This window comes from Granulicella tundricola MP5ACTX9 (assembly GCF_000178975.2).
GTDB lineage: Bacteria > Acidobacteriota > Terriglobia > Terriglobales > Acidobacteriaceae > Edaphobacter > Edaphobacter tundricola.
This window is the reverse complement of record NC_015064.1, coordinates 1,604,890-1,660,893: the sequence shown is the minus strand read 5'-3', so window position 1 is coordinate 1,660,893 and position 56,004 is coordinate 1,604,890. Positions and strand designations below refer to the sequence as shown.

Here is a 56,004-nt window from a genome sequence, read left to right as displayed (position 1 = left end):
CGGACAAGGCGATCGACCTGATCGACGAGGCGGGGGCGCGGGTGAAGCTGCGTCAGACTTCCCTTCCCGAGGAGCTGACCGAGGTGCAGAAGCGCATCAAGTTCATCGTTCACCGGATGGAGAACGCCATCGCGAACCACGAGTTCGAGAAGGCGCGCTTCTACTCGGACGAAGAGCGGAAGGAGCGGGAGAACCTCCGTGCTCTGCGTGACAAGTATCACCTCGACGACTCCAGCGCGGGTATCGTGACGCGTGAGGATATTGAGGATGTTGTGAGCCGCTGGACTGGCGTGCCCATGACCTCCCTGAAGGAGGAGGAGACGGAGCGTCTGCTGCGGGTAGAGGAAGAGCTGCACAAGCGCGTGATCTCGCAAGACAAGGCGATCTCGGCGCTGGCGCGTGCGATTCGGCGGTCTCGTGCCGGTTTGAAGAATCCGGCTCGTCCGATTGGGAGCTTTTTGTTCCTGGGACCCACCGGCGTCGGTAAGACGGAGATGGCTCGTACGCTGGCGCAGTTCCTGTTCGGGTCGGAGAAGTCGCTTATCCGGTTCGATATGTCCGAGTTCATGGAGAAACATTCGGTCAGCAAGCTGATTGGGTCGCCTCCGGGGTATGTCGGGTACGAGGAGGGCGGTCAGTTGACCGAGCGCGTGAAGCGCAATCCATACTCCGTGGTGCTGCTGGATGAGATCGAAAAGGCTCACCCGGACGTCTACAACCTGCTGTTGCAGGTGTTTGAGGACGGACAGCTTACCGACGGTCTGGGCAATACCGTGGACTTCAAGAACACCATCATCGTCATGACCTCGAACATTGGGGCCAAGCACCTGCAGAAGCAGCAGGGACTGGGCTTCCAGGCGAGCGACGAGAATATGGTGCTCGACAAGATGGAAGAGCTGGTCCGGGGCGAGGTCAAGAAGACCTTCAACCCGGAGTTCCTGAACCGTCTGGACGAGATCATCATCTTCACCTCACTGGTGGAGTCTGACCTGATGCAGATTCTCGAGATCCTCGTGCAGCAGCTCAATACGAACCTGGTGCATAAGGCGATCACGATTTCTGTGAACGACGACGCCAAGAAGTACATTCTGCAGAAGACGGCGAGCGACCGGACTTACGGTGCTCGGCCGCTGCGCCGGGCCCTGCAGCGGTTCGTCGAGGACCCTCTGTCCGAGGCTCTGATCGCGGGCGGAATCAAGGAGCGGCCGGCGTTCCTGGAGGTCTACCTGGAGAACAACCAGCTCTTCTATCGTCCGATCCTGGCCGATACGGAAGAGAAGGCTGCCGGGTTGGCTTTGACTACCGTTTAGCCCTCCAGCATAAGGCAAGGCGTAACGAGGAAAAGACGGATAAAAGCGGGAGAAGGATGGAGCTTATAGCTCTGTTCTTGTTCCGCTTTTTTCTTCTTGAAGGTCCCCCCTCCCCCCTGTTTCTGCGTAAAGTCTTCCAAACATTGGACTTAAGGGTGGACTTCGGTTTATGAGGCTTTTGGGGTTGGCTGGCTGGTCACGACTGTGTTTCGTCCTGATTTGTCTGCTGCTTCTATTTTATCAAGTTGGGTGGGGTGAATACGCCATTTATTTTTTGGCCGTAAGCTGCTTATTTTGTGGGAGATAGCTAAAATTTTGGGCGGCTGGGGGCTTGACACGTGAGTTTTGGGCTGTTGTTGGTGAAAATAGTTGTAAGTTGTTGAAGAGTATGGGTTTGCGGTTTCTATTTTAATCGGGTTGCTGACGGTTGTGGTGGCGGACGTGTATGGTGTTGGGCGGAGGTACTACCACTAATGGATCGTCGGGAGTTCGCTGGGATGATGCCGGGTTTGCTGGCGCTGGGTGTGCTGGGTGGGGTTGAGGCCGAGGGGCAGGCGGCGACGACCGGCAAGGAACTGAAGGAGTTGAGCTCCGGGGTGTTCAAGGCGGGGCCGGAGAAGAAAGGGTCGCAGGCGAAGCATGTATCGCGGGCGTTTGGGTCCGGGCTGCTGAAGGCTGGAAATATCCGGCTGGAGATGCATGAATCGATGCAGGACGCGGGGGCGGAGCATGAGCCGGTGGGAACGCACCTGCATAACGAGATCTGGTTCGTCCAGAAAGGGACCGCTTCCCTGTTCATCAATGGAACGGAACACACGATGGAGGCCGGAGACGTGGGGCTGGTGTGCGCCGGGGATAAGCACTGGATCAAGAACGTTGGGGATGGGGAGCTGAGTTACTTTGTGCTGGCGGTTGGGCCGCCGGAATAGTTCTTTGGGACGCAAAAACGCCCCATGCCTTTTCGAGGCGATGGGGCGTTTTCGCGTTTAGCGGGATCTTAAACGAGCTTCTGAGCGGTTTTGAGGGCTCCGGCTACGATTCCGCCGGCCTGATCGATGGTGTCATCGACGGTGCTGCGGGCGCGTTTGACGAGCTTTTCCGCTTCGCTGGAGAAGCGTTCTGCCTGCTCCTTGAGGTATTCGGCGGTGTCTTCCAGGTAGTCCGACGCGTCTTCCGCGCTGCGCTTGAGTTTCTTGCGCGTGGAGGCACCGCTCTGAGGCGCGTACAGGAGAGCGACGCTGGCGCCGACTGTGAGTCCAATGCCGAAGGCGAAGATAAGATTTTTCGTGTTCATGCGCGTACCTCGAACTTGATTTGTGTTGCGTGGCATGGCTGAAAGCCCCACCTAGCCTACCTTCTGTGTGATTCCGGTGGGGAGGAATTGGTTGGACGTGGTGGATGCCCGGGGCTAAAGCCCGCGTTTTTGCGGGGGCCTTGGACGTGGGGCTAAAGCCCCACTCTAATCCGAACAGCAACAGCAACAGCAGCGGCAATGGCAACGACAGCGGCGGTTGTTAGAGGCCGGAGAGCTCGCGGGCTCGGACGAAGACGCGGGCGAACATGGTGGCGTTCAGGCGGCCGGTGTTGGTGTTGCGGAGGGATGGGTGGTAGCTGCCGAGGAGGTGAAGGCCGTTGGGGAGGATGTACTCGGCTTCATGGCCGAAGACGTATGGGCTGCGTCGCTGGAGGATGCCGGTGTTGACGAGGTGCGCGAGGTAGCCGTCCCAGGCGATCTTGCCGAGGCAGACGACGGTGCGGATACGCGGGAGGGCGGCGATCTCCGCGGCGAGGTGGCTGGAGCAGTTGCGGACCTCCTGGGGGGTGGGTTTGTCGCCGGGTGGGGCGCAGCGGACGACGGAGGCGATCCAGGCGTGGCGAAGTTTCAGGCCATCGTCCGCCGAGAGGGCGGTGGGCTGGCTGGCGAGGCCGAGGGAGTGGAGGACGGGGTACATGAAGAAGCCGGAGCCGTCGCCGGTGAAGGGGCGGCCGGTGCGGTTGGCTCCGTGGGCGCCCGGTGCGAGACCAAGGATGAGGATGCGGGCGCGGGGGTCGCCAAAGCCGGGGACGGGTTTGGCCCAGTAGACCTGGTCTATGTAGGCTCGGCGGCGGGCTGCGCCGATGGCTTCTCCATAGAGGCGGAGACGCTCGCAGCGGGTGCATTCCACGATGTTACGGCGGATGGACTGGAGGACAGGCGGCAGAGATGTTGGGGAAGAGGCCACTGGGTTCGATGATACGGGGAAGAGCGTGTCAGAATGGGAATCGCGCTCTGTTGGCGAGACAACTTCCAACGAGAGATCGGCTGGCGTAAGTTCCGGGTGCATCTGAAAGTCCGGCTGGTGCGTTTTCTGATCGCAGCCGTAAGGTAAGCGCCGCGGTAGCAAGTCCATCTGTTGAGTTGCATTTTTTGGAGGCGGGGAAATTGGAAGAGCAGAGAATCAGCAGGATGTACCTGAACATCATCAAGAAGCGGCTGGAAGATGTGTGGCATGGAGTGTTTGGAAGAGAAGGGCGGCGATCCGCGGCATTTCCCCTCCTGGTGATTCTTGTGGTGCTTGCGGGAACGGGCGCGATCTACCTGGCGCATCGGCATGCGAAGTTTCATGAGTTAGAGACGAAGATCCAGGGGGACACGAACCCGGCGGGCGGAGGCGAAGAACGACCGGGTGGACGCGATCCGATTGTGCTGACGCGGGCGCAGACGCTGGGCGGGTATGTGCCGGAGTTCCATTCCGCGACGCTGCTGCCGGGGCTGGGGCTGGGCGTGCTGCAGATTACGGCCTTCCTGCCGAACAAGGGCGAGCAGCCGCTGCTGGTGGCTCCGACGGTTCCGCAGATGACGGACGGCTCATGGCCGGTTCGGACCGGTTCGAACGACGTTCATGGGGCCCTGGAGGCACCTTGGAGCGGGTTGTTCGCGGGCGTGACCTCGCCTACGGGGCTGACGCTTTCTTCACAGTGGAACGATAAGATGTTGACGATCCCTGTCCAGCCGCAGCAGGCAGCGAGTCTGGCTGAAGGCGGGCTGTTACAGGGGCAGGATACGGATACGGCCGAGGTGACGAAGACCGACAAGGGCGCGGTGCTGTCCGGCACGTTCCGTGCGCGGGACTTCGACGGGCACTGGCCCTCAAGCTCCGACGTCTCGGTCCGCGCGGATCTGCAGGCGACGACGCTGGAGCTGACGGTGGATGCGAAGAACGCGGGCGATCAGCCGGAGCCGATGGGGCTCGGGTGGCATCCGCGGTTTTTGATCCAGAGCGGCGACCGGAGCAAGGTTGAGCTGAAGCTGCCGAATGGGGAGAAGCTGCTGATCGCCAGCAGCACGCCTGCGATCCCGACCGGGAAGACTGGGGCGCTGGGTGCGGCGCTGCAGGGCTTTGCGGGGCGTGGTGGGGCCTTGGGCGACGACAGCGTGGATGAGGCGATGGTGCATTTGAAGCCTTCAGCATCCGAACAGGGGCCGACGGCGGAGATGCGGGACCCGGCGGCGGGTTATGGGCTGCGGATCACGGCGGTTTCGGCGACGATCCGCGAGATGCGGGTTTATGCGCCGGCGCGGGGGAACTTTGTTTCGGTGGGGACGCAGACGAACTACGATGACCCGTTTGGGCATGAGTGGAACGCGGATGACAGCCCGATTGCCACGCTGCTGCCGGGCCAGACGATAGAGTGGAAGGTTCGGCTGGAGCTATTTCCGATTCCTGGGCGCTGATTTAGGTTCGCCTGCCGGTTTGTGGGACCCGGCGGGCGGTTTGGGCTGGTTGTGGGCTGGGTTTGACCCTCGGGGGATGCGCCCCGTACATTGGATGTGAGGCGATAGCCGCAGCTTCGTCCGGCATGGCTGGACGAGCGGCATTTTGACGCGCCCAAGAAGGTAGACTTTTGACCCCGACCGAGATGACAGAGACAGAGATCACGACTGCGACGCAGCCCGTGGAAGAGACGAACGCGCTTGCCGAGACGCATGAGCACACGCACGACCACAGCCACGAAGGCCACAACCATGAAGGCCACGTACACGAACAGCAGCCGACGATGAACCCGGAGCTGATGCGCGAGATCAACGTAGAAGTTGACGCGGATACGGTTTCGAAGTCGTTCCGGACCGTGGTGAAGAAGTACCAGAAGCTGGCTCGCATTCCTGGCTTCCGCGTGGGCAAGGTGCCGGAGTCGGTGATCAAGTCGCGCTTTGCGAAGGAGGTTCGCCAGGAGGTTCTGGATGAGCTGGTGAGCGAGCGCTTCCGTCTTGCGATCGTTGAGCAGAAGCTGAATCCGATCTCGCAGCCGCAACTGACGAACCTGATGCTGGTGGATGGGCAGCCTCTGCAGTTCAAGGCGGCGTTTGAGGTTTCGCCGGAGATCGATATCGCGGGCTACGACGCTGTCGCGGTCGAGAAGCCGAGCTCCGAGCTGACGGATGCGGAGTACAAGGCTGAGCTGGATCGTGTGCTCGACAGCCATGGCACGGTGGAGACGATCGATGAGGATCGCACGCTGGTGGACGGCGACTGGGCTGAGATCGAGTTCAAGGGTCAGATCCAGGATGTGGCGCAGACGGTTGGCGAAGAGGGCGCTGCGAACTCCGAGGAGACCGAGGAGATCACGGGCGAGGATGTGCTGATCGAGATCGGCGGATCGAACACGCTGCCAGCGTTCAGCGATGCGCTGCGTGGACAGAAGATCGGCCAGGAGATGACGTTTGAGGTCACCTATCCGGCGGACTTCGGCGAGCCCCGCCTTGCGGGACAGACGGTCAAGTACGACGTCACGCTGAAGACGATCAAGAAGAAGACGTTCCCGGAGCGCGACGAAGAGTTCGCCAAGCAGTTGGGCGACTACGAGACGTGGGATGAGTTCGAGACGAAGCTGCGTGAGCATGCGGCGGATCGCAAGAAGGTTGCGGTCGAGAACCAGGCGAAGGACAAGATGTTGTCCGAGATGATCGAGAAGTTCTCGTTCCCGGTTCCGGAGTCGTTTGTGCAGCAGCAGATCGACGCACGGCTGGACCGCGGGCTTCGCGCGCTGGCGCAGCAGGGTATGACGGCGGAGGACATGCGCAAGCTGGACTTTGGGCGTCTGCGGGCTGCTCAGCGTGACCAGGCCGTGGCCGAGGTGAAGGCTTCGTTGATCCTGGACCGGATGGCCGAGGCTGAGGGCGTGCAGGTTGAGGACGAGGAGCTGGAGCGCGAGATCATGATGGCTTCGCTACAGGCTCGTGAGCCGATGGAGACGATCCGCCAGCGGATGGTCGAGGATGGATCGCTGGAGCGGATGCGCGAGCAGATGCGGCGCGAGAAGACTGGCGCGGTTGTCTACGAGAAGCTGGCCAAGTAAAACAAGAGAAGCCGAGGCGGAGGATCAGCCTCGGCTTTGCTTTCAGGGTGACACCACGTACGCGCAACCACAACAGCCGATGGAACGATTCTTCGCCGGCTAAACCTTGAAAGGGAGAACGAAATGGGTTTGATTCCTTATGTAGTCGAGCAGACGAGCCGCGGCGAGCGGACGTACGACATTTACAGCCGCCTGCTGCGCGACAACATCATCTTCATGGGTACGCCCATCGACGATAACGTTGCGAACGTGATCATTGCGCAGCTCCTGTTTCTGAGCGGTGAGGACCCGGAGAAGGACATCCAGATGTACATCAACTCGCCGGGTGGTTCGATCACGGCGGGCCTGGCGATCTACGACACGATGCAGTACATCAAGAACGACGTGATGACGCTTTGCATTGGGCAGGCTGCCAGCATGGGCGCGTTTCTCTTGATGGCGGGCAAGCAGGGCAAGCGGTTCGCGCTGCCGAACTCGCGCATCCTGATCCACCAGCCGAGCATGGGCGGGTTGAGCGGGCAGGCGACGGATATCGACATTCACGCGCGCGAGATCCTGCGCATCCGCGAGATCACGAACACGCTGATGAGCAAGAGCACCGGGCAGCCGCTGGCGCAAATCGAGCGGGACGTGGAGCGCGACTTCATCATGACGGCACCGCAGGCGAAGGAGTACGGGATCATCGACGACATCATCGATCGGCCGCGTACGACGTAGTCTGGAGTTGAGGAAAAGGGGCCCCGATTCGCGTTGGTTTTTGCGGATCGGGGCTTTTTATTGCAAGAAACTAAAGGTACTCCGGCTGAGTCTTCCCTGCCCGGGCGTTTGCGCGGCGGGGAGGGATTCGGGTGTAAACTTGGAGTTGGAATTTAGTTAGGGCTTTACTGAAGGGGCTGCTGTTTCCTATGAAGACTTCCCGGGGCTCGGACGAATCACTTCGCTGCTCATTTTGCCACAAGGCTCAGGATGCCGTGGCCAAGCTGATCTCGTCTCCTTCCGACTATCCTCGTGCGTATATCTGCGACGAGTGCGTGGCTGTGTGCAACTCGATTCTTGAGGATGACCGTACCGAGGCCGCACCCGGCGCTGCACCGGCGCACCTGCCGAAGCCGCAGGAGGTTCGTGCGTCTCTGGATGAGTATGTCATCGGCCAGGATCAGACCAAGAAGAAGCTGGCGGTGGCGGTTTATAACCACTACAAGCGCATCCAGATGAACAAGACGCGCGGCAACGATGTGGAGCTGGCAAAGTCCAACATTCTGCTGGTGGGACCGACCGGTTCCGGCAAGACGCTGCTGGCTCAGACCCTGGCGAAGGTGCTGGATGTGCCGTTTGCGATTGTCGATGCGACGACCCTGACCGAAGCCGGTTATGTGGGCGAAGACGTTGAGAACATCATCCTCAAGCTCCTGCAGGCTGCCGAAGGCGACGTCACGCGCGCGCAGCAAGGCATCATTTACATCGATGAGATCGACAAGATTGGGCGCAAGGATGAGAACCCTTCGATCACCCGCGATGTCAGCGGCGAAGGCGTACAGCAGGCTCTCCTGAAGCTGCTGGAAGGCACGGTTGCCAACGTTCCGCCGCAGGGTGGACGCAAGCATCCGCACCAGGAGTTCACGGCTGTCGATACGACGAACATTCTCTTCATCTGCGGCGGCGCGTTCGTCGGGTTGGAGAAGGTGATTGGGCGGCGTGTGGGTAAGAAGGCGCTTGGCTTCAAGACGCTGACCGATGCCGAGAAGCTCGACGGCGATGTGACGCCGATCCGTGCACAGCGCGATGCCGAACTGCTGCGCCAGGCTGAGCCCCAGGATCTGCTGAAGTATGGCTTGATTCCTGAGTTCGTTGGACGTCTGCCGGTGATGGGCGTGCTGGATGAATTGGATGAGGTTGCGTTGATCGAGATCCTGACCAAGCCCAAGAACGCGATTCTGAAGCAGTACATCAAGCTGTTCGACTTTGAGGGCGTGAAGGTCACGTTCACCGACGATGCGGCTCGCGAGATTGCACGTGAAGCCCTGCAGCGTAAGGTGGGTGCGCGTGGTCTGCGGATGATCCTTGAAGAGCTGATGCTGGATCTGATGTACTACGTTCCGGGCAACAAGAAGGTCAAGGAGCTTTCGATCACGGCGGAGATGGTGAAGAAGCACTCACTGACGCTGCCGATGCTGCTGGAGAAGGCTGGCTAAGGCTTACCACGGACGAAAATTACAAAGGCGGATCAAGGCAGATGGACCCTCGGCGGGCTGTCTGCCTTTTCTGTTTGTGCCTGTTTTGATGAGGTAGCGAAAGCAGTTATGCGAGGTCTCAGTTCCCCGCCCCGCTGAGGCTCATCCGGCTTTACAATCGACGGAACGCAGACGAGGCATGTTGCATCGTTCACTGCGCTGTAACGTCTAACTCAGGAGACCTATGAAAACTTCCGAAGAACAGAAACTGAGCCGCGACGTACGCAAACTTCCGATGATGCCGATTCGGGAGATGGTGATTTTCCCGCATATGATGACGCCGTTTGTGGTGGGGCGTGAGTCCAGCGTGAGGGCGCTCGAAGAGGCGTTGACGGGCGACCGCAAGATCTTCCTGGCGACCCAGCACGATGCCTCCATGGATGAGCCGAATGCGGATGACATCTTTGAGGTGGGCACCATCGGCAACATCGTCCAGAGCGTGAAGATGCCGGACGGCAACATCAAGGTGCTGGTGGAAGGCGTGGAGCGTGCGCGCGCGGTGGAGATGAACGACGAGGATGGATTCTTCGTCGCGACGGTACGTACCGGGCCGACTCACCTGGAGATGACGCCGCAGGTCGAGGCCATGATGCAGCGGGTGCATACGCTGTTTGAGCAGTATGTGAAGCTTCAGCAGAGCCTGAACTACGAGACGATGGCTGCAAGCGTTCGTGGCGACGAGCCCTCCAAGCTGGCCGATACGATTGCCGCTAATCTGCAGCTCTCGATCGAGGAGAAGCAGGAGCTTCTCGAGGTGTTCGACCCTGAGGTTCGTCTGTCCAAGATTGCCGATGTGCTGGATGTTGCGATCGAGAAGCTTAACATCGACCGCACGGTTCAGTCCCGCGTGAAGCGGCAGATGGAGAAGGCGCAGAAGGAGTACTACCTCAACGAGAAGATCAAGGCCATCCAGAAGGAGCTTGGCCGCGGTGAGAAGAGCGAGTTCGATGAGCTGAAGAAGAAGATCGAAACCGCTGGGATGCCGAAGGATGTGCTCGAAAAGTCCATGCAGGAGTTGAAGAAGCTGGAGGCGATGCCGCCCATGTCGGCTGAGTCTACCGTGAGCCGCAACTACCTGGACTGGCTGCTGGCTGTGCCGTGGCGGAAGCGCTCCAAGGAGATCCGTTCGATCCAACTGGCCGAGGAGGTTCTGAACAAGGATCACTATGGGTTGGAGAAGATCAAGGAACGCATTCTTGAGTTTCTTGCTGTGCGTCAGTTGGTCAAGAATCCGAAGGGCTCGATTCTGTGCTTCGTCGGACCTCCGGGTGTGGGTAAGACCTCGCTGGGGCAGTCGATTGCGAAGGCGACGGGCCGCAAGTTTGTGCGGATGTCGCTGGGCGGCGTACGGGATGAGGCTGAGATTCGTGGGCACCGCAGGACGTACATCGGCGCGTTGCCCGGGCAGGTGATCCAGTCGATGAAGAAGGCCGGGACGAAGAATCCCGTGTTCATGCTGGATGAGATCGACAAGATGGCAAGCGACTTCCGGGGCGATCCTGCGAGTGCGCTGCTTGAGGTGCTTGACCCGGAGCAGAACAACAAGTTCCAGGATCACTATCTTGACGTCGAGTATGACCTCTCGCAGGTGCTCTTTGTCGCAACCGCGAACGTGCTGGATACGATTCCCGGCCCGTTGCAGGATCGTATGGAGATCATCCGGCTCTCCGGCTATACGGAGATCGAAAAGCTGGAGATTGCCAAGCAGTACCTGGTCAAGAAGCAGCGTGAAGGCAATGGCCTGACCGAGGAGCAGATCCAATTTGAGGACGGCGCTCTGAAGTCCTTGATCCGTGGCTATACGCGTGAGGCCGGCGTCCGTAATCTGGAACGCGAGATTGGCAATGTGGGCCGGAAGGTGGCTCGCAAGGTCGTTCAGGATGGGCCAGAGCATAAGGAGCTTGTCACTGCGGAGAATCTCGAGAGCCTGCTGGGTGTGGCGAAGTTCCGCGACTCAGAGGTTCACAAGAAGAGCGAGATTGGGCTTGTGACCGGACTGGCCTGGACTTCCGTCGGCGGAGTGATTTTGCAGACTGAGGTTCAGGTACTGGATGGTAAGGGCAAGCTTACGGCTACCGGGCAGCTTGGGGATGTGATGAAGGAGTCGGCTGAGGCTGCGTTGAGCTATACGCGGTCGCGGGCGGCGCACCTTGGACTCTCCAAGGAGTTCTACCGGCATGTCGATATCCATGTGCATGTGCCTGAGGGCGCTACGCCCAAGGATGGGCCTTCTGCCGGGATTACGATCGCTACGGGGCTCGCCAGTGCGCTGACGAAGATCAAGGTAAGGCGCGATATCGCCATGACCGGCGAGATCACGCTGCGGGGCAAGGTGCTGCCCATCGGCGGGCTGAAGGAGAAGCTGCTGGCGGCGCATCGTGCGGGTGTCTTTGAGGCGATTCTGCCGGCGGATAATCGCAAGGACCTCGCAGACCTGCCAGATCTGATCAAGAACACGATGAAGCTGCACTTCGTCGAGGAGATGGATGAGGTACTGCAGATTGCACTGGAGGAGAAGCTGAGGCCGCTGGAGGAGGAGACACCCGAGGCTTTGGCCGGGGTGATTCCGCCGGTGGTTGCAGGGCCGCAGTCTTCCGCTCACCAGTAAGATTCATGGCAAAACGGCAAGGGCCGGACTCTGAGAGTCCGGCCCTTGTTGCGTCTGAAGAGACTTATGCTGAGCGGCTGCCCGTGACGAAGTGCAGGATGATGGAGATCACTGCGAAGATCAGGAGCAGGTGGATGAGGAGGCCGGCGCTTTTGAACATGACGAAACCGCCGAGCCAGGCCACAACGAGTACGACTGCGAGAATGAGGAACATGAGACCTTCTTTCGGAGAGTAGGGTGTCGCGGTCTGCACCTCGCCGAGTCGATACGCGAACTCAACTCTGGAAGCAGCACACAAGCTTACTTGTACTCAGAGAGGAGTTTAGCGGGAATCGTTGCCTTGGGGGTTCCGAAATGGGCTAGAGAGTGCCTCCGGCGATGGAGGGGATGAGCATGACCTCGTCGCCGTCCTGGAAGCTGTAGGTCTCGCCGCCGAGGAAGCGGATGTCCTCATCGTTGACGTAGACGTTGATGAAACGGCGGAGCTTGCCGGTCTCGTCCTTGATCTGGGTGGAGAGGGCCGGGAAGTTCTGGTCGATGTCCGTGATGAGGGCGGGGAGGTTCGCGGCCTGGCTGGTGAGCTGTTTCTGGCCGTCTGTGTGGCGAATGAAGGCAGTGGGAAGAATGATCTTGATGCTGATGGCGGTGCTCCTTCTTGGTGCGACTACGGTGGTTGGTTCTGTGTTCTCAGTCGGCGGCTACGAGTTCGTTTTCGGTGACGCCGTCGAGTTCGCGGAGGTAGTCTGCGAAGTCGGAGAGGCGGGGGCGGACGGCGCGGGCGTCGAGGTGGTCGAAGCGGCCTACGAGGGCGTCGGTGGTCTTGAGGCCATTGCCGGTGATGCAGACGACGGTGGTCTCATCGGGCGAGATGCGGCCCTGGGCGTAGAGACGGGCGGTGACGGCTGTGGTGACGCCGCCTGCGGTCTCGGTGAAGATGCCTTCGCTCTCAGCGAGCTCCTGCATTCCGGAGACGACCTCAACGTCGGACACATCCTCTGCCCAGCCGCCGGTGGCGCGGATCATCTTGCTGGCGGCGGGGCCGTCAGCCGGGTTGCCGATGGCGAGCGAGCGGGCGATGGTGTTGGGGCGCTGCGGCTCAATGTAGTCCCAGCCCTGGCGGACGGACTGCGAGATGGGCGAGCAGCCGGTGGCCTGTGCGCCGAAGAAGCGGACGGGCTTGTCCTCAACCAGGCCGAGCGCGATCAGCTCGTTGAAGGCCTTGCGGATCTTGCGGATGAGCGAGCCGCCGGCCATGGGGCAGACGACGTTATCGGGCAGACGCCAGCCGAGCTGCTCGGCGATCTCGTAACCCTGGGTCTTGGAGCCCTCGGCATAGTAGGGCCGGAGGTTGACGTTGACGAAGCCCCAGGCGTATTCGTCGGCGATCTGGGTGCAGAGGCGGTTGACGTGGTCGTAGTTGCCGTCGATGCGGACGAGACGCGCACCGTAGACGAGGGTGTTGAGGATCTTGGCGGGCTCGAGGTCGGCCGGGACGAGGATGCAGGCGTCCAGGCCAAGGCGCGCGGCTTGAGCGGCCACGCTGTTCGCTAAGTTGCCGGTCGACGAGCAGCCGACGGTCTTGAAGCCGAACTTCTGCGCGTTGGCGAGGGCGACGGAGACGACGCGGTCCTTGAAGGAGAGCGTGGGGAAACAGACGGAGTCGTTCTTGACGTAGAGGTTGGAGGCGCCGATGCGCTTGCCGAGATTTTTGGCGCGGATGAGCGGGGTGAAGCCTACGGGGAGGTCGGGCTCAAAGCCTTCCGGGATGGGGAGCATGGCGGCGTAGCGCCAGATATTGTGCGGGCCGTTCTGAATGGACTGACGGGTGATGGGGGTCTGCTTCTGGATCGCCTCGAAGTCGTAATGAATTTCGAGTGGTGCAAGGCACTCCGGGCAGCCGGAGAGAGGGCGATTGCCGTAGGTCCGGCCGCACTCATTGCACTTCAGTTGGTAGGTCTGACAGGAATACTCCATTGCTCAGCTCCAATGTGTGGAGAGGGATAATGGCTTGCTTCTTGGCCACTCTGAGCTGGATTTAGGGGGGATGAAATGCGGGGGGTTACAGACCTGTCAAAAAACTGATGGACTGCATTCTCCGAATCTCATGTACCCTGTGACCTTTCGGTCCTCCAGGAGAGAGTTGACACCGGTACGCGTTTGTTCTGTCCGGTTGTCGTGGCGTCAAAGGGCTCGTCCCTCAACCACTCTGCATGAAATTCAAATCAGCCGAAGCTGACTGGAATAGATCTGTTGTAACACGCTACAACTTTGGGGGCAAGCAATGTCCGCTATTCGGCGGATTGCTGGGCTGTGTCACTATCGTGCGGGAGAGCATCCGCCTGCTGGGCTGCGGGGGATTTGTCTTCGATCTGCAGGAGTTCAAAGCGTCTGCCCGGCTTACCGCCGGGAAGGATTTCATAGACGAAGGCAAGACCATGAGCCTCAAACGCGGCGAAGAAATCTTCCCATCCGATGATGCGGAGACGGGGCTCGTGAGATTGATTGCCAGGGATGAAGAAGTGCAACTGCGTGGGGACAGAGTCCACATGGCCAGGCAGGAGTTCAGCCGGCATTGCGTTTTGGGAAGAGGCCCACAGCCGAATCTGGTTGTGATCGGTGGTGGGCCGTGAGGTTGAACTGTTCATGGTCATCTCCGCTCCATTTATTTTTGGATGCGAGTGAGAGGACGTGGATGTATGGGCTTGCGGGGAAGTTAGTGAACTTCGAGAGTCTTGCGAACGCCACCAACAAAGGCTTCGGGATCGAACTCCGTGCGGAGGATCTCGTCGGGGCAATCGGTATGGATGGCGACGCGCCAGTTGCAGACGTAGGCGACGAGTTGCTCATGCTGGGCGGTCTTGATCTCCGAGCAGAGGCGCTCTGCGTCATGCACGGCGGTCTGGCCTTCTACGTCAATGAGGACGAGGTCAAACTGGCTGGCCCAGAACATGGAGAGCGCTTCATCAGCGCTGCAGGTGGATTGAACTTCAAAGCCGGAGAGCTTGAGAATCTGGTCGCGCAGCGGACGCAGCATCTCGCGCTGGCAGATGTGGAGGATAGTTTTCTTTTCGTGCGGCAGATCAAGTGGAGGCGTCATGGGGTCCCGTTGTGAGTGTGCGCGAGCAGCCCCGGCATGTCTTCCGCCGGGTGTAGCTCATCCGCCACAACGTACGGGAAGATGCTCTAACTGTAATCGCATAAATAGTTTATTGAGTGTCTGGCACCTGACGCAACTGGTTCCTGCGAAGCTAAATTATGGGGAAAGACGGCTACTGTGCGGGATCGTAGTTGAGATTTGGGCCGAGCCAGCGTTCTACCTCGGCGAGGCTCATTCCCTTGCGCTGGTGGTAGTCGTCTGCCTGGTCGCGGCCGATCTTGCCGAGCGAGAAGTAACGGGACTGCGGGTGTGCGAAATAAAGGCCGCTGATGCTGGAGCCGGGCCACATGGCAAAGGACTCCGTAAGCTCAATGCCGGTGTTCTCCTGGACGTTGAGCAGATTCCAGAGAGTTCCCTTCTCAGTATGGTCCGGGCAGGCGGGGTAGCCGGCGGCGGGACGGATGCCGCGATACTTCTCATGGATGAGCTCTTCGGGGGTGAGGCCTTCGTCGCAGCCGTAGCCCCATTCGTCACGGACTCGCTTGTGCAGGCACTCTGCAAAGGCCTCTGCGAGGCGGTCTACGAGCGCCTCCGCCATGATGGCGTTGTAGTCGTCGTTGGCGGCGCGGAAGCTGTCTGTGAGGGCTTTGAGGCCGAGGCCGGTGGTGACGGCGAAGCCTCCGATGTAGTCTGCCAGGCCGGTCTCCTGCGGCGCGATGAAGTCAGAGAGCGAGCGGCAGGGTTCCGAGCCTTCGCGGTTGGCCTGCTGGCGGAGGAAGTGGAAGGTCTCGCGCGAGGCGGAGCGGGTTTCGTCGGTGTAGAGCGTGACGTCATCGCCGACTGCGTTGGCCGGGAAGAAGCCGTAGACGCCGCGTGCGGTGACGAGGTTCTCGTTGATGATGCGGTCGAGGAGGGCACGGCCTTCGGTGAGGACCTGGCGTGCGTGCTCGCCGTGATCTCCGTGATCGAGGATGCGCGGGTAGATGCCCTTGAGGCCCCAGGCGTGGAAGAACGGGGTCCAGTCGATGTAGTCGCGCAGGGTGGCGAGGGGGAAGTTGTCCAGGACGCGGACGCCGGTGAAGGCGGGGACGGCGAGATCTTCTTTGCGCCACTCAATGGGCGTATGGCGTGCGCGTGCGGTGGCGAGCGGTACAGTCTGCTGGCGGGGGGCGGCGTGAGCCTTGCGGAGGGCTTCGTAGTCCGCGTTGTGCCTGGTGACGAAGTCTGCTTTGCCGTCGTCCGAGAGGAGGCTGGTGGTGACGGGGACGGCGCGGCTGGCGTCGAGAACATGGACTACCGGCTGGCTGTAATGTGGGGCGATCTTGACCGCAGTGTGGGCGCGGCTGGTGGTGGCTCCGCCGATCAGCAGAGGCTGCGTGAAGCCCTGGCGCTCCATCTCCTTGGCGACGTGGACCATCTCATCGAGCGACGGCGTGATGAGGCCGGAGAGGCCGATGAGATCGACCTTTTCTTCTTTGGCTCGGGTGAGAATCTTTTCGCTCGAGACCATGACGCCCATGTCGATGACCTCGTAGTTATTGCATGCGAGGACCACGCCGACGATGTTCTTGCCGATGTCATGGACGTCCCCCTTGACGGTGGCGAGGAGGATCTTGCCCTGGGCCTTGACGACCTCGCCGGCGGCTTCCATGGCAGCTTTCTCGGCTTCCATGAAAGGCGTGAGGTGGGCGACGGCCTTCTTCATCACGCGTGCGGATTTGACGACCTGCGGGAGAAACATCTTGCCCGCGCCGAAGAGATCGCCGACGACGCCCATACCGTCCATCAACGGGCCTTCAATGACGAGGAGCGGGCGGCCTAGTTTGACGCGAGCCTCTTCTGTGTCGAGTTCGATATAAGCGTCAATGCCGCGAACGAGGGCGTGAGAGAGGCGCTCTTCGACCGTTCCGCTGCGCCATTCTTCGGCTTGCTTTGCGGTGACGACAGTGCCTACGTTTTTTAGCTTTTCGCCATGCTCGACCAAGCGCTCCGTGGCATCAGGGCGGCGGTTGAGGAGAACGTCTTCGACCAGGACCTTGAGCTCCGGCTCGATCTCTTCGTAGAGCTCCAGCATGCCGGCGTTGACGATGCCCATGTCCAGGCCGGCTGCTATGGCGTGATACAGAAAGGCCGAGTGCATGGCCTCGCGGACTTTGTTATTGCCGCGGAAGCTGAAGGAGATGTTGGAGACGCCGCCGGAGACCTTGGCGTGGGGCAGGTTGGCCTTGATCCAGCGTGTGGCGTTGATGAAGTCCACCGCGTAGTTGTTGTGTTCCTCCATACCGGTGGCGACGGTGAGGATGTTGGGGTCAAAGATGATGTCTTCCGGCGGGAAGCCGACCTCGTCGACGAGGATGCGGTAGGCACGCTCGCAGATGCGGATCTTCTCTTCGTAGGTGGCGGCCTGGCCTTGTTCGTCAAAGGCCATGACGACGACAGCGGCACCATACTTCAAGACGCGCGCGGCGTTCTGGCGGAACTTGTCCTCACCCTCTTTGAGCGAGATGGAGTTGACGATTCCCTTGCCCTGCAGGGTCTTGAGGCCGGCTTCGATGACCTCCCACTTGGAGGAGTCGACCATGAAGGGGACCTTGGCGACCTCAGGCTCTGAGGCGAGGAGTTGCAGGAAGCGGGTCATGGCGGCGACGCCATCGATCATGCCTTCGTCCATGCAGATGTCGATGACGTTGGCACCGTTCTCCACCTGCTGACGCGCTACGCTGACGGCTTCCTCGTACTTGCCTTCCTTGATGAGCTTGGCGAACTTGGGAGAGCCTGCGACGTTGGTGCGCTCGCCCAGCATGATGAAGACGCCGGCCTGCTGGGTGAAGGGCTGCGAGCCGGAGAGGCGGAGGGGCTTGGGTGCTACGGTCTCGCTCACGCTGCGACCTCACGGAGGAGGGTGCGGGGGGCTTTGCCTTCAAGCGCCTTCGCGATGGCGGCGATGTGCTCCGGCGTATTGCCGCAGCAGCCTCCCGCGATGTTGATGAGGCCGTCCTGCGCGAAGCCGCCGAGGAAGCGGGCCATATCGGGCGGGCCGAGATCGAAGCCGGTCTCAGAGAGTGGATTGGGCAGGCCTGCGTTGGGGTAGCAGGAGATGGCGACGTCGGCTTTGGCGGAGAGTTCGCTGAGGAAGGGGTACATGAGATCGGGGCCGAGCGAGCAGTTGAGCCCGACTGAGAGCGGCTTGACGTGCTTGACGGCGTTCCAGAAGGCCTCCGTAGTTTGAGCGGAGATGAGGGTCTCGCCGCCACGGCCTACGGCTGCGGAGATCATGATGGGCAGGTCTACTTTGTCTTCGTCGAAGACCTCACGGATGGCGACGAGGGCGGCCTTGGCGTTGAGGGAGTCGAAGATGGTTTCGACGAGCAGGAGGTCTGAGCCGCCGGCTATGAGGGCGCGGATCTGGTGGATGTAGGCCGCTTTGACCTGGTCGAAGGTGACGACGCGGAAGCCTGCGTCGTCTGCGTCCGGGGAGTTGGAGAGCGAGACGGTCAGCGGGCCGATGGCTCCGGCGACGAAGCGCTGGCGGCCGGTGTCATTGGCGACGCGGTCCGCCCAGGCACGGCACTGGCGCGCGGAGGTCTCGTTGACCTCCCAGGCGAGGTCGTTGAGGAACTTGTCTTCAATGATGTTCTGATAGAAGGCGGGGTCCTTGCGGCCGCCGTGCTCGCGCGGGTCGTCGACGAAGAACTCGCTCTGCGTGATGCTGGTGGCGCCGAAGGTGTTGGTCTCAATGATGTCGGCGCCGGCTTCAAGGAAGCGGCGGTGGATGTCTTCGATCATCTTCGGTTGCGTGAGCGAGAAGAGGTCACCGTTGTTCTGCAGGTCCTTATTGTGGTTCTTGAAGCGCTCGCCGCGCATATCCGCCTCGGTCATGCCGTAGGTGCGGATGGTGGTGCCCATGGCACCGTCGATGATGGCGATGCGTTCTGCAAGGATCTTTTCGAGAGGATGGATCGGGGCTTTTGTCATAGTGGCCTGATGCATTGCTTCATCTAGCAGGATACAGCCGGATGCTGCCCTGAGCGTTAGTAGAGGCTGTCCTGAGCCTCGACCGTTACGGCTTGCAGGAAGGCTCGATGGATGTGGATGCGGTCCTCCGCAAGAGCGCGGGAGGCGGGAAGCAGTAAAAGCGCGGGCAGCGTGTCGAGCGCCTTCTGAAGAGATGCGGCGGCCTGGGTGAAGGTCGCAAAGCGGGTGTCGCGGCCGACTTTGCAGACGGTGCGGAGGATGCCGACTGCGCCAAGCTGCTCGAGGATATCGGCATCGCGGAGGATTGTGGCTTCGATGCTTTCAGGCGAGAAGGAGGGCTGGTGGGTGCGGATGCATTCGAGAACAGCTGGGATCTTGTGTTGCGGGAAGCCGAAGGAGTTCAGGAGAGCGGGGGCCTTTGCGATGGCGTAGGCGGTGTTGTCCCAGCGCTTGAGTTCTTCCAGATCTTCGGGGCGATGGCCGGTGAAGACGCCGAGATCGTGCAGCCAGACAGCAGCGCAGACGACCTCGTCGTCATAGGCGATTCCCTGCCCGATCTGCCGGGTCAGTTCATAGAGGCGGGGCTGGTGGCCGAACTTCTCAGGCGGCTGTGCCTCGCGGCGGATGTACTCCTCCAACGCGCTTCGCCAGGACGGTGCAGCCATCTCAGGCGAGGCGGTCGGCTTGGTCGTGCGCGGAGCCGGGGGTCAGGGGCATGGCGGGTTGGATGTCCACGAGCAGGTCTTCCTTGCGCATGACGAGCGTCGTGGCGTTCAGGCTTGCCAGCTCAAAGCCGTGGCCGTGGGTGATAGCGTCCGTAGGGCAGGCCTCGACGCAGTAACCGCAGAAGATGCAGCGGTTGTAGTCGATGTTGTAGACCTTGGCGTAGCGCTCGGCGGAAGAGATGCGAACCTCTTCCGTGTTCTCGGCAGCCTCAATATAGATGCAGTTCGACGGACAGGCAGCGGCGCAGAGGAAGCAGGCGACACACTTCTCCAAGCCGTTTTCGTCGCGCTGAAGCTGGTGTTTGCCGCGGAAGCGCTGCTGAAACTGCGCACCGCGCATCGGCCCTTTGCCGTCGGGGTAGTTCTCGACTTCGGTCGGCTGGAACATCTCCTTGAAGGTGATGCTCATTCCCTTGGCGATGGCAGCGGCGTCGCGGATCATGGACATTCCACAAGTATAAGCGGAGACGCGGCTTGCGGGGGAGGCCTGTTGACGGGAGCGGCAAGGAAGAGTGGTTTTTGTGGGCGGGTTGGGGTACCTTAGGGCTCGGACGAGATCTGATGGGAGAGATGCGGATGCGAAACAAGCTGGCTGGCGCGGTGTTGGGACTGACTCTGGGAGTATTTGCTGGCGCTTCCGCGCAAACTGCCGCTCCGGCGGCTGAGACGCACATCCACAAGCCTTCCGCGCCTTCGACCAGCCTGACGCTCACCGTCGATGGCAAAACCGTCAAGCTGACCCCGGACGAGCTGGCCGCCATGCCGCAGCGCACCATCACGGCGCACAACGGTCACAGCAAAGTCGATGAAGTCTATATGGGCGTGGCGGTTAGCGATCTGCTGGCAAAGCAGGGCGTCACCATGGCCGGCGATGGGGCGAAGAAGGTCTATCGCAGCTACCTGCGTGCGACCGGCACGGATAAGTATTGGGTGCTCTTCGCTGCGTCTGAGGTCGAAGGCGAGATGCACCAGGGTGACGTCATTATCGCGCTGACCGTCGACGGTAAGCCCCTGACGGAGGATGGGAAGTTCAAGCTGGTGTCGACTGAGGACAAACGGCCGGCGCGGTGGGTTAGGAATCTTGAGTCGCTGGTGTTTGTGACGGTGGAATAGGCCTCTACAGGTCTTCCGGAGCCACCGCTACGAGACCATCGAAGCTGGTTCCGAAGAAGCGATGATCTCGTGTGAGAAGTCGGTCCGCGTTCAGGATGGCGTCGGCGGCGATAAGGAAGTCCGCGAGAATGCGCTCCCTGGACCCGCCCCGTTCGCGATACTGCTCAAACAACCGCCCTGCGAGAAATGCGGTTGATTCATCAACCCCCCGCACGGCACATTCAAACTGTTCAAGCAGAGCATCCAGATTTCGGCGATTCGAAAACCGCCTCGCCAGTTCCGCATAGCAGATGGCTGAGGTCGTGAGAGTACCGAATGCGGCGGCGATGACAAGTGAGTTCGTTGCCGAAGCCGAACCAAGCTCAGAATAGATAATCGCACTGAGCAGGACGTTGGTATCGACGACTGTCCTCATCGACCACGCATATCGTCGATGTACTCATCCACCGACTTCCAACCTTCCGCAAGAAACTGCTCTCTCACAGGGCCACCATACTTCTCGATGGCATCTTTGGCCCGCTTCAATCGATTCTCCAGAGACATGGTCGCTTCTCCGGCCAATCTTCTGCTGACCTTGACCGCACCTTCTGTCGCCTCCAGTTCAACCTGAACGTTGGCAGACACACCCAGGTGTTCAAGGATCTCCTGCGGCAGCTTGATCTGTCCCTCATGGTCTACCGTGGCGATATAGGTCATGCTTCGAGTATGAAACTGCTGAGTCCGGCTGGCAAGACGAATATATGTGCTTTACTGCACATTCGCGTCGAAGACCCCCGTCTCGACCGTCCCACCATGCTTCATCTGCACGAAGATCCGGTACTTCCCTGCCGTTGGAAATCCATACGGGAAGTCCACCTCAGGCGCGATCGGCCCGGAGGTTTCCATACCGCTCATCGGGTTCGTCAGCATGACATCCGCCATCGCCGCAGAGCCCTCCGGATGCGTATGCGCGAAGACCGTGCCGTCCGTTTTGACGAAGGCGGCGTGACCGGCCATACCGAGATAAGGCTGCATCTGCGTGGCGGGATTCCCTTGCGGGTCAGTCAACTGGAAGTGGAAGGCGTACGCGGTGGATGCGGTGAGTGTCGCCGGACGATCCTAGGTCATCGTATAGCCATCGGGCAGCTTATCGGACGGACCCAATGGACCCCGGCTCAGAGGTGCTGGGTGCGCCTCAGCATCATCCTGCGCGAGGGGAACAGAGGACGTGGCCACCGGAATGTCGAGCGTCGCAAGCAGCGTCTCCGGGAACCCGTTGGCGTGGACTACATCGCCATACAGGCGGTACTGGCCTGCGGGCATCGGCGGAAGGTTCATGCGGAAGTCACCCGGCGCAACCAGGCTGGGATGCAGATGATAAGCAGCATCCATCTCCGGTTCACGGATGGCATAGAGGTGAATCAGCTTGCCGTGATCGGGCAGGTAGTCGTCGTTGAGGCGCTTGCCGGTCAGTTTGGACGAGGCCTCTGGATTAGGCCTGAACTTTGCGACCAGCAGGTCCATCTGATCGCCTTTTAGAGTGGCGGAGGTGGTCGGCCTGGTATAGATATTCTCCGCGTAGCCCGCCGCCTCGACGTTCCACCACTTGGCCCCCAGATAGACAAACAGCGCCATCACCGCGAGGCTCGCAACCATGGCGAGCAGGCTGCGACGGCGGAGGTTCGGAGTGGGAATAAGGCCCGGACGCAGACGGGCTTCACGAAAGGACGCAGCGACGATGCCGCCCATCGACAGCACGAGAAAGAGTCCCAGCGCGGCCAGACCCCAGCCCATGGCAGGCTGCATCTTCAGGGTCTCCAGCGGCACGGCGAGAACCGGCACCGAGGCGGACTGGTGCCCGGAGGGCCCGTCGACATCCAGACGGACCTGCCATGCCCCGGCAGCCATGATCCACACGCCGCCGGTATAAAAGGCAGGATCGACCTTGGAGGCGGTCATAACGTCCGCAGCCGGTGGATGTTTGGAGGCCTCGCCGGTCATGGGCAGAGGCGTGATGGACAGTCCGGTGATGGAAGCGCCGAAGCTTCGAATCTCAACCGTCGCAATGCCGGGGATGACGTTCGGCGGCCGGATGGTGACGTTGAGGATATACGGGCCGGCGTGGACCGTCTCAAAGACGTCTTTGGAGCCGACGTGACCGAACACCGTCAGCGGAAGCGCGAATAGAAAGAGGAGTACCAGGGAGATACGTCTCGTCATCGCCGCCTACCGCTGCACGCCGCGCATCCAGCCGCCGAAGCGCAGGCCGATCCACGTGCTGACCGCACCACAGACCGCTGCGACGGCCAGGCCGATGGGAATGGCTGCACCCCGTGCCACGTCAATAAACTCGCGTAACCGGTCCGGGCCGTCGGGGCGCGAGTTGTAGTCGAAGTACATGGTGCCGAAGAAGCGATTCTCGCTCGCCTTCGAGAGAAGGAAGCTCGCAAACGGCCACTCCACCGCAAACAGGATGACGGTAAACAACGCACCTGCCGCAAGCGCGATCTGCCACGCCTTCCAGCTTTTTGCACGGCGGAACAGCAGGTCAAGCGCGATGGCCGGCACGATGATCAGGACGGGGAACTTGGTGGGGATCAGGTGCGTCACCGGGAAGAAGACGGGGCCGAGTTTGGGGCTCGCAGGAACCAGCGGGAAGATCAGGATCTCGCCAATAGAGATGACCATATAGATGGCGCTGGCGATGGTTGCAGCCCAGGGATGGCGCGTGGTGCGGGAGAGCAGCGCAAACACCGCGGGCAACGCAACCGCCATCGCAATGTACGGGACCATCCTGTGCAGGCCAACGTCGAACGTCTGCTCCAGCAGGAAGAACATCTGGCCCACGACCATCAACCCACCCATATAAAGGAAGAGCCGCTGCAGCGTCTTGTGGGTCGATCCGGTCTCCTCGCCTACAGACTCCGCGCGGTTCATCGCGGCAAGAATCAGGAAGAGCACGCCGAACGAGACCGCACGAATCCCCAGGATCAGCAGCGTGTGCGGCGGTGAGATGATCTTGACGTCCAGGCCATAGGCGTTGTGCCACCAGTTATCGAACGGCGCGCTGGTCAGCATGGCGATGCCGCCCCACGCCGCAATGAACGCTCCCAGCGGCGCGCGGAAGCCGAGCACCTGCACGGAAACATCCTTCATTTGCTGCGACTTGCTGAAGGTCGTCGCCAGGATCAGGTAGCCGCAGACCACCGCCGCAATCACCCCGCAGGCATAGATCGCAATGTGCGCGGGAGTCAGGAACGAGTCACGCCCGATCGAGCGATGCCACGCCACATCCCACGCGCCGCCAAACGACGCGGAGGTCACGGCGAGAACGCCTGCCCAGATCGTCCACGGAACGCCCTGCTGCGCGCTTGCTGCAACGGCGGGAATGGACGCGGAGTTCGGGAACGAAACAACGGAGGTGGACATCGCAGATTCCTCGGGAAACTTGCCGAAATTCTACACCCCCGCCGCGCCATTGCTAGCGAATCTTCAGCTTCGGCCAAAGCGCGTCTACCTTCGCCTTGACCTCCTTCGGCATGGCGAGCATAGGAGGCCACTGCCGCGTAAAGCCTTCGGCAGCCCACTTGCGCGTCGCGTCGATGCCCATCTTGGAGCCAAAGTTGGGCAGGCGGCTGGCGTGGTCCAGCGAATCCACCGGCCCCAGCGTGAACTGGATGTCGCGCTCCGGATCTATATTGTTGGCCGTGCGGAGCGTGACTTCGTTCAGGTCCTGCACGTCGCAGTCCTCGTCCACGACGATGATGCACTTGGTGAACATCGCCTGCCCCATCGCCCAGACACCGTTCATGACCTTGCGCGCGTGGCCCGCGTACGACTTGCGGATGGACACGATCATCAGGTTGTGGAACACGCCTGCCGCCGGCAGGTTCACGTCCACGATCTCCGGCATGGTCAACTGCATCAACGGCAGGAAGATGCGCTCCACGGCCTTGCCCATCCAGGCATCTTCCATGGGCGGCTTGCCTACGACGGTCGCCGCGTAGACCGGATTCTTGCGGTGCGTGATGGCGGTCAGGTGAAAGACCGGGTACTCATCCTGCATGGTGTAGAAGCCGGTGTGATCGCCGAATGGCCCCTCGGTGCGTAGCTCGCCCAGATTGACGAAGCCCTCAAGGATGTACTCCGCGTGGGCAGGGACTTCGAGATCCACCGTCTCCGCCTTCACCAGCTCCAGCGGTTTCTGGCGCAGGAAGCCGGAGATCAGATACTCCTCAATCTCAGGCGGCGCAGGGACGATTGCGGAAAAGGTCGTCGCAGGGTCCGTGCCAATGGCCACCGCGACCTCCATGCGGTCGCCGCGAATCTTGGTGATCGTCTGCTGGTTCAGCGACGAAAGATCCGGCGCGGCAACCGTGCCGCCGGCGGTCAGGGCCATCAGATCGACCGCAGCCGTGGCGTCCTCAGAGCTGGCGCGGAGCCGGTCGCGAAGCTGCTCGGCTGCGTTCTTCTGGCGCTGCCAGTGCATGCCCGTCGTCTGCTTGTCATAGACCTGCATCCGGTACATGCCGACGTTGCGCTTGCCGGATTTGCTATCCCGCGTGATCACGCACGGCAGCGTGATGAACGGACCGCCGTCCTGCGGCCAGGTGGTCAGGATGGGGAGCTTGCTCAGGTCGACGTCCGCGCCTTTGTGGATGACCTGCTTGCACGCGGCATCGGCCTTATCGATCACTTTGGGGAAAAAGCTCCCCACTTCAGCGAGCATGGGCAACAGCTTCAGCTTGTCCATGAAGCCGGTGGGCGTGGGAGGATGCAGCAGCGTGCGGATACGGCCTGCGATATCGTCCAGCGAGGGAACCTCCAGCGCAAGCTGCATCCGCCGCTCAGACCCGAACTGGTTCATCAGCACTCGCGCGCCGGGGTGGCCGGTGACGTTCTCAAACAGCAGCGCGGGGCCTCCAGGGCCCTTCGTCGCAGTGGCCGGCATCTTCGCGGCGCGGTCGGCGATCTCCGCCATCTCCAGGTACGGGCTCACCGGCTCCTTGATCACTACCAGCTCATCCGCCTTGTCCAGACGGGCAATCCACTCGCGCAAATCCTTGTAGGCCAATTCCCTGCTCGCTTTCTTTCAACCTCTTCGATGGTAAAGCAGCGCGGCCCTCTTACCGGGCTGTCACCTCCCCGGCGATTTGACGATGTAACATAAACCCATCATGAAGCTCACCCCCGCGCTCGTCCTCCTGTCCCTGGCCGCCCCGGCCTTGGCCCAAACCGCAGCCAAGCCCGCCGTGCATCACTCGACCACCGCGACCCACCGGGCCGCGACCGGCGCCTGTGCTGACATGCCGCTGCTCGACGCCAAGATCCCCAAGATCGCCGGCTGCCCCAAGACCCTCTTCGCGCTGCGGTACATCGATACCCTCGTCGGCACCGGTCCGCTGGCCATGCCGCTGAAGCTCTACACGGTCAACTACACCGGCTACCTGCTGAACGGGACCAAGTTTGATTCGTCGGTCGACCGTAAAGACCCCATCGTCTTCCCCGCGGGCGTTCACCGCGTGATCACCGGCTGGGACACGGGCTTTGAGGGCATGCACGTTGGTGGAAAGCGCCGCCTGTTTATCCCGTATGAACTCGCCTACGGCGATGCCGGCAAGCCCCCTACCATCCCGGCCAAGTCCATGCTGGTCTTTGACGTGGAACTGATCGCCCAGGCCGACTTCCCGCAGCAGCCGCCACCGCAGCCCCGCCCGGCCACCGCAACCCCGCCCCCAGCAAGCACCAAGCCTGCTGACGACGGAGCCAAGCCCGCCACCATTCCCGGAGCCGACCCGACCAAGCCGACCACCGTCACCCCGCCTGCCGGTTCGGCGGCCACACCCCCCGCAACAACTCCGAAGCCTTAGTACCCCGAGGCTCATCTAACCAACAATGCCCGATCGTTTAAAGCCGCTCGTACCCTACCTCAAGCGTTACTGGAAGCACCTCGCCTGGGGTGGGGTCGCGGTGATCATCTATAACTTCGTCAAGGCGATGCTCCCCATCGTCATCGGCCATGCGGTGGACGACCTCAAGATCGAGGTCACCACGACGAAGATCATCCATCACTCGCTGCTGTTGCTGGCGGTGGCCGCGACCTCCGCCGTCTTCCTCTATATCACCCGCCAGGTCCTCATCGGCGCATCGCGTGAGATCGAGTTCGACCTCCGCAACGACCTCTTCGCCAACCTCGAACGCCAGTCGCCCGCCTTCTACCAGACCCACCGCACCGGCGACATCATGGCCCGCACCACCAACGACCTCAGCGCCGTGCGCCAGTTGCTGGGGCCGGCCATCATGTACAGCGCGAACACTATCTTCTTCACCGCCGCGTCGCTGCCGTTCATGTTCCGCATCAGCCCCAGACTGACGTTCTTTGCGTTCGTTCCGCTGCCCCTGGCCTCGCTGCTGGTGCAGCAGTTCGGCGCACGGATTCATAAACGCTTCGAGCGCATCCAAGCCATGTTCTCTGACATCTCCGCCAAGGCCCAGGAGAACTTCTCCGGCGCACGCCTCATCCGCGCCTTTGCCCAGGAAGATGCGGAGATCGCCTCTTTTGAGGCAGCCAATCAGGAGAACGTCAACCGCAGCCTCCACCTCGTGCGCCTGATGGCGATGCTCTGGCCTACGCTCGAGTTCGTGCTTGGCCTGTCGCTGATGATCACGCTGCTGGTGGGCGGACATGAGGTTGTGCTGCACCATATCTCCGTCGGCCAGTTTACGGAGTTCATGGTCTATATGGTCCAGCTCACGTGGCCCATGATCGCCATCGGCTGGGTCGTCAACCTCTTCCAGCGCGGCACCGCCAGCGTGATCCGCATCGACGAAATTCTCAAGCAGAAGCCGGATATCGCGGACGATCCCGCACTCATCCGCGAGCAGCCCGCGTTCGCCGGAGAGATCGAGTTCCGCAATCTGAACTTTGCCTATAACCCCGGCACGCCCGTCCTGCACAACATCAACCTGCGCATCCCCGCCGGCACAAGCCTCGCCATCGTCGGGCCCACTGGCTCAGGCAAATCGACGCTGGTGAACCTGATCCCGCGTCTCTACGATTCGGCGGACGGTTCAGTGCTCGTAGACGGTCTACCCATCCGCGGGTTCCCGCTGAAAACGCTGCGCGGCAACGTCGGCGTAGTCCCGCAGGAGACCTTCCTCTTCTCCGATTCCATCCACCACAACATTACCTTCGGCGCACCCGACGCCACGCTCCAGCAGGTGGAAGACGCGGCCACCGTAGCCCACATCCGCACCGAGATCCTCGAATTCCCCAAAAGCTTCGAGACCCTGGTCGGCGAGCGTGGCGTCACCCTCTCCGGCGGCCAGAAGCAGCGCACCGCCATCGCACGCGCCGTGATCCGCGATCCCCGCATCCTCATCCTTGACGACGCGCTCGCCTCCGTCGATACCTACACGGAAGAGCGCATCCTCAGCGGCCTGCGCGGCGTCATGCAGGGCCGCACGACGATCCTCATCTCTCACCGCACCTCAACCGCACGCAACGCAGATCAGATCGCCGTGCTGGTCGAGGGCCGCATCGCGGAGCTAGGCACGCATGATGAGTTGCTCGCACGCGGCGGCTACTACACACACCTCTATGAGAAGCAGCAGCTTGAAGAAGAGCTCGCCGTAGCAAACTAAGCAAGACTAAGCGGACCACCGCGATGCAGCGGCCTGTTCCTGCTGCGCATGGACCGGCGCAACAAAACGCTCTTCGCGCGTCCGCAACTCGCGCGGCAGCACCTTACCTGCATCAGGATCACGCGCCACGATCGCCCACGCCTCCCGCACATTCCGCACGCAGTCGATGACCTCCATGAAGCCATCAACGGAACCGATATGCGAGGCCTCCAGCGTCATCGTGAACATGGCCGCATAGAAGTCGGACAACGAAGCCGCCGCGCGACCGCCCACGTCCGGCCGCAGCCTGGCCTGCAGATAGATGAAGATGTCCACGGCCTTCTTCACCGCGATCCTGCGCCCAATCACGTCCTCTTCCCGCGCACTGTCGGCCGCGCGATAGAGGTTGCGGATCGCCGCGTCATAGAGCGCCACAATCAACTCCACTCCGGTGGCGCCCACAAGGGACTGCTGCTGATAGGACATCGCTTCCATACTGCCTCCTCGAACCTCTGCTAAGCCTGCGTCTGGTTGTAGCCCGTCTCCGCGCTATACAGCTTGTTGACTTCGTCGATCTGCGAAGGAATCGCCTGCAACTCCTGGTTGGCCAGGTTCAGCTCCGCCGTCAGCGCCGTGCTCTCTGTCGCAATATGCGCGTCTTCATTGGCGATATTCGTGTTGATCCCCAACTCTTCGGTCGAGTTCTGCGCCAGCGCAAGCGAGATCGCGCCTGTCGTCGAGTTCGTGCCGAGCTGGTTCAACGTCGTCGTCAGGCTCTGCCCAAAGCTCCCGGAGGCTTGAAAAAAGCCTGCAATATCGCTGTAGTTGGAGTTCAATGCGGCGTCCAGCGTATCCGTATTCAACGAGAGCGAACCATCGGAGCCCACCGAAAGTCCTAGCTGCGTTATGCTCGAGACCTTCCCGCTGGCCGCGCCGGAGAAGAGCGCCTGCGAAAGCTGGGTCTGCAACAGAGAGAGCGTGGGATTGCCATAAAGCGGCTCCGCGGTCCCGGTCGAATCGTTCTTCTCCTGCGCCGCAATGCTGCTGTTGACCGCGTTATACGCCGTCACAAACGATTGCACCGCCGACTCCAATGAGCTGTTATCGTTCGTAATCTGAATCTGCACTGAGGTGTTGCTCGATCCCGCGGGCGCTGAAAGCAATTGAAACGTAACCCCTGGAATCGCCGTCGTCACGGTGTTGGAGGCGCTCGTCGTGGCGAGTCCATCGACCGTCAGACTCGCATCCTTACCAGCCTGCCCTTCTGTGAATCCCACCGCCGTCGAAGTCGTGGTATCGGTGAGGTTGGAAGTAATGGTGGCCTCACCCGCCGCGCCGCTGGTGTTGCTCACAAGAGAAAGCCGCGAGCCGGTCGTACTCGTCACTACACTGGCCGCAACCCCGTAGGAGCCGGAGTTGATCGCAGCCGCCAGCGTCGACAGTGAGTTGATGCTGCTGCCCAGCGTGATCGTCTGCGTGCCGGAGCCGATCGCAATCGTCAAGCTCCCGCCCAGCGTATCGCTTGCAGACGTGATCTGGTCTGAGTAGCTCGATGAGGTCTGCGCCAGGTTGTTCACCACCACCGTATGGCTGCCCGCCACGGCCGACGTACTCGCGGAAGTCAGCGTCAGCACGTCGGTATCGGAGCTGGAGCCCTGCTTGGCTGCGAACAGTCCATCAAAACTCGTCAGCGAAGACAAAGAGGTAGAAAGCGTAGAGAGCTGCGTGCCCAGAGACGAAAACGCCGCATCCTGCGATTGCAGGCTCGTCAGCCGCGCCTTCCAAGGCGTCTCCACGCCTGACTCGATCGCAAGGATCGAACTCACCGTTGTCGCCACATCGAATCCTGCGCCACTGGTCGCCGAGCCGAAGCTCAATCCCACGGTTCCCATACGCTCTCCCTCTTGCCTGCTGATAACAGTTGCAACCCACAGGCCAAAGCCGATGCGGCTGCATTAGAACTCTCTTGTCCTGCGTTTCTGCGGCGCAATCGGAGCAGGGGCAGGCCCCATGTGGACCTGCCCCTACCCTGCCTGCTGTGATACCGCGTGGACTATTGCAGCAGCTTCAGAACCTCCTGCTGCACGCTATTGGCCTGGGCCAGGGCGCTGATACCGGTCTGAGAGAGGACCTCATACTTGGCCAGATCGCTGGTGGCCTGACCGTAGTTGGTCTCGCGGATGTTGCTCTCCGCCGCCGTCAGGTTTTCGCTCTCGGTGGAAGCCACGCCGGACGCCGCGGTAAGCTGGTTCACATCCGCGCCGATGATGCCGCGCTGATACGCAACCGCCGCAATCGCGGAGGTCACGGTCGTCAGAACCGTCTGCGCGGTGGCCTGCGTCAGGGTCGAGACGGTGGACTGGGTGAAGTCGATTCCAGCCGCCGGTCCTGCGGTGGAAGTCGCTTGAGCATAGTCGGTCAAGGCCGTACCCGTGACCACCAGCGTGTTCGTGCCGGCGGTGGTATTCGCAGCATCCTGCGGTCCGGTGATGGTCAGCTTGCCGGAGACCAGGCTGGCAGTCACACCGTTATTGGCAGCGTTGTACTGCGCGTTCAACTGGCTGACGACATCGGACAGCGCAGTGCCCTTGGCGATCGTCGAGACCACAGCAGTACCGCCCGTGCCGACAGCCACGCTGATGGTGCCGCCAACCGAATCGGTCGTCGCAGCCAGAGCGCCGAAGGTAGCGACTGAACCTGCCGTCAGTGTGGAGGCGGTCGGAGTCGGGTTGGTGATGGCGATGCCCGCGCCGACCGGTGCCGTCTCGCCGACACCGCCCTTGGCCAGCGTGCCGACCACGTCACTGTAGACATTGGCGCCGCTGACGGTGCCGTCAGAGACGAACACCGTCTTTGCCGTCGACGTGAAGACGCTGCGGCCGTTGAAGTTGGTCGTCACGCCAATGTTGCCGATCTCCGAAAGAATGTTCTGATACTCCTGGTTGGCGGAGCTGACCTGGTTGCTGTTCAGTGTGCCGTTGGCGGCCTCGGTTGAAAGCGTAACCGCGCGGTTGAGCAGGTTGGTCACCTGCGAAAGAGCGCCGTCTGCCGTCTGCAGCAGGCCGATGCCGTCGCTTGCGTTGGCCGCCGACTGCGTCAGCGCGGACTCGTTGGCTGCAAGTCCATCCGCAACGGCCAGCCCGGCCGCGTCGTCAGAACCAGAGTTGATGCGAGAACCGGAAGAGAGCTGCGTGAGCGTGTTCTGCAGGCTGGCCTGCGTGTTGTTGAGATTGTTCTGCGCGTAGATGGCTGCGATGTTGTTCAGTACGCCCAATGACATATAGTCCGCTCCTGTGACTCGGTTTAAGGTGCCGCGCCGCCTGTCCCGGGTCCTTGCAGGAGATCGTTCAGTTGCTGCTCTGACCGGCTCCCCGCAGCTTGCGGATGGCTTCGCGTTCAACCACTCCATCGGCGTGGACCGGTGCGACTTTAGGTTTTCCTCTCCCCGCCCTTCATTTCGCAATCACTTGTATAGGTGACTCTCGCCATCCCTTTATGAGCCGATAAGCCCCATAGGAGGCATCCTCTCAATGATCGACCTGACACGCTTGAACGGGCACCGGCTCATCCTCAACTGCGACCTCATCCGCTTCGCCGAGCCTGCACCCGACACCACCATCACCTTAGTCACCGGAGAAAAGCTCATCGTGCGTGAGTCCTGTGACGAGCTCATTGCGCGCATGCTCGCCTGGCGCGGCAGCGTCCTCCGCACCGCATGGCCGGACGCAGCTTCAGCCCTCTTCGCCAAGACAGACGACCTCGCCCACAAGCACGCACATGCTCATCCCAAGCACGACTCGGATTGCTAGCCCCAACTGACAGCCCTCTTCTCGTGAACCTTTTCGCACCAGTCCGGAACCCTTTCAGGAGCTGAAACCATGGACCTCGCCAGCATTGGCGGTATCGTACTCGCGCTGGCCGGCATTCTCGCCGGCATGATGATTGAAGGCGGCAGCATCGCGCAGATCACGCAGCCCACCGCCGCCATGATCGTGCTCGGCGGCACCATCGGCGCGGTCATGCTGCAGTTCCCTATGAATATCTTCTTGGCCGCCATGAAGCAGATCGTCAAGGTCTTCCTGCATAAGGGTCATGACGGTGAAGCCGTCCTCGCCCAGATCGTGGACTTCGCCAACAAGGCCCGCAAAAGCGGCATCGTCTCGCTCGACGCAGAGCTCGCCGCCGTACACGATCCCTTCCTCAAGCAAGCCCTCATGCTCGCTGTCGACGGCACAGAACCCAGCGAGCTTCGCAAGATTATGCAGCTTGAGCTCGACAACAAGAGCACCATCGAAGAAAAAATCCCCGCCGTCTTTGAAGCCATGGGCGGCTACTCCCCCACCGTCGGCATCATCGGAGCCGTGCTCGGCCTCATCCAGGTCATGAAGTCTCTGGACAACATCGATGAGGTCGGCCGCGGCATCGCCACCGCCTTCGTCGCCACCATCTACGGCGTCGCCGTCGCCAACCTCATCTGCCTCCCTGCCGCCGGCAAGCTGAAGTTCCGCCATGCCGAAGAGGTCATGCTCAAGGAGATGATGCTGGAAGGCGTCTGCTCCATCCTGGAAGGTATGAACCCGCGCATGATCGAGACCAAGCTCCGCACCTTCCTCTTTGAAAGCAAGCCCGGCGCTGAGAGCGCAAGCAAACCCGCCGAAGCCTAAGGAGACCCATGAGCAAGAAGAAGCATCCCGAGCACGTCAACCACGAACGCTGGCTCGTCTCCTATGCCGATTTCATCACGCTCCTCTTCGCCTTCTTCGTCGTCCTCTTCGCCTCCGGCCAGAACGACAAGCGCAAGCAGGTCATGCTCGCCCACGCCGTGCAGTCCGCCTTCATGCACAACGGCATCTTCGACCAGCACTCCAAGACCCCGCCCATCACCACCGACGGCAACTCGTCCCTCAACCTCGCCACCGCTCCCATCGCCCTGCCCGTCCCCAGTGCGGCAGAGTCCGCTGAAGCCACCGAGATCAGACTCAAGGAGGTCGTCAAAGCCCAGGTGGAAAAGAAGCAGCTCACCAGCGACGCCGTCAGCGTACGCGCCACCGGCGACGGCCTCGTCGTCTCCCTGCGCGAGGCCGGCTTCTTCGCCTCCGGCTCGGCAGACGTCCGCCCGGAAGCCCTGGCCGTCCTCCAGACCGTAGCCGCCGCACTCCCTCGCCAGTCCATGCGCGTGGAAGGCCACACCGATAACATCCCCATCCACACCACGCAGTTCGCCACCAACTGGGAGCTCTCCACCGCACGCGCCGCCACCATCACGCGCCTGCTCATCGCCCAGAACGCCGTCGACCCCGCCCAGGTCTCAGCCGCAGGCGACGCCGAGTTCCGCCCCATCGCAGACAACGCCACGGACGCCGGCCGAGCCCAGAATCGCCGCGTCGATATCATCCTGTTGAAGGCAGCAGCCCCAACCACTCAGGCACCCCCAAAGTGACCCGCCCTGTGGCTCTTTGAACCTTTCGCTCGAATGCTCCTATACTGGGTGCATGGCATTGCAGAAGAACCCGGCCTCCCGCTCCAGCACCTTCCGCTGGATCGTGTCGTCCCTGCTCTGTCTCCTCGCCCTCGTCATCGCCGTGGTCCCCTGCTCCGCCGCCATGCAACCCACTGCAAGCATGATGGCCATGCCGCCCGCTGCCCATTGCGCTGAGTGCTGCCCCCAATCCACCCAGTCCGTTGCGGCTCTTTGCTGTGTAGCGCCCCTGCCGCCGGCACAGCAGATCTCGTTGGCCTCCTACGCCCTCCCTGCCCCATCATCGAACCTGACCACGGCGCTCCCAACGCTCACCATGAAGACCGATGCCCCCTCACAAGCATCCGCATCGATCCAGCTCCGCCCACCTCTCCATCCCATCCTGAGGATCTGAAGCTCGTCCCGCTGACCTGGCCGCAGTGCGTCTGCGAGCCCCTCCGTCATCGAACGACCTTTCCACCTCAGGACTCCTCATGAAGCTCCAGCACCTGCTCGCCAGCGCCTCCGCGCTCCTCTGCCTCTCCGTCTCTCAGGCCCAGCAATCCCCCATGCCAAACATGCCCGGCATGGAGATGCACCCGCCCGCCCAGGCTCCCAAGCAGCAAAAGCCCATGCAGGACATGCCCGGCATGGACATGACTGACTCCAGCATGTCCATGAACTCGATGATGAAGCCCGCCACAACCCTCATCGACTCCATCCTCCAGCACAGCTCCTCCGGCACCACCATTGAGACGCCCTCCGAACCCATGCGCATGTGGATGTCCGCCACCCCACGCCGCGGCTGGTCCCTCATGCTCCACGGCGACGCCTTCCTCGCCGACATCCAGCAGCACGCCACCGGCACCCCCACACCGCCCCCAGCCGCCGTCTGCACAGAGATCGCCGCCGCCTGCATCACGCCGGACCATCGCGGCACGGATAAGCTCTTCTCCACCAACTGGGTCATGCCCATGGGCATGCATAGCCTGAACCTCGGCAGCCATCAAGGCCAGTTCACCCTGCGCTCAATGCTCAGCATCGAGCCCGCCACTGTCCAGCAGGGCTTCTACCCCGAGCTCTTCCAGCAGGGCGAGACCGCCAATGGCAAAGCCATCGTAGACGGCCAGCACCCACACGACTTCGTCATGGAACTAGCCGCCCTCTACGATCTCCACCTCAGCAAGCATTCCCTCCTCAGCCTCTACGCCGCCCCCGTCGGCGACCCCGCCATCGGCCCCACCGCCTACCCCCACCGGCTCTCCGCGTCCGAAGATCCCATTGCCGCCCTCGGCCACCACCAGGAAGACTCCACCCACATCGCCTTCAACGTCTTCACCGCCGGGCTGACCTACAAGACCCTCCGCATAGAAGGCTCCGGCTTCCACGGGGCCGAGCCCACCGAAGCCCGCTGGCACTTTGCCCCATCCCCCAACGGCCACGCCGTCGATAGCTACTCCACCCGCATCACCTGGGTCCCAACCGCCAATCTCTCCGCCCAGTACAGCATCGCCCACATCACCAGCCCGGAGGCCCTCCACCCCGGCGAAGACCAGGGCCGCCAAACCGCCTCCGTCATGTACAACCGCCCGCGCAAGGACAGCAACTGGTCCAACACCTTCATCTGGGGCCGCACCAAGTCCCTCAAAGACGGCAGCATTGAAAACAGCTACCTCGCTGAATCCCTCCTCAACTTCCGAACCAACAACTTCGCATGGACCCGCGTCGAGTTCGCAGACCGCACCAGCGAACTCCTGCTCGACCAGTACCCCACCAACCCCAACCCGCCCGAGATCACCCTCGGCCACGTCCAGGCCTACTCCCTCGGCTACGACCGCCAGTACCGCATCGCCCCTCATCTCCTCGCCGCACCCGGAGCCCAGTTCACCCTTTACCGAGCCCCGGACCCACTCGTCTCCACCTACGGCCGCACGCCCTTCTCGGCCGTTGCCTTCATCCGCTTCCGCATCTCGCAATAATTTTTCCACCGCCCATCGGCCCTTCGGTGAAACGGAGCATTACAGTAGTCCCATATGGAAAACGAGCAGAGCTACACCGTCCTCATGGACACCGTCTGGGACGATATCAACATCTACGACGGACCCAGCGCCTTCCTCCTCAGCTACGCCTCCGCCGCGCAGCCCGCCGGCATCCTCTGCGCCGCGCACTTCGTCCAGGCGGAGGCCGTCAACGGAGGCTTCCATCAGCTCTTCATGAACAGCTCCGGCATCCTCGCGCCGGAGGCCGTCTTCGGCTTCCAGGAGCTCGGCATGATCAAAGCCGCTGAAGCCGTGGAGGCTGCCATCAAGCTCCTCGGCACAGGCTATCCGCTTGATCTCGCTGAGCGTCAGCAGCGCCTCGCCCAAGTCCCGGAGCGCTACCTCGCACCCCTCGACCAGCAGTTCGCCGAAGCCATCGACACTGAAAACGGAGGCTTTGAAAAAGTAGCTAATGAGTTCGTCAAGAACCTCGGCAAGGGAGCCTAGCGCTTTTGCCCCTCACTCTCTACATCGCCACCTCCAACCCCGGCAAGCTCCGCGACTTCGCCCACGCCGCAGCGAATCAAGAAGACCAAACCGGCACAGTCACCATCCTCCCCGTCTCTAACCTCTCGTCGATCCCCGAGCCCATCGAAGACGCCCCCACCTTCGAAGGCAACGCCTGCATCAAGGCCCTCGCCTACTCCGTCCTCGCGCCAGACCAGATCGTCCTCGCAGACGACTCTGGCATAGAACTCGACGCCCTCGCAGGAGCTCCCGGAGTCCGCTCCGCCCGCTTCGCAGAAGACGAAAACTTCCCCGCCACGCCCGGCCAGACAAAGGACGACCGCAACAACCAGGCCCTCCAGGCTCGCGCAGCCCACCTCACCGGAGTTCAACGCCGAGCCCGCTACCGCTGCGTCATAGCCGCCGCCCGCAACGGAGAGATCATCGCCAACGGCACCGGCTCCCTTGAAGGCATTCTGCTTGAATCCCCCCAAGGCAAAGAAGGCTTCGGCTACGACCCCTACTTCCTGGTTCCGGAAACCAACCAAACGATGGCCGAACTAGACCCCGCAACCCGCCTCACCCTCAGCCACCGCGGTCGAGCCCTCCGCGACCTCCTCCCCAAACTTCCTCACTGACACGTCGGGTGCCCCATCCTCGACGCAGTTTCATCGCGGCAGGGTGGGGTATCGATTGCGGAAGCAATCGACCGCTTTCCTACCCCTGCCCCAGCGGCTACCCTGCCAGAATCACAAAATCGCACAACCGAATCGATTACCGCACGAAAGCGACAGTTTTGTTGACCACCGTCCTCTACCAGCGGAATAATCACACTGCCGAACATTTGAGCAACAAACCAGCACCCATCAGCCTCAAGGAGTCCCCATGGCCGCCGCCGCACCCGTAGCCCCACCCGATCTCGCAGGCAGCAACAAGGGTGTCAAGCCCCTCCGCGCCGGCCAGGGCCACTCCTTCCTCTGGCGTCGCCTGCACTCCCTCTCCGGCATCATCCCCATCGGCGCCTTCCTCGTCGAGCACATCGTCTCCAACTTCGAAACCTGGAACGGTCCCCTCGCCTACGCCCAGCAGGTCAAGCTCCTCAACTCCCTCCCCCTCGTCCGCTTTCTGGAGTGGGGCCTCATCTTCATCCCGCTCGCCTTCCACGCCCTCTATGGCGTCTGGATCAGCTTCCGCGGCCGCGTCAACGTCAACGTCTACCCCTGGGCCAGCAACTGGATGTACATCACCCAGCGCGTCACCGGCATCATCGCCCTGGCGTACATCATCCAGCACGTTGTCCGCCAGCGCTTCATGGGTGTTCAATTGCCTGAACATCCGGGGGCAGCGTTTGCCAAGGTCCAGCACGAGCTCTCCAACCCCTGGATGCTCGCCATCTACGTCGTCGCCATGATCGCCACCACCTGGCACTTCGCCTATGGCATCTGGCTCTTCTGCGCCAAGTGGGGCATCACCCCCGGCGACAAGGCCCGCAAACGCATGGGCTACGCCTGCGCCGGCATCGGCTCGGTCCTCTGTCTCATGGGCCTCATCAGCATCTACGCCGTCGTCTACAAATACCCCAATGTCCCCCAGGATGTCATGCCCGAGCAGCCGGCCGGAGTCACACTACCAGCACCAAACATTGCGCCACCAAACTCAACCAATCCATCCCAGCCGGGAGAAATTCGGTGAAGATACAGAGTATCCATGACATTCATCCCCACTTTTATGTGGCTTGTCTAGGGATACTTCTAGGGATCTTGGCTCAGGAGAAAATTGAACGAGACCTCGTTAGCCAGCATGCAATGCCTCAAACCGTTTTGTGGCAACGGTCATCCCGGAAGCATCTATCGGCAGTGTTTCAAGCCCACCGGCAAAGATTTCCAAAAAGTGTATGGCGCACGCTAGTTGTATTCGGTTATGTTCTCTTTTTTTCTAGCATCGTCATTTTCTTCTTTGAGCGCTAACTGCTTTGTGAACTAAGTAATCTTCCACCGGTATCTGACCAAATTCGTAATAGCAGGACGACACTCATGGCAGCAACACCCCGCATCATCGTAGTAGGCGGAGGCCTAGCCGGTCTCGCCGCCGTCATCAAGATCGCAGAGTCCGGCGGCATCGTCGACCTCTTCTCCATCGTCCCGGTCAAGCGCTCCCACTCCGTCTGCGCCCAGGGCGGCATCAACGCGGCCAAGGACCTCAAAGGCGAAGGCGACTCCGTCCTCAAGCACTTTGACGACACCGTCTATGGCGGCGACTTCCTCGCCAACCAGACCCCCGTCAAGAACATGACCGCCCAAGGCCCCGCCATCATCGACCTCCTGGACCGCATGGGCGTACCCTTCAACCGCACGCCGGAAGGTCTGCTGGACTTCCGCCGCTTCGGAGGCACGCTCTACCAGCGCACCGCCTTCGCAGGCGCGACCACCGGCCAGCAGCTCCTCTACGGCCTCGACGAGCAGGTCCGCCGCCACGAGTCCGAAGGCAAGGTCACCAAGTACGAAGGCTGGGAGTTCCTCTCCGCAGTCCTCGACGACAACGGAGTCTGCCGCGGCATCTGCGCCATGGACCTCCGCTCCATGGAGACCCGCACCTTCCCTTGCGATGCGGTGATCATCTGCACTGGCGGCAACGGAGCCATCTTCGGCAAGTCCACCAACTCCGTCGTCTGCACCGGCTCCGCCCAGTCCGCCCTCTACCAGCAGGGAGCCTTCTACGCCAACGGCGAGTTCATCCAGGTCCACCCCACCGCCATCCCCGGGGAAGACAAGCTCCGCCTCATGTCGGAGTCCGCCCGCGGTGAAGGCGGCCGCGTCTGGGTCCCACGCGACCGCAACGAAAAGCGCGTCGCCAAGTCGATCCCCGAGGCCGACCGTTACTACTTCCTGGAAGAGCGTTACCCCAAGTACGGCAACCTCGTCCCCCGCGACATCGCCACGCGCGAGATCTTCAAGATCGTCTACGAAGACCAGATGGGCATCGACGGCCAGCCCATGGTCTACCTAGACCTCACCCACCTCCCCAAGGAACGCCTCCACAAGCTCGAAGGCATCCTGGAGATCTACGAGAAGTTCGTCGGAGATGATCCCCGCGAAGTCCCCATGAAGATCTTCCCCGGCGTCCACTACACCATGGGCGGCCTCTGGGTAGACTTCGACCAGAAGACCAACATCCCCGGCATCTTCGCCGCCGGTGAAGCCGACTACAGCATCCACGGAGCCAACCGCCTCGGTGCCAACTCCCTGCTCTCCTGCATCTACGCCGGCCTGCTCTCCGGCCCCAACGCCGTAGCCTACGCGAAGTCCCTTCCCGCCCAGGTAGGCGACGGAGGCCACGCCGCCGAGCTCGCCCGCCAGAAGACCCTCAACAACAAGCTCATCAACAACCCTGGCACGGAGAATCCCTTCAAGCTCTGGCGCGAACTCGGCGAGACCATGACCAAGCACGCCACCATCGTTCGTTACAACGCCGGCCTTGATGAAGCGGACGCAAAAATCGTAGAACTTCTCGCCCGCTACAAGAACATCAACCTCTCCGACAAGTCCCAGTGGGCCAACACCAGCTTCGCCTTCACCCGCCAGCTCTACAACATGCTGGAGCTCGCCCGCGTCATCGTCCAGGGCGCACGCCAGCGCGACGAATCCCGCGGAGCCCACTACAAACCGGACTTCCCCAACCGCAACGACGAACAGTTCCTCAAAACCACCAAGGCCGCCTTCGTCGACGGAGCCCCCAAGATCACCTACGAAGAAGTAGACACCCAGTGGATCAAACCCCGCCCCCGCGTCTACTCATCAACCTGAGGACCTGCCATGTACGTGTTGCCAATCGTTGCCCTATCGTGGGTGTTCGGCCGCTATGTCATTCCCTGGCTCTTCTACCTCGCCGTCATCTACGGTTCTGACCGCGATATGTTCAGCACCCACAGATTTCGCTAAGTGCAATCAGTTTTGAAAGGGCGGGGCTTCAGCCCCGCCACCCGCATTAGCAACAAACCGGGCTTTAGCCCCTGAGGGAATATCCCATGGCCACCGCCACCCGCACCATCGAAGTCCACATCAAGCGCCAGGCCACGCCCGACGCCCCCGCGCGCACGGAGAAGTTCTCCATCCCCTATCGCCCCAACATGAACATCACCTCCCTGTTGGGTGAGATCGCCGCCGAGCCCGTCACCGCCAGCGGCCAGCAGACCACCGCCATCGCCTACGACGCCAACTGCCTCGAGGAGATCTGCGGCTCCTGCGCCATGCTCATCAACGGAAAAGCCAGGATGGCTTGTTCCGCTCTAGTAGACAAGCTGGAGCAGCCCATCACCCTCGCCCCGCTCTCCAAGTTCCCCGTCGTCCGAGACCTCGCCGTAGACCGCTCCGTCCTCTTCCAGAACCTCAAGGCCGTCAAAGCCTGGGTCCCCATCGACGGCACCTACGATCTCGGCCCCGCCCCCCGCCAGTTCCCCCAGATCCAGGAATCGCGCTACCCTCTCTCCAACTGCATCTCCTGCACCATCTGCATGGAGGTCTGCCCCCAGTTCAATGACTCCACCAACTTCGTAGGCGCAGCCACTATCGCCCAGGTGAAGCTCTTCAACATGGACCCCGCCGGAGCCGTCCTCAAGGAAGAACGCCTTCGCGCCCTGGCCGGAGACGGAGGAGTCCAGGAGTGCGGCATGGCCCAGAACTGCGTAGCCGCCTGCCCCAAGCAACTCCCCCTCATCGAAGCCATCTCAGACGTCAGCCGAGACGTAGTCATCCAGCAAGTCAAAGACTTCTTCAGCTTGTAGAAAGCTTGAAGGCCATTCGCACAAAGCGTAGTCTTTACAACATGGAAGAGCTTGTGTTCGTGATCACTCCCGATGAAGAAGACGGCGGATTCTGTGCAGCCGCTGTTGGCGTACCCATCTTCACGCAGGGGGATGATTGGCTGGATCTGTGTGCGATGGTGCTCGACGCAACAAAGTGCTACTACTACGATTCTGAGCCACCCGCCACTGTCCGCCTCATGCTCCGTGAGCAAGTTTTGAAGGTGGCTTGAAAACCCCGCGCAACCTGCATGGATCAAAGCTTGTCGACCATCTGGTGCGATGCTGGGGTTACAGACGCGCCCATCAGACAGGGAGCCATATTCACCTGCGCACCGACTTCCCGACCGGCCAAACGGTAATCATCCCAGATCATCGTCCATTGAAAGTCGGCACTCTAAACAGCATCCTGGATCAAGTTGCATATCATCGTGGCGTGCCCCGGCAAGACATCCTCCGCGATCTCTAGCCCTCCATTTACGCCCTCGCCTACAATCTCCCCATGTCTTCCCTCACCCGCCGCAACTTCCTCTCCCTTTCTGCCGCCACCTCCGCCGCACTAGCCCTCCCGACTTCCGCCTACTCCCTCACCCTTCCAGCCGCCCCCGGCAACCTCCGCCTGATCTTCTTCACCGACACCCACAACCAACCAGAACTCAACGCCAACGAGGGCACCACCTTAGCCTTCGCCAAGATCCGCAGTTTAAAGCCAGACCTCTGCATCCAGGGTGGCGACCACGCCTTCGACCTGGCCGCCGCCCCGCGCGACCGCTCCCTCATGCTCCTCGACCTCTACCAAAAGACCGAGCGCTCCCTAGACGGCATCCCCATCCACCACGTCATCGGCAACCACGACGTCTTCGGCCGCGACCCCGCCTCCAACATCACCCTCACCGACCCCCTCTACGGCAAGAAGGCCTTCGAGCAGACGTTCAAAACCAAGACCTACCGCTCCTTCGACCAAGCCGGATACCACTTCATCCTCCTCGACTCCATCCAGATCACCGCCGATCGCGGCTTCGACGCCATGATCGATGACGCCCAGCTCGCCTGGCTCAAATCCGATCTCGCCGCCACTCCCATCGGCACGCCCATCATCATCGCCACCCACGTCCCCATCGTCTCCGCCGCCCCCCAGTACTCGCCGCCGGATGACAAAGCCGCCACCGCCATTGCTTACCAGCAGATCACGCACCTCCACGGCTTCCTCTTGGGCAACGCCCCCACCGTGCTCCCTCTCTTCCACGGCCATAACATCATCGCCGTCCTCCAGGGCCATACCCATATCAATGAGGTCGTCCAATGGCAGGGCATCCCGTTCATCACCAGCGGAGCCGTCTGCGGCAACTGGTGGCGAGGCTCACGCTGGGGCACACCCGAAGGCTTCACCGTCCTCGAGCTCGCCAACGGCAAAGCCCACTGGCACTACGAGACCTACGGCTGGAAAGCCACCAACCCTTTACCGGATCCTTACGCATCCAGCCCCACAACCGCGTAAGCTTACCCAGTAACTGAAATTTTCCAGGAGTCACCCAATGAGCCACACCGTAACCCTCGCAGAAGCCCGCACCGTCATCGCCGCAGCCACCGCTGAAGCAGAAAAGATCGGCCAGCCCATGAACATCGCAGTCGTCTGCGCCGGCGGCTATCTCCTCGCCTTTGAGCGCATGGAAAACGCGTGGCTCGGCTCCGTCGATATCGCCCAGAAGAAAGCCTGGACGAGCCGCGCCTTCGACATCGAGACCGGCACCCTCGGCACCCTCTCCCAGTCCGGCGACCAGTTCTTCGGCATCAACGCCTCCAACGACGGCAAGGTCATGATCTTCGCCGGCGGCGTCCCTCTTCTGCGCGACGGCAAGGTCATCGGCGCCATCGGAGTCTCCGGCGGCCTCGGTGCCCAGGACCAGGCCGTAGCAGAAGCCGGCGCCAAAACCATCAAGTAGCCACCACGCCCTTCGGATCAAACTCCGGCGTCATTCCACTCCCCCGTCGTCATTCTGAGCGAAGCTCAGAACCTCTGTATTTTGTCTAAGACCGAACAAATCTCGACCAAAAAAAACGCCTCGCATAAGCGAGGCGTTTCCATTCAGACTGGAAGCCAAAGAAACTCTACTTCGAAAAGATCGTGCTGCCCGGAATCTCCTGCTCATCGCTATGAATCCGGTTATTCGCCCGCTTGGCGGACTCCATCGCCACCCCATCCAACTGCTCCTGCTTGGTGGTCGCTACATCCTTGCTATCGCCAGACTCATGCGACGCGTCCACTGCTGTCTTGCTCGAATTCAGATCCCGATTTGTCGTGCCGTCATTGAAGTTCATACTTCACCTCGCACCATAAGACACCCCCACCACCCGCAGGGTTGTCCCAAGCCACCGCTACGCCCAATACCTTAGCGCCCTTTGCGTTTTTCCTCAGCGCCCTTTGCGGCTTGCTTTGTTTCACTTAGCCCTCCGAAAAAATAATTCCTCCGAAAACCTCAGCAAATTCGCATGTCAAGCCCTCACAACCCATAAATTTCCCGTAACAACCACATTTCAAGCAAGTTACATCCGAAAAATAGTTGGGGTATTTACCCTTGGCAACTCGGTATAATGAAAGTAGACACAGAGAAGCCTCGGGATACTCCCGGGGCTTTTCTCATTCTGCGGTTAGACCTCCTGGTTGGAAGTCCAGACCTAACCACAATGAATGGAAGACTTTAGACCGAAACACCCAGGTGGGGGGATACCCCACGGAGACTCACAAAACGCCATGCATGAAGCCGACCAGATCCACGCCACAGCCCTCATCCTCGACGCGCACGCCGATACACCCCAGCGCTTCGTCGACGAGAACTGGAGCTTCACCGGCCCGCTCGACGACGGCATGATCAACCTGGCCACCGCCCAGGAAGGAAACCTCGCCGCCGAGTTCTTCGCCATCTGGGTCGACCCCACCGAGTTTCCCCCCGGCACGCAATCCGACCGCGCCTTCCAGCTCATCGACGGCGTCCTCGCCCAGGTCCGCAGCGCACCCGAAGCCCTGGCCCTCTGCCGCACCCCCGCAGAGATCCTCGTCGCCCGCAAGGCCGGAAAGTTCGCCATCGTCCTGGCCGTAGAAGGCGGCCACGCCATAGAGGACAACCTGGAGATCCTCCGCACCTACCACCAGCTGGGCGTCCGCTACATGACCCTCACCTGGAGCCACACCACCACCTGGGCAGACTCCTCCGGAGACGGGGGCCATCACAATGGCCTCACAGACTTCGGCAAACAGGTCATTCGCGAGATGAACCGCCTCGGCATGATGGTGGACGTAAGCCACGTATCAGACAAGACCCTGGAAGACGTCCTCGCCACCTCCACCGCCCCCATCATCGCCTCTCACTCCTCCGCCCGAGCCCTTACCGGAGCCCCCCGCAACCTCACCGACGACCAGATACGCGCCATAGCCGCCACCGGCGGAGCCGTCATGGTGAACTTCTTCCCCGCCTTCATTGATGAGACCTGGCGCGCCGCCTGGAGCGCTCTGAAGCCGGAGCGCGACCTCGCTCACCAAGCCGCAGCCGCCCCATACCGCCTCAACGGAGACCCCGTCCCCTTCGCCGTCTCAAACGCCATAGACCGTGAGTTCGCCGCCCGCCTTGAGCGCCCACCCCTGAGCTCCCTGCTGGACCACATCGAGCACATCCTCCGCGTAGCCGGAGAAGACCACATAGGCATAGGCTCAGACTTTGACGGCATCCCCGCAACCCCGGCAGAGATCGACACCGCAGCCGACCTCATCAAGATCACCCGAGGCCTCTACGACCGCGGCATCACCGCCGAGCAGCTTCACAAGCTCCTCGGCGGCAACCTACTCCGCGTCTTCCAATCAATCCAAGACCACGCAACGCATGGCTAACCCATCACTGGCTAAACCACGACCATCACCCACCCACAACCGTCATTCTGAGCGAAGCTCAGAACCTCCGTATTGGCAGTTGTTGTTGCCTGTTCTCCCTCAGCCAGCCACTAAAGCTTCTCCGCCAGCAACGCGATCTTATGGATCTTAGGAGCCTCTGAAAAGTATTCATCCGCCACAGCGAACAGAGCCTTGGCGATCTCACCATTCAAATGAGCATCCCGCCCAGCCTCATCGTCAAACGTATCGAACACCCCATACGTCCCGTTGTCTTCCTTGAAGCCGTACCACGTCACGGTGCCCTTCTCGTCCTTCGCCATCTCCGCGCCTTGCTTCAGAAACGCTTCGATTTCAGCTTCCTTGCCCGGCTTCGGCTTCAACTCTGCATACAACGCGTACTTTGCCATGTGTTTCCTCCAGCACGTTGGATGCGGGAAAGACACATCCGTTACTTTGCTCCCAACACGCCGGATACGATAGCCTGATAGACGTGATGATCTTCCGCACTGGCACGACCACCTGCTTCGCCGCCCTGCTCTTCAGCTCCGCCCTCATGGCCCAGACCCCGGCCAAGCCAGCCGAGCCACTGCCCGACTCCCCAACTCCGCAGGCAGCCCAGCCCGCCAGCCAGCTCCCCGACGCACCCGGAGCCGGCCAGGGCGCACCCGCCCCCAGCCCCACCGGCCCCACCGTCATCATGGATACCAACATGGGCCGTCTCACCTGCAAGTTCTTTGACAAGCAATCGCCCCTCGCGACCGAGAACTTCATCTCCCTCGCCGAAGGCAAGAAGGACTGGACCGATCCCAAGACCCTCAAGAAGATCCACGGCGTCCGCTTCTACGACGGCACCACCTTCCACCGCGTCATCCCCGGCTTCATGATCCAGGGCGGAGACCACGCCGGAGACGGCACCGGAGACGCCGGCTACTTCTTCGACAACGAAACCACCCCCGGCTTGTATTTCGATGTCCCCGGCCGCCTCGCCATGGCCAACGCCGGCCCCAACACCAACGGCACCCAGTTCTTCATCACGGAGCTCCCTCAGCCCGATCTCGACGGCAAGTACACCATCTTCGGCCAGTGCGACGCGCACTCCGTCCTGATCGTCGCCACCATAGCGCGCGTGGACCGCAACAACCAGGACAAGCCCATCACCCCGGTCCTCCTCAACAAGGTGACCATCGTGAAGGAGGGTCAGGCCATCCCAGCCGAGCCCGTGCCGCCCGCAGCCTCACCCGCCGGCCCCGGTGTCCCGGTCATGCCGCCGCCGCCCAAATAATTTCGTCTCGCGTCCCAGCCTTTGAGCTTCGATCGCCTTCCCTCTTCGCACCGTCAACAGCATCACACTGTCAGGAGAAACACGAATGCCAAGCAAGCCAGGAACCTACGCAACCTTCAAGACCTCCCAGGGAACCATCGTCTGCGAGCTCTTCGAGAAGGACGCCCCCATCACCGTCAAGAACTTCATTGAGCTCGCAGAAGGCACACGCGAGTGGTCCAGCCGCAGCAAGAAGGGCGACAAGCTCTACGACGGCAGCATCTTCCACCGCGTCATCCCCCAGTTCATGATCCAGGGCGGAGACCCCGAAGGCACCGGCATGGGCGGCCCTGGTTACAAGTTCGCGGATGAGACCAAGGGTTCCACCCACCACTTCAAGGAACCCGGCAAGCTCGCCATGGCCAACGCCGGCCCCAACACCAACGGCAGCCAGTTCTTCATCACCGTCACCGACACCAGCTGGCTCACCGGCAAGCACACCATCTTCGGTGAGGTCGTTGAAGGTTACGACATCGTTGAGAAGATCTCCAACGCCAGCCGCGACGGCATGGACCGCCCCAAGACCCCCATCGTCCTGGAGAGCGTCACCATCGAACGCGTAGCCTAAGCAGTCCGTCACCCCAAATGCAAAGGCCCGCTCCCTAAGAGCGGGCCTTTGCATTGTTCCTACTAACCCCTAATCACTATCGTTACGCGACGCCAATCACCGTGCAAAGCTCCTTCACCGCGTCTGCGCTTTTCTGCAGCGCAGCCTGCTCATCCGCGGTCAGCTTAATCTCAATGATCTTCTCGATTCCCTTCGCGCCCAGCTTGCAAGGAACGCCGACATACAGCCCATTGATCCCGTACTCGCCCGTCAGGTATGCCGCACAAGGCAGAATCTTCTTCTTGTCCTTCAGGATCGCCTCGACCATCTCAACAGCAGCCGCGCTCGGCGCATAGTAGGCCGAACCCGTCTTCAGGTGCTTCACGATCTCCGCGCCGCCATTGGCCGTACGTGTCTCAAGCTCCTTCAGCTTCGCCGGCTCAATCAACTCCGTAATCGGAATTCCAGCCATCGTCGAGTAGCGGCTCAACGGCACCATGGTATCTCCATGCCCGCCCAGCACAAACGCCGTCACGTTCTCAACCGACACCTGCAGTTCCTCCGCAATGAACGTCCGGAACCGCGCGGAATCCAACACGCCTGCCATCCCGATCACGCGCTCGCGCGGGAACCCGGACTTCTTGAACGCAGCCTGCGCCATAGCATCCAGCGGGTTCGAAACGATAATCAAAATCGAATTCGGAGAACCTTCAACGACCTTCGAGACCACATCGCTCATGATCTTCGAGTTCGTATTCAGCAGATCGTCACGGCTCATCCCCGGCTTACGCGGAATCCCCGCCGTAATCACCACGATGTCCGAGCCGGCAGTATCCGCATAGTCGTTCGTACCCACAATCGAAACATCCCGCTTCTCGATCGGCATAGCCTGCAGCAGGTCCAGCGCCTTACCCTGCGGAATCCCCTCCGCCACATCCAGCAGCACTACGTCTGCAAGCTCTTTCGCTGCAAGCCAATGAGCCGCAGTGGCCCCAACGTTTCCCGCCCCAACAATCGTGACTTTCTTCCGCATTCCAAACATCTCCTTTTTCACTCCCCATAATGATAAAGCCGCACGCACGAACGGGGCGACATAAAGCATCGCCCCGCCGAATACCGCACTGACTAGTCCTTGCTTCTTAGAACTGACCCCAGAGCAGCTGGTTGTAAACATCGTGGTGGAACTGGATCTCACAAGGCTTGACGATCGTCCCCAGCAGGCGCGGACAACGATCGGCAGAAGCCTGCTTCAGATCCGAGTAACGCTGTTTCACATCGCCGCCCAAAATCGTCGTCACCCACTCGCTTTTGTTGAAGTCTTCCAGCGCCGTGTAGATGTTGTCCGGCAGATACCGCTCCGCTTGGCGCAGGTTTTCGATCTTCGCAATCTCGCCATCCAAGCCCGTCTTGAAGATCGTGTACAGCACCATGTAAGGATTCGCATCCGGTCCAACCGAACGAACCTCCACACGCGCCGACTTCGCATTCCCGATCGGAATCCGGACCATCGATCCACGATCCGTAGCCGAAGCCTTGATCTGGTTCGGAGCCTCAAAGTGCGGATCAAGCCGGCGATACGCATTCACGCTCGCATTCAGAACCACGCAGAGATCGCTTCCAACAGTCAGGATGCGGTCCACAAACTCCCAGCCAAACTTCGAGGTCTTCTCCTCGCCGTTCGGATCCCACATCAGGTTCGTCTTGTCCTTCGTGATCGACACGTTCGTGTGCATGCCGCTGCCGTTCACGCCCGTCACCGGCTTCGGCAGGAAGCTCGCCGTCATGCCCATCTGTGTCGCCACCTGGCGGCAGATCAGCTTGTAGAGCTGGATCTGGTCGGCAGCCATCACCACGTCGCCGTAGGTGTAGTTGATCTCGAACTGCGAAGGCGCAACCTCGGGATGGTCCTTCTCGTTCTCGAAGCCCATCGCACGCTGCACTTCTGCAGTGGTATCGATAAACTCACGCAGAGGATCGCCCGGCAGCGAGTGATAGTAGCCGCCCTTGTTCACATATTCGAACGAGCCAAGTTCATGGAAGCTCCGCTCGGCATCGATGCCCTCGAACAGGAAGCCCTCGATCTCGTTCGCAGCATTGAGGTGGTAGCCGTTCTTGTCGAACTGCTCCTTGGCATAGTTCTTCAGCACGCCACGCAGATCGCCGGCATAGTGCTCGCCGTTCTTGTCGATCACCTCACCGAATACCAGCACTTTACCTGCGCCGAACACGTCCGCCGGCGTCCAGTAAAACGCCGCCCAGTCGATCGCCAGCCGCAGATCGCTCTCACGCTGCGCCGTAAACCCGCGGATGGACGAGCCATCGAACGTCAGATTGTCGTAGCTGTTGACCAGGAACTTCTTGTCATAGTCCAGCATGTGCAGGCGGCCTTCGAGGTCGGAAAACACGACCATCACAGCCTTGATCCGGCGCTCGTCCCGCAGGTACGCCAGGCGCTCTTCCTGGATCTTCGCCGGGTCCACGCGATTCCGGCGCTGTTCCTTCGCCGCAAGGTTCAGGTCTTCAAGTTCGGAGTAGGAAAGTTCCAGAAAATCACGATATTCGCTCGACATGGTGCTCCTTTTCAGATGGGTGCGGGTCGTTCCCCACAAGGTTTCAGGTGCAGATCAGATGTGCGTGGCCGGGACAGAGAAGACAGAAAGAGTCCCACCTCAAACTTACCAGATGTTCATGTAAATAACCCATAAGTTTCCCTCACTATGGGATTAGGTGCCCGTTACGCGCAAGCGCATCCCGCAGGTCCGCTCAACATCTAAAATAGACACAGAGGCGCAAGCAATGCGCCAGGAGTAATGATGCTCGCCCCAAACAAAAAAATCGGCCTCATCCAAATGTCCTGCGTCCCGGACACCCAGGCCAACCTCGACAAAGCCATCCACATGACCCGCGAGGCGGCCCACGCCGGTGCCAACATCGTCTGCCTGCCCGAGCTCTTCCGCGCCCAATACTTCTGCCAGCGTGAGGAGCACGCCCTCTTTGACACCGCCGAATCCATCCCCGGCCCATCCACGGAAGCCCTCGCAGAGGTCGCAAAGCAGGAAGGCATCGTCCTCATCGCCAGCCTCTTCGAGCGACGCGCCGCCGGCCTCTACCACAACACCGTAGCCGTCTTGGAAACCAACGGCGAGATCGCCGACACCTACCGCAAGATGCACATCCCGGACGACCCCCTCTACTACGAGAAGTTCTACTTCACCCCTGGCGACTTGGGCTTCAAAGCCCAGCAATCCTCCCAGGGGCCCATCGGCACCCTCATCTGCTGGGACCAGTGGTACCCGGAGGGCGCACGCATCACCGCCCTCAAAGGCGCCGAGACCCTCTTCTATCCCACCGCCATCGGCTGGCACCCCTCAGAGAAAGCCGAGTTCGGCGAAGCCCAGTACTCCGCCTGGCAGACCATGCAGCGCTCCCATGCCATCGCCAACGGAGTCTTCGTCGGAGCCGTCAACCGCGTCGGCCACGAGTACGGCGACGTCATCCACAACGGTGTCACCATGCCCGGCCCCGGCCCCCACACGCTGGATACCGGCCTCGAGTTCTGGGGCGGCTCCTTCATCGCAGACCCCTTCGGCCGCGTCATAGCCCAGGCTTCCCATGACAAGGAAGAGATCCTCATCGCCGAAATCGATCGCAAGCTCCTCGAAGACACCCGCCGCAACTGGCCCTTCCTCCGCGACCGTCGCATCGACGCCTACCAGGGAATCACCAGCCGCTACCTCGACTAACCACAACGCCGGTCACCCTACCTCAGGCAGGGTGACCTTTGCGAAGCAAACCGTTTACGCAAATAAGCTGCCCTAAGACCCCAGGAACTCCGGCAGAAAGATATCTTCCATCGTGAACAGGCGGTCGGTGATGCCCTGCTCATGGTGATAGCGCAGAACGGCATCGATCGACTTGCGGTTCGCCGCGATGCCGTACGGCCACCAGTCCTCTCCAAGGACCGTCACATCCTCTTCCACGAGCTGGCTGAACCAGGGAAACATGGTTCCCATACTGTTAAAGATCAGGCCGTGCCTGTATTTGTCTTCGGCGGCCTTCTTTGCATCGCAGAAACCCTGATAGATAGCTTGCGCAAGCTCTGGATGTTGCTTCAGCAGATCCCGGCGAATGACGACCGTGTGCATGATCGGAAAGATGCCCGTGCGCTTGTAATAGGCCTGCTCCACCTGTTTGGAATCCGGAAAGAGACGCCGCACCTTCGGCGAGTGCTCCAACATGCACTTCGGCACATCCGCGGAGATGAGTGCGTCAATCTCTCCGGCCTCCAGCATCGCACCAAGCTCCTTGCCTTTCGCAATATCGCTCACCTCCACGTTAGCCGGATGCGTATGGGGCACAAAGTCAATCGCCTTGAGAGGCCAATCCAGACCGCCGATAACCCAGCGGCACGTCTCCGGCTTGAATCCAAACTCATCCATCAACATGCCTTTCGGCATGATGCCGGCATCGTGACTATAGAGAGCAAGCTCGCCAATCGTCTTGCCGTTGAGGTCCTCCGGCTTCTCGATGCCGCTAGCTTTATTGACGAAAATAGCGGAGTGCCTGAACGCGCGATTGGGAAAGACAGGGATCGCAACAAACGGTGACTCGCCATCTTTGAAAGTCCGCAGGAAGTATGTAAAACCCAGTTCGGATACGTCGAAGCTTCCATCGGCGATCATGCCACGAAAGATCTCCGTCACGATCGGCGCGCTGTGAAACGTTCCATCCACGCCGTCAATCTTCACCGTTCCATCCACGAGCGCGCGGGTCCGATCGTAGTCCCAGAACGCAAGGTCAAGTTTCTTGTTTGCCATATCGAGTCTCCTTTGACTGCCGCCTCTAAGGAATGGTCCGAAGAACGCTTGGTCCCTCATCAAAATCCCTAAATCGGCCGCCTGCAAATAAGATAAACATATTTACTAAAAGGATGTCCAGAAACACAACTTCAGTCCATTGCTCCCCACACTGACCTAAGATGAGACTGTGAAAGAGGACCAGCAAGCCATCCAGCGGATGTTCGATGAGGTCTCACTCGGAGCGCCGGAAAATGCCGTGGGATTTGTCATGTGGCGGATCGTCGCTCACTATCAGCGAGAGGTGGACCGCGCCCTCACTCTCGACAATCTGACCAATCTTCAGTTCATCACGCTCTCCCTAGTCGCCTGGTTCGGCCGCGAAGGTACGCCCGTAACCCAAATCGAATTGGCACGCTCCGCTGGTATCCACCCGATGCAGGTGTCGCAGACGCTGAAGCTTCTTGAAACGAAAAAGATGATCTCCAGGCGAATCAGTAAGTCGGATACCCGGGCCAAGCGAGTCGAGGTCACGAAGACAGGCCTTGATGCCTTACATCAGGCATTACCAAAGGTCATCGCGGTGCAAAGAAGTCTCTTCGGCAAAGCCGGCCGGCCTGGAGGAAGTCTGCTCAAAGAACTGCTCCGCATCGACAAGGCACTGATCGACCCGGCACATTGAAACCACATTCCTTGTGCCTCGATATACTCTCCCAGTGACCCCCAACATCCTCCATCCCGTCACCCTCACCGGCAACCACGTCTCACTCGTCCCCCTCGCCCAGGCTCACGCTCCCGCTTTGGCAGCCGCAGTCCAGGACGGCGATCTCCACACCCTCTGGTACACCTCCGCCCCACCCCCGGAAAAAGTAGAAGCCGAAATCGCCCGGCGCCTCACCCTTCACGCCGCCGGCACCATGCTTCCCTTCACCGTCCTCGACGCCACCGGCATCCCGGTTGGCATGACCACCTACATGAACATCGACACCCCCAACTGCCGCGTAGAGATCGGTTCCACCTGGTACGCCGCCCGCGTCCAGCGCACCGCCCTCAACACGGAGGCCAAGCTCCTCCTCCTAACCCACGCCTTCGAATCATTGGCCTGCATCGCGGTCGAGTTCCGCACTCACTTCCTCAACCACCAGTCCCGTCGCGCCATCGAGCGCCTCGGCGCCAAGCTCGACGGCATCCTCCGCTCCCACTCCATCGCCCCCAACGGCACCCTCCGCGACACCGCCGTCTAAAGCATCATCGCCCCCGAGTGGCCCACCATCCGCGCCCACCTCACCCACCAGCTCCAGCGCCCCCGCTTACCCGCGCCGCCCGCCATGCTAACGTGAATGCATCGCCTATGCCCCACCTTCACCCGCACAAAAGCCTGAGTCAAGCCCTCGTTCTCGCACTCACCACAGCCGCCTTCACGCTCGCCCAGGCCCAATCTGCCCCACCCATCATCCAGCCTGGAGCACCCGGCACCCCCAGCAAGACCCTGCCCGCCAACACCACCGGCACTCTCCCGCAACGCTCACAAGCTGATATCGATTTCATGCAAGGCATGATCATGCATCACGGCCAGGCCATCCAGATGACGGCCCTCATCCAGTCCCACACAGAAAACAAGGAAGTCCGCTCCATCGGCCAGCGCATCAGCCTCTCCCAGACAGACGAGCTCAAGTTCATGCGCCGCTGGCTTGAGACCCGCAACGAACCCATCTCCATGTCCATGCCCGGAATGCCGGATATGGACATGATCGGCAAACCCATGCCAGCCATGCCTGGCATGCTCACGCCCCCACAGATGGAAGCCCTTCGCAACGCCCAAGGCCCCCAGTTCGACCACCTCTTCCTCACCGGCATGATGCAGCACCACAACGGCGCTCTCGTCATGGTCAAGGACCTCTTCAATCAGCCCGGGGCCGGACAGGACGCAGACCTCTTCGACTTCGCCACCGACGTCGACAACACCCAGCGCGCCGAGATCAGAATCATGCAACAAATCCTCGATCAAATCCGTTCAGACAAGCACAAGGAGAACTAATGATCCACAAGCAAGCCATCACCCGGCGTCTCTCCACCTTAGCCCTCGCCGCCGCAGCAACCCTCATCAGCATGGCCCCTACGTACGCACAAGACCACCCCGCCGAAGCCCCCGCGGCCCTCCCTCCTGGCATGACCGGTTCTACTCTCAACGATCCCCGCGTAGGCCTCAAGCCCGGTCTCTACGACGCAGGCGAAGCCGCCAGCGGCATGCAGCACCTCGCCTTCCTCAAGAAGGCCAGCGCCTTCCAGCTCGGAGCCACCGGCCCGGACGACCCCATCGTCCAGAAGACCCTTAATACCCTCGGCGCAGCCGGAGTCCCCGCGCCCATGCGCATGGTCATCGCCCAGCTCGCCTACGCCAACTCCGACTTCGCCTTCCAGGGCACCCATCTCATCCAGGGCAACTTCTCCGGCGTCAGCTTCTATGACATCGCCAACCCCGCCAAGCCCGCCCTCATCTCCACCCTCGTCTGCCCCGGCGGCCAGGGCGACGTCTCCGTCTATAACAACCTCCTCTTCATGTCGGTCGAAATGCCCAACGGCCGCATAGATTGCGGTGCACAAGGCTTCCCGCCCAATCCCCCTCCGGCACCCGGCCATGAGAAAGAGCACCACCCACCCGTAGCCTCGCCTGACCGCTTCCGCGGCGTCCGCATCTTCGATATCTCAGACCTCAAGAACCCCAAGCAGGTCGCAGCCGTCCAGACCTGCCGCGGCTCCCACACCCACACCCTCGTCGTAGATCCCAACGATAAGAACAACGTCTACCTCTACGTCTCCGGCACCTCCTTCGTCCGCCAGTCGGAAGAGCTCGCAGGCTGCTCTGACGAGGCCCCGGAAAAGGACCCCAACACCTCCCTCTTCCGCATCGACGTCATCAAGGTCCCCCTCTCCACCCCGCAGGAAGCCAAGGTCGTCGCCAGCCCCCGCGTCTTCGTCGATCCCCGCACCGGCGCGCTCAATGGCCTCAATAATGGCGGCAGCCACGGCGAAGAGAAAGTGGCCGATACCAATCAGTGCCATGACATCACCGTCTACTCCGCCATCGGCCTCGCCGCCGGCGCCTGCTCCGGCAACGGCATCCTCATCGACATCAAGGACCCCGTCCACCCCAAGCGCGTAGACGCCGTCAACGACCCCAACTACGCCTACTGGCACTCCGCATCGTTCTCCAACGACGGCACCAAGGTCGTCTTCACCGACGAATGGGGCGGCGGACTTCAACCCCGCTGCCGCACCACCGACCCCCTCAAGTGGGGAGCGGACGCCATCTTCAATCTCAAGGATGACAAGCTCTCCCTGGCCGGCTACTACAAGATGCCCGCCGCCCAGACCGAGACCGAAAACTGCGTAGCCCACAACGGCTCCCTCGTCCCTGTCCCCGGCCGTGACATTGAGGTCCAGTCCTGGTATCAGGGCGGCATCTCCGTCATGGACTTTACCGACCCCGCCCACGCCTTCGAGATCGCCTACTTCGACCGCGGCCCCATCGATCCCAAGTCCGTCGTGCTGGGCGGCGACTGGTCCGCTTACTGGTACAACGGCAACATCTACGGCTCGGAGATCGCACGCGGCCTGGACGTCTTCAAGCTCACCCCAAGCAAGTTCCTCACGCAAAACGAGATCGACGCAGCCAACCTCATTCACTACAAGGAGCTCAACGTCCAGAACCAGCAGCAGGTCATCTGGCCCTCCCAGCTCATCGTCGCCAAGGCCTACCTGGACCAGCTAACCCGCACCCAGGCCCTCCCCGCCGATCGTCTCGCCACCCTCACCAAGGCAGTCGACAAAACCCAGAAGTCCCACCTCAACAAGAAGGGCTCTTCCGTACATTTGGTGATTCTTTCCAGCGGCTCTTTGCAGGCGTAGCAAGGAGGTAGCACGCTGGAGGTTCCGGATGGTTCGAGGGACGCTGCTACCGAGCACTTCTGAAGTTGAATTGGTTTGTTTGCGGCCCAGGACTGGGTTGATTGAGGTTGAGCTTCGAACCTCTCGCCCTTTCTCTTGCTGCCCTGTCTGCGGTACGGCTTCGCGGCGGGTTCACAGCCGGTATCTACGCAGGCTGGGCGATCTGCCGTGGGAAGGTATTCCGGTCTCGATCCTGCTTCAGACCCGCAAGTTCTTCTGTGTTGTCGAGACTTGCCGCCGGCGCATTTTTACCGAACCGCTTTCCGGCACCGTGCTCCGCTATAGTCGGCGGACGCTGCGTTCTTGTGAAGCTCTGGACTGGATCACGGTTATGATCGGCGGTCAGGCCGGAGCTCGGCTGGCCCGTCGTCTCGGCCTGCTGGTCAGTGGCTCCACCTTACTGCGGCAGCTTCGTTGCCGCGCCCGATGTGCGCCGGTCGTGGCTCCGCGTGTACTCGGTATCGATGACTGGGCGTGGCGAAAAGGCCATCGCTACGGCACTATCCTGTGCGATCTGGAGAGCCGTAGGGTGATCGATCTGCTGCCGGACCGGGAGGCTGGAACTGTCGCTGAGTGGCTTCGGGAGCATCCTGGCAGTGAGATCGTGAGCCGGGACCGAGGCGGTATTTACGCTCAAGCCACACGGTTGGCCGCGCCTGGAGCCGTACAGGTGGCGGATCGCTGGCACCTGTTGCGGAACCTGAGCGAAGCACTGAAAAACGCGCTCAGTCCGCATCATCGACTGCTCACACAAGCAGCGAGAAGCAGC

General features: G+C 61.2%; 58 protein-coding genes, 1 pseudogene and 1 riboswitch (2 of these 60 cut by a window edge). Of the genes and pseudogenes, 34 read left to right on the top strand and 25 right to left on the bottom strand.

The genetic code is table 11. The features are described from left to right. Positions 1-1,310, top strand: partial view of an ATP-dependent Clp protease ATP-binding subunit gene (locus ACIX9_RS07115; protein WP_013579806.1) — the 3' portion only. The gene continues 1,156 nt to the left of window position 1, outside the view; 1,310 of the gene's 2,466 nt are visible here — the last part of the coding sequence; the start codon falls outside the window, past its left edge; the stop codon is at positions 1,308-1,310. A 473-nt stretch (positions 1,311-1,783) separates the two neighbouring features. After that, on the top strand, positions 1,784-2,239 hold the full coding sequence (locus ACIX9_RS07110; protein WP_157477372.1) for a cupin domain-containing protein: 456 nt from the start codon (positions 1,784-1,786) through the stop codon (positions 2,237-2,239). Between the two features lie 68 nt (positions 2,240-2,307). Here ACIX9_RS07110 and ACIX9_RS07105 read toward each other — a convergent pair whose 3' ends face one another. Continuing rightward, positions 2,308-2,604, bottom strand: a complete 297-nt coding sequence (locus tag ACIX9_RS07105; RefSeq protein WP_013579804.1) for a YtxH domain-containing protein — start codon at positions 2,602-2,604, stop codon at positions 2,308-2,310. Positions 2,605-2,824: 220 nt separating this feature from the next. Beyond that, the gene (locus ACIX9_RS07100; protein WP_232298811.1) at positions 2,825-3,532 is read right to left on the bottom strand and encodes a uracil-DNA glycosylase; all 708 of its coding nucleotides are present in this window, start codon (positions 3,530-3,532) and stop codon (positions 2,825-2,827) included. A 224-nt stretch (positions 3,533-3,756) separates the two neighbouring features. Here ACIX9_RS07100 and ACIX9_RS07095 point away from each other — a divergent pair, with 224 nt between their 5' ends. The 5 genes from ACIX9_RS07095 (at position 3,757) to lon (ending at position 11,486) form a co-directional block, all read left to right on the top strand. Continuing rightward, positions 3,757-5,025, top strand: coding sequence for an aldose epimerase family protein (locus ACIX9_RS07095; RefSeq protein WP_013579801.1), 1,269 nt, complete (start codon positions 3,757-3,759; stop codon positions 5,023-5,025). 185 nt (positions 5,026-5,210) lie between these two features. Then, on the top strand, positions 5,211-6,647 hold the full coding sequence (gene tig, locus ACIX9_RS07090) for a trigger factor (RefSeq protein WP_013579800.1): 1,437 nt from the start codon (positions 5,211-5,213) through the stop codon (positions 6,645-6,647). 123 nt (positions 6,648-6,770) lie between these two features. Then, positions 6,771-7,364, top strand: a complete 594-nt coding sequence (clpP, locus tag ACIX9_RS07085; protein WP_013579799.1) for an ATP-dependent Clp endopeptidase proteolytic subunit ClpP — start codon at positions 6,771-6,773, stop codon at positions 7,362-7,364. A 188-nt stretch (positions 7,365-7,552) separates the two neighbouring features. Continuing rightward, complete coding sequence (gene clpX, locus ACIX9_RS07080; protein WP_013579798.1) at positions 7,553-8,839, top strand: ATP-dependent Clp protease ATP-binding subunit ClpX; 1,287 nt, start codon at positions 7,553-7,555, stop codon at positions 8,837-8,839. A gap of 223 nt (positions 8,840-9,062) precedes the next feature. Beyond that, positions 9,063-11,486: an endopeptidase La gene (gene lon, locus ACIX9_RS07075; RefSeq protein ID WP_013579797.1), complete on the top strand. Its 2,424-nt coding sequence runs from the start codon at positions 9,063-9,065 to the stop codon at positions 11,484-11,486. Positions 11,487-11,550: 64 nt separating this feature from the next. Here lon and ACIX9_RS25665 read toward each other — a convergent pair whose 3' ends face one another. The 9 genes and pseudogenes from ACIX9_RS25665 to nuoI all read right to left on the bottom strand — a co-directional run. Next, entirely contained in the window at positions 11,551-11,700 is a 150-nt protein-coding gene (locus ACIX9_RS25665) for a lmo0937 family membrane protein (RefSeq protein ID WP_013579796.1), read from the bottom strand. 145 nt (positions 11,701-11,845) lie between these two features. Then, positions 11,846-12,034 (bottom strand): MoaD/ThiS family protein, encoded by a 189-nt coding sequence (locus tag ACIX9_RS24630; protein WP_332308635.1) that lies wholly within the window; start codon positions 12,032-12,034, stop codon positions 11,846-11,848. Between the two features lie 139 nt (positions 12,035-12,173). Further along, the gene (gene thrC, locus ACIX9_RS07065) at positions 12,174-13,460 is read right to left on the bottom strand and encodes a threonine synthase (protein ID WP_013579794.1); all 1,287 of its coding nucleotides are present in this window, start codon (positions 13,458-13,460) and stop codon (positions 12,174-12,176) included. 125 nt (positions 13,461-13,585) lie between these two features. After that, positions 13,586-13,703, bottom strand: a riboswitch (SAM riboswitch). Positions 13,704-13,774: 71 nt separating this feature from the next. Further along, positions 13,775-14,137 (bottom strand): hypothetical protein, encoded by a 363-nt coding sequence (locus ACIX9_RS23620; protein ID WP_013579793.1) that lies wholly within the window; start codon positions 14,135-14,137, stop codon positions 13,775-13,777. A gap of 62 nt (positions 14,138-14,199) precedes the next feature. Further along, positions 14,200-14,583 carry a response regulator gene (locus ACIX9_RS07055; RefSeq protein ID WP_013579792.1) on the bottom strand — a complete coding sequence of 128 codons (384 nt, stop codon included), beginning with the start codon at positions 14,581-14,583 and terminating at the stop codon, positions 14,200-14,202. Positions 14,584-14,755: 172 nt separating this feature from the next. Further along, positions 14,756-17,464 carry a methionine synthase gene (gene metH / locus ACIX9_RS07050; RefSeq protein WP_013579791.1) on the bottom strand — a complete coding sequence of 903 codons (2,709 nt, stop codon included), beginning with the start codon at positions 17,462-17,464 and terminating at the stop codon, positions 14,756-14,758. Further along, positions 17,461-18,558 carry a homocysteine S-methyltransferase family protein gene (locus ACIX9_RS07045; RefSeq protein WP_013579790.1) on the bottom strand — a complete coding sequence of 366 codons (1,098 nt, stop codon included), beginning with the start codon at positions 18,556-18,558 and terminating at the stop codon, positions 17,461-17,463. The genes metH and ACIX9_RS07045 overlap by 4 nt, the downstream gene beginning before the upstream one ends. A 56-nt stretch (positions 18,559-18,614) precedes the next feature. Continuing rightward, positions 18,615-19,223 (bottom strand): HD domain-containing protein, encoded by a 609-nt coding sequence (locus tag ACIX9_RS07040; protein ID WP_013579789.1) that lies wholly within the window; start codon positions 19,221-19,223, stop codon positions 18,615-18,617. 1 nt (position 19,224) lies between these two features. Continuing rightward, a pseudogene (nuoI, locus tag ACIX9_RS07035) lies at positions 19,225-19,743 on the bottom strand (NADH-quinone oxidoreductase subunit NuoI); the annotation flags it as partial. Positions 19,744-19,859: 116 nt separating this feature from the next. On the opposite strand from nuoI, the gene ACIX9_RS07030 reads away from it, so the two are divergent. Continuing rightward, on the top strand, positions 19,860-20,396 hold the full coding sequence (locus ACIX9_RS07030; protein WP_013579787.1) for a molybdopterin-binding protein: 537 nt from the start codon (positions 19,860-19,862) through the stop codon (positions 20,394-20,396). Between the two features lie 4 nt (positions 20,397-20,400). Here the strand turns inward: ACIX9_RS07030 and ACIX9_RS07025 are convergent, their stop codons facing one another. The 6 genes from ACIX9_RS07025 to ACIX9_RS07005 are packed head-to-tail and all read right to left on the bottom strand — an operon-like array spanning position 20,401 to position 25,449. Beyond that, positions 20,401-20,811 (bottom strand): type II toxin-antitoxin system VapC family toxin, encoded by a 411-nt coding sequence (locus tag ACIX9_RS07025; protein ID WP_013579786.1) that lies wholly within the window; start codon positions 20,809-20,811, stop codon positions 20,401-20,403. Next, positions 20,808-21,092: an isoprenoid biosynthesis enzyme family protein gene (locus ACIX9_RS07020; protein ID WP_013579785.1), complete on the bottom strand. Its 285-nt coding sequence runs from the start codon at positions 21,090-21,092 to the stop codon at positions 20,808-20,810. Before ACIX9_RS07020 ends, ACIX9_RS07025 begins: the two co-directional genes overlap by 4 nt. A gap of 51 nt (positions 21,093-21,143) precedes the next feature. After that, positions 21,144-21,443, bottom strand: a complete 300-nt coding sequence (locus ACIX9_RS26795) for a hypothetical protein (protein ID WP_232298810.1) — start codon at positions 21,441-21,443, stop codon at positions 21,144-21,146. Between the two features lie 51 nt (positions 21,444-21,494). Further along, entirely contained in the window at positions 21,495-22,595 is a 1,101-nt protein-coding gene (locus ACIX9_RS07015; protein ID WP_232298809.1) for a hypothetical protein, read from the bottom strand. Positions 22,596-22,601: 6 nt separating this feature from the next. Further along, positions 22,602-23,804: a hypothetical protein gene (locus ACIX9_RS07010; RefSeq protein WP_013579784.1), complete on the bottom strand. Its 1,203-nt coding sequence runs from the start codon at positions 23,802-23,804 to the stop codon at positions 22,602-22,604. Between the two features lie 52 nt (positions 23,805-23,856). Next, on the bottom strand, positions 23,857-25,449 hold the full coding sequence (locus ACIX9_RS07005; protein WP_013579783.1) for a UbiD family decarboxylase: 1,593 nt from the start codon (positions 25,447-25,449) through the stop codon (positions 23,857-23,859). 103 nt (positions 25,450-25,552) lie between these two features. Between ACIX9_RS07005 and ACIX9_RS24625 the strand changes: the two genes are divergently transcribed. Together ACIX9_RS24625 and ACIX9_RS06995 are read left to right on the top strand one after the other, a co-directional pair. Next, on the top strand, positions 25,553-26,245 hold the full coding sequence (locus ACIX9_RS24625; RefSeq protein ID WP_013579782.1) for an FKBP-type peptidyl-prolyl cis-trans isomerase: 693 nt from the start codon (positions 25,553-25,555) through the stop codon (positions 26,243-26,245). Between the two features lie 25 nt (positions 26,246-26,270). Next, entirely contained in the window at positions 26,271-28,019 is a 1,749-nt protein-coding gene (locus ACIX9_RS06995) for an ABC transporter ATP-binding protein (protein ID WP_013579781.1), read from the top strand. Between the two features lie 6 nt (positions 28,020-28,025). On the opposite strand, the gene ACIX9_RS06990 is transcribed toward ACIX9_RS06995, so the two are convergent. From ACIX9_RS06990 to ACIX9_RS06980, 3 genes are all read right to left on the bottom strand, one after another. Beyond that, the gene (locus ACIX9_RS06990) at positions 28,026-28,493 is read right to left on the bottom strand and encodes a flagellar export chaperone FliS (RefSeq protein WP_013579780.1); all 468 of its coding nucleotides are present in this window, start codon (positions 28,491-28,493) and stop codon (positions 28,026-28,028) included. A gap of 20 nt (positions 28,494-28,513) precedes the next feature. Next, positions 28,514-29,890: a flagellar filament capping protein FliD gene (gene fliD, locus ACIX9_RS06985; RefSeq protein WP_013579779.1), complete on the bottom strand. Its 1,377-nt coding sequence runs from the start codon at positions 29,888-29,890 to the stop codon at positions 28,514-28,516. Between the two features lie 161 nt (positions 29,891-30,051). Next, positions 30,052-31,278, bottom strand: coding sequence for a flagellin N-terminal helical domain-containing protein (locus ACIX9_RS06980; RefSeq protein WP_013579778.1), 1,227 nt, complete (start codon positions 31,276-31,278; stop codon positions 30,052-30,054). 250 nt (positions 31,279-31,528) lie between these two features. On the opposite strand from ACIX9_RS06980, the gene ACIX9_RS06975 reads away from it, so the two are divergent. From ACIX9_RS06975 to ACIX9_RS06910, 15 genes are all read left to right on the top strand, one after another. Beyond that, positions 31,529-31,807 (top strand): flagellar FlbD family protein, encoded by a 279-nt coding sequence (locus ACIX9_RS06975; RefSeq protein ID WP_013579777.1) that lies wholly within the window; start codon positions 31,529-31,531, stop codon positions 31,805-31,807. 69 nt (positions 31,808-31,876) lie between these two features. Further along, the gene (locus tag ACIX9_RS06970; RefSeq protein ID WP_013579776.1) at positions 31,877-32,662 is read left to right on the top strand and encodes a flagellar motor protein; all 786 of its coding nucleotides are present in this window, start codon (positions 31,877-31,879) and stop codon (positions 32,660-32,662) included. A gap of 8 nt (positions 32,663-32,670) precedes the next feature. After that, positions 32,671-33,438, top strand: a complete 768-nt coding sequence (locus tag ACIX9_RS06965) for a flagellar motor protein MotB (protein WP_013579775.1) — start codon at positions 32,671-32,673, stop codon at positions 33,436-33,438. Positions 33,439-33,490: 52 nt separating this feature from the next. Beyond that, positions 33,491-33,871, top strand: coding sequence for a hypothetical protein (locus ACIX9_RS25660; protein ID WP_013579774.1), 381 nt, complete (start codon positions 33,491-33,493; stop codon positions 33,869-33,871). Between the two features lie 79 nt (positions 33,872-33,950). Further along, on the top strand, positions 33,951-35,435 hold the full coding sequence (locus ACIX9_RS06950) for a hypothetical protein (RefSeq protein ID WP_013579773.1): 1,485 nt from the start codon (positions 33,951-33,953) through the stop codon (positions 35,433-35,435). A 54-nt stretch (positions 35,436-35,489) separates the two neighbouring features. Beyond that, positions 35,490-35,942, top strand: a complete 453-nt coding sequence (locus ACIX9_RS23615; RefSeq protein WP_013579772.1) for a DMP19 family protein — start codon at positions 35,490-35,492, stop codon at positions 35,940-35,942. Between the two features lie 5 nt (positions 35,943-35,947). Then, positions 35,948-36,580, top strand: a complete 633-nt coding sequence (locus ACIX9_RS06940) for a non-canonical purine NTP pyrophosphatase (RefSeq protein WP_013579771.1) — start codon at positions 35,948-35,950, stop codon at positions 36,578-36,580. Between the two features lie 247 nt (positions 36,581-36,827). Continuing rightward, on the top strand, positions 36,828-37,634 hold the full coding sequence (locus ACIX9_RS06935; protein ID WP_013579770.1) for a succinate dehydrogenase: 807 nt from the start codon (positions 36,828-36,830) through the stop codon (positions 37,632-37,634). 341 nt (positions 37,635-37,975) lie between these two features. After that, a complete protein-coding gene (gene sdhA / locus ACIX9_RS06930) occupies positions 37,976-39,745 on the top strand; it encodes a succinate dehydrogenase flavoprotein subunit (RefSeq protein WP_013579769.1) in 1,770 nt (589 codons plus the stop codon). 9 nt (positions 39,746-39,754) lie between these two features. Continuing rightward, on the top strand, positions 39,755-39,880 hold the full coding sequence (locus ACIX9_RS27335; protein ID WP_013579768.1) for a hypothetical protein: 126 nt from the start codon (positions 39,755-39,757) through the stop codon (positions 39,878-39,880). A gap of 86 nt (positions 39,881-39,966) precedes the next feature. Further along, positions 39,967-40,722 (top strand): succinate dehydrogenase iron-sulfur subunit, encoded by a 756-nt coding sequence (sdhB, locus tag ACIX9_RS06925; protein WP_013579767.1) that lies wholly within the window; start codon positions 39,967-39,969, stop codon positions 40,720-40,722. 41 nt (positions 40,723-40,763) lie between these two features. Continuing rightward, the gene (locus ACIX9_RS06920; protein WP_041596977.1) at positions 40,764-40,973 is read left to right on the top strand and encodes a hypothetical protein; all 210 of its coding nucleotides are present in this window, start codon (positions 40,764-40,766) and stop codon (positions 40,971-40,973) included. Next, positions 40,970-41,209 carry a type II toxin-antitoxin system HicA family toxin gene (locus ACIX9_RS27660; protein WP_013579765.1) on the top strand — a complete coding sequence of 80 codons (240 nt, stop codon included), beginning with the start codon at positions 40,970-40,972 and terminating at the stop codon, positions 41,207-41,209. Before ACIX9_RS06920 ends, ACIX9_RS27660 begins: the two co-directional genes overlap by 4 nt. A gap of 33 nt (positions 41,210-41,242) precedes the next feature. After that, on the top strand, positions 41,243-42,238 hold the full coding sequence (locus ACIX9_RS06915) for a metallophosphoesterase family protein (protein WP_013579764.1): 996 nt from the start codon (positions 41,243-41,245) through the stop codon (positions 42,236-42,238). Between the two features lie 37 nt (positions 42,239-42,275). Continuing rightward, a complete protein-coding gene (locus ACIX9_RS06910) occupies positions 42,276-42,683 on the top strand; it encodes a GlcG/HbpS family heme-binding protein (RefSeq protein ID WP_013579763.1) in 408 nt (135 codons plus the stop codon). 166 nt (positions 42,684-42,849) lie between these two features. On the opposite strand, the gene ACIX9_RS06905 is transcribed toward ACIX9_RS06910, so the two are convergent. Then, the gene (locus ACIX9_RS06905) at positions 42,850-43,059 is read right to left on the bottom strand and encodes a hypothetical protein (protein WP_013579762.1); all 210 of its coding nucleotides are present in this window, start codon (positions 43,057-43,059) and stop codon (positions 42,850-42,852) included. Between the two features lie 433 nt (positions 43,060-43,492). Here ACIX9_RS06905 and ACIX9_RS06900 point away from each other — a divergent pair, with 433 nt between their 5' ends. Then, positions 43,493-44,623 carry a dipeptidase gene (locus ACIX9_RS06900; RefSeq protein WP_013579761.1) on the top strand — a complete coding sequence of 377 codons (1,131 nt, stop codon included), beginning with the start codon at positions 43,493-43,495 and terminating at the stop codon, positions 44,621-44,623. 110 nt (positions 44,624-44,733) lie between these two features. Here ACIX9_RS06900 and ACIX9_RS06895 read toward each other — a convergent pair whose 3' ends face one another. After that, positions 44,734-45,030, bottom strand: coding sequence for a putative quinol monooxygenase (locus tag ACIX9_RS06895; protein ID WP_013579760.1), 297 nt, complete (start codon positions 45,028-45,030; stop codon positions 44,734-44,736). Positions 45,031-45,116: 86 nt separating this feature from the next. On the opposite strand from ACIX9_RS06895, the gene ACIX9_RS06890 reads away from it, so the two are divergent. Both ACIX9_RS06890 and ACIX9_RS06885 read left to right on the top strand, forming a co-directional pair. Further along, a complete protein-coding gene (locus ACIX9_RS06890) occupies positions 45,117-45,905 on the top strand; it encodes a peptidylprolyl isomerase (RefSeq protein WP_013579759.1) in 789 nt (262 codons plus the stop codon). An 85-nt stretch (positions 45,906-45,990) separates the two neighbouring features. Beyond that, entirely contained in the window at positions 45,991-46,512 is a 522-nt protein-coding gene (locus ACIX9_RS06885; RefSeq protein WP_013579758.1) for a peptidylprolyl isomerase, read from the top strand. 82 nt (positions 46,513-46,594) lie between these two features. On the opposite strand, the gene mdh is transcribed toward ACIX9_RS06885, so the two are convergent. Beyond that, positions 46,595-47,524 (bottom strand): malate dehydrogenase, encoded by a 930-nt coding sequence (gene mdh, locus ACIX9_RS06880; RefSeq protein ID WP_013579757.1) that lies wholly within the window; start codon positions 47,522-47,524, stop codon positions 46,595-46,597. 106 nt (positions 47,525-47,630) lie between these two features. After that, on the bottom strand, positions 47,631-49,061 hold the full coding sequence (locus ACIX9_RS06875; RefSeq protein ID WP_013579756.1) for a glutamine synthetase family protein: 1,431 nt from the start codon (positions 49,059-49,061) through the stop codon (positions 47,631-47,633). A 243-nt stretch (positions 49,062-49,304) separates the two neighbouring features. On the opposite strand from ACIX9_RS06875, the gene ACIX9_RS06870 reads away from it, so the two are divergent. Next, a complete protein-coding gene (locus ACIX9_RS06870; protein ID WP_013579755.1) occupies positions 49,305-50,234 on the top strand; it encodes a carbon-nitrogen hydrolase in 930 nt (309 codons plus the stop codon). Between the two features lie 72 nt (positions 50,235-50,306). On the opposite strand, the gene ACIX9_RS06865 is transcribed toward ACIX9_RS06870, so the two are convergent. Beyond that, positions 50,307-51,308 carry a PhnD/SsuA/transferrin family substrate-binding protein gene (locus tag ACIX9_RS06865; RefSeq protein WP_013579754.1) on the bottom strand — a complete coding sequence of 334 codons (1,002 nt, stop codon included), beginning with the start codon at positions 51,306-51,308 and terminating at the stop codon, positions 50,307-50,309. Positions 51,309-51,477: 169 nt separating this feature from the next. Here ACIX9_RS06865 and ACIX9_RS06860 point away from each other — a divergent pair, with 169 nt between their 5' ends. The 5 genes from ACIX9_RS06860 to ACIX9_RS24615 all read left to right on the top strand — a co-directional run. After that, positions 51,478-51,969 (top strand): MarR family winged helix-turn-helix transcriptional regulator, encoded by a 492-nt coding sequence (locus tag ACIX9_RS06860; protein WP_198152171.1) that lies wholly within the window; start codon positions 51,478-51,480, stop codon positions 51,967-51,969. 34 nt (positions 51,970-52,003) lie between these two features. Then, the gene (locus ACIX9_RS06855; protein WP_198152170.1) at positions 52,004-52,531 is read left to right on the top strand and encodes a GNAT family N-acetyltransferase; all 528 of its coding nucleotides are present in this window, start codon (positions 52,004-52,006) and stop codon (positions 52,529-52,531) included. A 107-nt stretch (positions 52,532-52,638) separates the two neighbouring features. Then, on the top strand, positions 52,639-53,325 hold the full coding sequence (locus tag ACIX9_RS06850) for a DUF305 domain-containing protein (protein ID WP_013579752.1): 687 nt from the start codon (positions 52,639-52,641) through the stop codon (positions 53,323-53,325). Continuing rightward, entirely contained in the window at positions 53,325-55,196 is a 1,872-nt protein-coding gene (locus ACIX9_RS06845; protein WP_013579751.1) for an LVIVD repeat-containing protein, read from the top strand. Before ACIX9_RS06850 ends, ACIX9_RS06845 begins: the two co-directional genes overlap by 1 nt. 28 nt (positions 55,197-55,224) lie before the next feature. Further along, positions 55,225-56,004, top strand: the 5' end (the start) of a protein-coding gene (locus tag ACIX9_RS24615) for an ISL3 family transposase (protein ID WP_013572755.1). The gene runs 804 nt beyond the window's last position; the window shows 780 of its 1,584 coding nt (coding positions 1-780); its start codon is at positions 55,225-55,227; its stop codon lies off the right edge, out of view.

Excerpts from the sequence above, each read along its gene's own strand:
- ACIX9_RS06910 (WP_013579763.1), top strand. The coding sequence starts at position 42,276 with ATGAGCCACACCGTAACCCTCGCAGAAGCCCGCACCGTCATCGCCGCA.
- tig (WP_013579800.1), top strand. The coding sequence starts at position 5,211 with ATGACAGAGACAGAGATCACGACTGCGACGCAGCCCGTGGAAGAGACG.
- sdhA (WP_013579769.1), top strand. The coding sequence starts at position 37,976 with ATGGCAGCAACACCCCGCATCATCGTAGTAGGCGGAGGCCTAGCCGGT.
- ACIX9_RS06895 (WP_013579760.1), bottom strand. The coding sequence starts at position 45,030 with ATGGCAAAGTACGCGTTGTATGCAGAGTTGAAGCCGAAGCCGGGCAAG.
- ACIX9_RS06905 (WP_013579762.1), bottom strand. The coding sequence starts at position 43,059 with ATGAACTTCAATGACGGCACGACAAATCGGGATCTGAATTCGAGCAAG.
- ACIX9_RS06865 (WP_013579754.1), bottom strand. The coding sequence starts at position 51,308 with ATGGCAAACAAGAAACTTGACCTTGCGTTCTGGGACTACGATCGGACC.
- ACIX9_RS25660 (WP_013579774.1), top strand. The coding sequence starts at position 33,491 with ATGGCATTGCAGAAGAACCCGGCCTCCCGCTCCAGCACCTTCCGCTGG.
- ACIX9_RS06870 (WP_013579755.1), top strand. The coding sequence starts at position 49,305 with ATGCTCGCCCCAAACAAAAAAATCGGCCTCATCCAAATGTCCTGCGTC.
- ACIX9_RS06990 (WP_013579780.1), bottom strand. The coding sequence starts at position 28,493 with ATGGAAGCGATGTCCTATCAGCAGCAGTCCCTTGTGGGCGCCACCGGA.
- ACIX9_RS06890 (WP_013579759.1), top strand. The coding sequence starts at position 45,117 with ATGATCTTCCGCACTGGCACGACCACCTGCTTCGCCGCCCTGCTCTTC.
- ACIX9_RS06900 (WP_013579761.1), top strand. The coding sequence starts at position 43,493 with ATGCATGAAGCCGACCAGATCCACGCCACAGCCCTCATCCTCGACGCG.
- clpP (WP_013579799.1), top strand. The coding sequence starts at position 6,771 with ATGGGTTTGATTCCTTATGTAGTCGAGCAGACGAGCCGCGGCGAGCGG.
- ACIX9_RS06850 (WP_013579752.1), top strand. The coding sequence starts at position 52,639 with ATGCCCCACCTTCACCCGCACAAAAGCCTGAGTCAAGCCCTCGTTCTC.
- ACIX9_RS06875 (WP_013579756.1), bottom strand. The coding sequence starts at position 49,061 with ATGTCGAGCGAATATCGTGATTTTCTGGAACTTTCCTACTCCGAACTT.
- ACIX9_RS07040 (WP_013579789.1), bottom strand. The coding sequence starts at position 19,223 with ATGGCTGCACCGTCCTGGCGAAGCGCGTTGGAGGAGTACATCCGCCGC.
- ACIX9_RS07045 (WP_013579790.1), bottom strand. The coding sequence starts at position 18,558 with ATGACAAAAGCCCCGATCCATCCTCTCGAAAAGATCCTTGCAGAACGC.
- fliD (WP_013579779.1), bottom strand. The coding sequence starts at position 29,890 with ATGGGAACCGTGGGATTGAGCTTCGGCTCGGCGACCAGTGGCGCAGGA.
- clpX (WP_013579798.1), top strand. The coding sequence starts at position 7,553 with ATGAAGACTTCCCGGGGCTCGGACGAATCACTTCGCTGCTCATTTTGC.
- ACIX9_RS06995 (WP_013579781.1), top strand. The coding sequence starts at position 26,271 with ATGCCCGATCGTTTAAAGCCGCTCGTACCCTACCTCAAGCGTTACTGG.
- ACIX9_RS06950 (WP_013579773.1), top strand. The coding sequence starts at position 33,951 with ATGAAGCTCCAGCACCTGCTCGCCAGCGCCTCCGCGCTCCTCTGCCTC.
- ACIX9_RS07030 (WP_013579787.1), top strand. The coding sequence starts at position 19,860 with ATGCGAAACAAGCTGGCTGGCGCGGTGTTGGGACTGACTCTGGGAGTA.
- lon (WP_013579797.1), top strand. The coding sequence starts at position 9,063 with ATGAAAACTTCCGAAGAACAGAAACTGAGCCGCGACGTACGCAAACTT.
- sdhB (WP_013579767.1), top strand. The coding sequence starts at position 39,967 with ATGGCCACCGCCACCCGCACCATCGAAGTCCACATCAAGCGCCAGGCC.
- ACIX9_RS06935 (WP_013579770.1), top strand. The coding sequence starts at position 36,828 with ATGGCCGCCGCCGCACCCGTAGCCCCACCCGATCTCGCAGGCAGCAAC.
- ACIX9_RS06845 (WP_013579751.1), top strand. The coding sequence starts at position 53,325 with ATGATCCACAAGCAAGCCATCACCCGGCGTCTCTCCACCTTAGCCCTC.
- ACIX9_RS07025 (WP_013579786.1), bottom strand. The coding sequence starts at position 20,811 with ATGAGGACAGTCGTCGATACCAACGTCCTGCTCAGTGCGATTATCTAT.
- ACIX9_RS07010 (WP_013579784.1), bottom strand. The coding sequence starts at position 23,804 with ATGTCCACCTCCGTTGTTTCGTTCCCGAACTCCGCGTCCATTCCCGCC.
- ACIX9_RS24625 (WP_013579782.1), top strand. The coding sequence starts at position 25,553 with ATGAAGCTCACCCCCGCGCTCGTCCTCCTGTCCCTGGCCGCCCCGGCC.
- ACIX9_RS07110 (WP_157477372.1), top strand. The coding sequence starts at position 1,784 with ATGGATCGTCGGGAGTTCGCTGGGATGATGCCGGGTTTGCTGGCGCTG.
- mdh (WP_013579757.1), bottom strand. The coding sequence starts at position 47,524 with ATGCGGAAGAAAGTCACGATTGTTGGGGCGGGAAACGTTGGGGCCACT.
- thrC (WP_013579794.1), bottom strand. The coding sequence starts at position 13,460 with ATGGAGTATTCCTGTCAGACCTACCAACTGAAGTGCAATGAGTGCGGC.
- ACIX9_RS27335 (WP_013579768.1), top strand. The coding sequence starts at position 39,755 with ATGTACGTGTTGCCAATCGTTGCCCTATCGTGGGTGTTCGGCCGCTAT.
- ACIX9_RS06975 (WP_013579777.1), top strand. The coding sequence starts at position 31,529 with ATGATCGACCTGACACGCTTGAACGGGCACCGGCTCATCCTCAACTGC.
- ACIX9_RS07015 (WP_232298809.1), bottom strand. The coding sequence starts at position 22,595 with ATGACGAGACGTATCTCCCTGGTACTCCTCTTTCTATTCGCGCTTCCG.
- ACIX9_RS23615 (WP_013579772.1), top strand. The coding sequence starts at position 35,490 with ATGGAAAACGAGCAGAGCTACACCGTCCTCATGGACACCGTCTGGGAC.
- ACIX9_RS07020 (WP_013579785.1), bottom strand. The coding sequence starts at position 21,092 with ATGACCTATATCGCCACGGTAGACCATGAGGGACAGATCAAGCTGCCG.
- ACIX9_RS06915 (WP_013579764.1), top strand. The coding sequence starts at position 41,243 with ATGTCTTCCCTCACCCGCCGCAACTTCCTCTCCCTTTCTGCCGCCACC.
- ACIX9_RS06965 (WP_013579775.1), top strand. The coding sequence starts at position 32,671 with ATGAGCAAGAAGAAGCATCCCGAGCACGTCAACCACGAACGCTGGCTC.
- ACIX9_RS06920 (WP_041596977.1), top strand. The coding sequence starts at position 40,764 with ATGGAAGAGCTTGTGTTCGTGATCACTCCCGATGAAGAAGACGGCGGA.
- ACIX9_RS06980 (WP_013579778.1), bottom strand. The coding sequence starts at position 31,278 with ATGTCATTGGGCGTACTGAACAACATCGCAGCCATCTACGCGCAGAAC.
- ACIX9_RS07105 (WP_013579804.1), bottom strand. The coding sequence starts at position 2,604 with ATGAACACGAAAAATCTTATCTTCGCCTTCGGCATTGGACTCACAGTC.
- ACIX9_RS06885 (WP_013579758.1), top strand. The coding sequence starts at position 45,991 with ATGCCAAGCAAGCCAGGAACCTACGCAACCTTCAAGACCTCCCAGGGA.
- ACIX9_RS06970 (WP_013579776.1), top strand. The coding sequence starts at position 31,877 with ATGGACCTCGCCAGCATTGGCGGTATCGTACTCGCGCTGGCCGGCATT.
- ACIX9_RS25665 (WP_013579796.1), bottom strand. The coding sequence starts at position 11,700 with ATGTTCCTCATTCTCGCAGTCGTACTCGTTGTGGCCTGGCTCGGCGGT.
- ACIX9_RS23620 (WP_013579793.1), bottom strand. The coding sequence starts at position 14,137 with ATGACCATGAACAGTTCAACCTCACGGCCCACCACCGATCACAACCAG.
- ACIX9_RS07055 (WP_013579792.1), bottom strand. The coding sequence starts at position 14,583 with ATGACGCCTCCACTTGATCTGCCGCACGAAAAGAAAACTATCCTCCAC.
- ACIX9_RS07095 (WP_013579801.1), top strand. The coding sequence starts at position 3,757 with ATGTACCTGAACATCATCAAGAAGCGGCTGGAAGATGTGTGGCATGGA.